Annotated in this window: 48 protein-coding genes (2 of these 48 running past the window's edge); 16 read left to right on the top strand and 32 right to left on the bottom strand. The window is 49.7% G+C overall.

The features are described from left to right. From NST99_RS09990 to NST99_RS09980, 3 genes are all read left to right on the top strand, one after another. Positions 1–732 carry the 3' portion of an ROK family protein gene (locus NST99_RS09990; protein ID WP_341091386.1) on the top strand. The gene continues 300 nt to the left of window position 1, outside the view, so 732 of the gene's 1,032 nt are visible here — the last part of the coding sequence; its start codon lies beyond the left edge, outside the window; the stop codon is at positions 730–732. 56 nt (positions 733–788) lie between these two features. Continuing rightward, positions 789–1,409, top strand: a complete 621-nt coding sequence (locus tag NST99_RS09985; protein WP_341091385.1) for a sugar O-acetyltransferase — start codon at positions 789–791, stop codon at positions 1,407–1,409. A gap of 661 nt (positions 1,410–2,070) precedes the next feature. Continuing rightward, on the top strand, positions 2,071–2,613 hold the full coding sequence (locus tag NST99_RS09980) for an NADPH-dependent FMN reductase (protein ID WP_076113308.1): 543 nt from the start codon (positions 2,071–2,073) through the stop codon (positions 2,611–2,613). Positions 2,614–2,923: 310 nt separating this feature from the next. Here NST99_RS09980 and NST99_RS09975 read toward each other — a convergent pair whose 3' ends face one another. Genes NST99_RS09975 through NST99_RS09965 form a run of 3 tightly spaced genes read right to left on the bottom strand, consistent with a single transcriptional unit; the run spans position 2,924 to position 5,890 of the window. Continuing rightward, positions 2,924–3,154, bottom strand: a complete 231-nt coding sequence (locus NST99_RS09975; RefSeq protein WP_341091384.1) for a hypothetical protein — start codon at positions 3,152–3,154, stop codon at positions 2,924–2,926. Positions 3,155–3,159: 5 nt separating this feature from the next. Beyond that, on the bottom strand, positions 3,160–4,380 hold the full coding sequence (locus NST99_RS09970) for a Ger(x)C family spore germination protein (RefSeq protein ID WP_341091383.1): 1,221 nt from the start codon (positions 4,378–4,380) through the stop codon (positions 3,160–3,162). Continuing rightward, the gene (locus NST99_RS09965) at positions 4,361–5,890 is read right to left on the bottom strand and encodes a spore germination protein (protein ID WP_341091382.1); all 1,530 of its coding nucleotides are present in this window, start codon (positions 5,888–5,890) and stop codon (positions 4,361–4,363) included. The genes NST99_RS09970 and NST99_RS09965 overlap by 20 nt, the downstream gene beginning before the upstream one ends. A gap of 179 nt (positions 5,891–6,069) precedes the next feature. On the opposite strand from NST99_RS09965, the gene NST99_RS09960 reads away from it, so the two are divergent. Further along, positions 6,070–7,161: a GerAB/ArcD/ProY family transporter gene (locus NST99_RS09960; protein ID WP_341091381.1), complete on the top strand. Its 1,092-nt coding sequence runs from the start codon at positions 6,070–6,072 to the stop codon at positions 7,159–7,161. A 98-nt stretch (positions 7,162–7,259) separates the two neighbouring features. Beyond that, on the top strand, positions 7,260–7,547 hold the full coding sequence (locus tag NST99_RS09955) for a hypothetical protein (RefSeq protein WP_341091379.1): 288 nt from the start codon (positions 7,260–7,262) through the stop codon (positions 7,545–7,547). Between the two features lie 149 nt (positions 7,548–7,696). Here NST99_RS09955 and NST99_RS09950 read toward each other — a convergent pair whose 3' ends face one another. Together NST99_RS09950 and NST99_RS09945 are read right to left on the bottom strand one after the other, a co-directional pair. After that, entirely contained in the window at positions 7,697–8,266 is a 570-nt protein-coding gene (locus NST99_RS09950) for a LysR substrate-binding domain-containing protein (RefSeq protein ID WP_341097608.1), read from the bottom strand. Further along, the gene (locus tag NST99_RS09945; protein WP_341091378.1) at positions 8,266–8,580 is read right to left on the bottom strand and encodes a LysR family transcriptional regulator; all 315 of its coding nucleotides are present in this window, start codon (positions 8,578–8,580) and stop codon (positions 8,266–8,268) included. The genes NST99_RS09950 and NST99_RS09945 overlap by 1 nt, the downstream gene beginning before the upstream one ends. A gap of 176 nt (positions 8,581–8,756) precedes the next feature. On the opposite strand from NST99_RS09945, the gene NST99_RS09940 reads away from it, so the two are divergent. Beyond that, positions 8,757–9,551, top strand: coding sequence for an SDR family oxidoreductase (locus tag NST99_RS09940; protein ID WP_341091377.1), 795 nt, complete (start codon positions 8,757–8,759; stop codon positions 9,549–9,551). Between the two features lie 13 nt (positions 9,552–9,564). Further along, positions 9,565–9,729, top strand: coding sequence for an SgcJ/EcaC family oxidoreductase (locus NST99_RS33670; protein WP_445745022.1), 165 nt, complete (start codon positions 9,565–9,567; stop codon positions 9,727–9,729). 330 nt (positions 9,730–10,059) lie between these two features. On the opposite strand, the gene NST99_RS09935 is transcribed toward NST99_RS33670, so the two are convergent. From NST99_RS09935 to NST99_RS09895, 9 genes are all read right to left on the bottom strand, one after another. Next, entirely contained in the window at positions 10,060–14,595 is a 4,536-nt protein-coding gene (locus tag NST99_RS09935; protein ID WP_341091376.1) for an S-layer homology domain-containing protein, read from the bottom strand. A 599-nt stretch (positions 14,596–15,194) separates the two neighbouring features. Continuing rightward, a complete protein-coding gene (locus tag NST99_RS09930; protein ID WP_341091374.1) occupies positions 15,195–15,764 on the bottom strand; it encodes a manganese catalase family protein in 570 nt (189 codons plus the stop codon). 62 nt (positions 15,765–15,826) lie between these two features. Further along, complete coding sequence (locus NST99_RS09925) at positions 15,827–16,093, bottom strand: spore coat protein CotJB (RefSeq protein ID WP_038588588.1); 267 nt, start codon at positions 16,091–16,093, stop codon at positions 15,827–15,829. Between the two features lie 4 nt (positions 16,094–16,097). Next, positions 16,098–16,235 carry a spore coat associated protein CotJA gene (locus NST99_RS09920; RefSeq protein WP_341097607.1) on the bottom strand — a complete coding sequence of 46 codons (138 nt, stop codon included), beginning with the start codon at positions 16,233–16,235 and terminating at the stop codon, positions 16,098–16,100. A 337-nt stretch (positions 16,236–16,572) separates the two neighbouring features. After that, the gene (locus NST99_RS09915; protein ID WP_438496475.1) at positions 16,573–17,931 is read right to left on the bottom strand and encodes a hemolysin family protein; all 1,359 of its coding nucleotides are present in this window, start codon (positions 17,929–17,931) and stop codon (positions 16,573–16,575) included. A 21-nt stretch (positions 17,932–17,952) separates the two neighbouring features. Beyond that, positions 17,953–19,089, bottom strand: coding sequence for a radical SAM/CxCxxxxC motif protein YfkAB (yfkAB, locus tag NST99_RS09910; RefSeq protein ID WP_341091373.1), 1,137 nt, complete (start codon positions 19,087–19,089; stop codon positions 17,953–17,955). Between the two features lie 296 nt (positions 19,090–19,385). Further along, complete coding sequence (locus tag NST99_RS09905; RefSeq protein ID WP_341091372.1) at positions 19,386–20,489, bottom strand: HD-GYP domain-containing protein; 1,104 nt, start codon at positions 20,487–20,489, stop codon at positions 19,386–19,388. A 149-nt stretch (positions 20,490–20,638) separates the two neighbouring features. Beyond that, positions 20,639–21,466 (bottom strand): undecaprenyl-diphosphate phosphatase, encoded by an 828-nt coding sequence (locus tag NST99_RS09900; RefSeq protein WP_038588572.1) that lies wholly within the window; start codon positions 21,464–21,466, stop codon positions 20,639–20,641. Between the two features lie 77 nt (positions 21,467–21,543). Beyond that, a complete protein-coding gene (locus tag NST99_RS09895) occupies positions 21,544–22,995 on the bottom strand; it encodes a bifunctional metallophosphatase/5'-nucleotidase (protein WP_341091371.1) in 1,452 nt (483 codons plus the stop codon). Positions 22,996–23,132: 137 nt separating this feature from the next. Here NST99_RS09895 and NST99_RS09890 point away from each other — a divergent pair, with 137 nt between their 5' ends. Further along, the gene (locus NST99_RS09890; protein ID WP_341091370.1) at positions 23,133–23,846 is read left to right on the top strand and encodes a molybdenum cofactor biosynthesis protein; all 714 of its coding nucleotides are present in this window, start codon (positions 23,133–23,135) and stop codon (positions 23,844–23,846) included. A 79-nt stretch (positions 23,847–23,925) separates the two neighbouring features. Next, complete coding sequence (locus tag NST99_RS09885; RefSeq protein WP_341091369.1) at positions 23,926–24,966, top strand: HD-GYP domain-containing protein; 1,041 nt, start codon at positions 23,926–23,928, stop codon at positions 24,964–24,966. A gap of 130 nt (positions 24,967–25,096) precedes the next feature. Here the strand turns inward: NST99_RS09885 and NST99_RS09880 are convergent, their stop codons facing one another. From NST99_RS09880 to licT, 3 genes are all read right to left on the bottom strand, one after another. Then, positions 25,097–26,554: a glycoside hydrolase family 1 protein gene (locus NST99_RS09880; protein WP_341091368.1), complete on the bottom strand. Its 1,458-nt coding sequence runs from the start codon at positions 26,552–26,554 to the stop codon at positions 25,097–25,099. Positions 26,555–26,573: 19 nt separating this feature from the next. After that, a complete protein-coding gene (locus NST99_RS09875; RefSeq protein ID WP_341091367.1) occupies positions 26,574–28,430 on the bottom strand; it encodes a beta-glucoside-specific PTS transporter subunit IIABC in 1,857 nt (618 codons plus the stop codon). A 221-nt stretch (positions 28,431–28,651) separates the two neighbouring features. Beyond that, a complete protein-coding gene (licT, locus tag NST99_RS09870; RefSeq protein WP_341091366.1) occupies positions 28,652–29,497 on the bottom strand; it encodes a BglG family transcription antiterminator LicT in 846 nt (281 codons plus the stop codon). A 301-nt stretch (positions 29,498–29,798) separates the two neighbouring features. Between licT and NST99_RS09865 the strand changes: the two genes are divergently transcribed. After that, positions 29,799–30,047, top strand: a complete 249-nt coding sequence (locus NST99_RS09865; RefSeq protein ID WP_341091365.1) for a DUF7667 family protein — start codon at positions 29,799–29,801, stop codon at positions 30,045–30,047. A gap of 89 nt (positions 30,048–30,136) precedes the next feature. Here NST99_RS09865 and NST99_RS09860 read toward each other — a convergent pair whose 3' ends face one another. The 11 genes from NST99_RS09860 to NST99_RS09810 all read right to left on the bottom strand — a co-directional run bounded on the left by NST99_RS09860 (position 30,137) and on the right by NST99_RS09810 (position 42,227). After that, on the bottom strand, positions 30,137–31,996 hold the full coding sequence (locus NST99_RS09860) for an ABC transporter ATP-binding protein (protein WP_341091364.1): 1,860 nt from the start codon (positions 31,994–31,996) through the stop codon (positions 30,137–30,139). Further along, on the bottom strand, positions 31,986–33,761 hold the full coding sequence (locus NST99_RS09855) for an ABC transporter ATP-binding protein (protein WP_341091362.1): 1,776 nt from the start codon (positions 33,759–33,761) through the stop codon (positions 31,986–31,988). Before NST99_RS09855 ends, NST99_RS09860 begins: the two co-directional genes overlap by 11 nt. Before the next feature lie 459 nt (positions 33,762–34,220). After that, complete coding sequence (locus NST99_RS09850; protein ID WP_341091361.1) at positions 34,221–34,769, bottom strand: dihydrofolate reductase family protein; 549 nt, start codon at positions 34,767–34,769, stop codon at positions 34,221–34,223. Positions 34,770–34,924: 155 nt separating this feature from the next. After that, a complete protein-coding gene (gene sufB, locus NST99_RS09845; protein WP_341091360.1) occupies positions 34,925–36,322 on the bottom strand; it encodes a Fe-S cluster assembly protein SufB in 1,398 nt (465 codons plus the stop codon). A 20-nt stretch (positions 36,323–36,342) separates the two neighbouring features. Beyond that, complete coding sequence (sufU, locus tag NST99_RS09840) at positions 36,343–36,780, bottom strand: Fe-S cluster assembly sulfur transfer protein SufU (protein ID WP_038588542.1); 438 nt, start codon at positions 36,778–36,780, stop codon at positions 36,343–36,345. Further along, positions 36,767–37,993, bottom strand: coding sequence for a cysteine desulfurase (locus NST99_RS09835; RefSeq protein WP_341091359.1), 1,227 nt, complete (start codon positions 37,991–37,993; stop codon positions 36,767–36,769). The genes sufU and NST99_RS09835 overlap by 14 nt, the downstream gene beginning before the upstream one ends. Beyond that, complete coding sequence (sufD, locus tag NST99_RS09830; protein ID WP_341091357.1) at positions 37,990–39,291, bottom strand: Fe-S cluster assembly protein SufD; 1,302 nt, start codon at positions 39,289–39,291, stop codon at positions 37,990–37,992. The genes NST99_RS09835 and sufD overlap by 4 nt, the downstream gene beginning before the upstream one ends. 28 nt (positions 39,292–39,319) lie before the next feature. Next, positions 39,320–40,102, bottom strand: coding sequence for a Fe-S cluster assembly ATPase SufC (sufC, locus tag NST99_RS09825; RefSeq protein ID WP_341091356.1), 783 nt, complete (start codon positions 40,100–40,102; stop codon positions 39,320–39,322). A 229-nt stretch (positions 40,103–40,331) separates the two neighbouring features. Beyond that, positions 40,332–40,910 carry a DUF1802 family protein gene (locus NST99_RS09820; protein WP_341091355.1) on the bottom strand — a complete coding sequence of 193 codons (579 nt, stop codon included), beginning with the start codon at positions 40,908–40,910 and terminating at the stop codon, positions 40,332–40,334. 181 nt (positions 40,911–41,091) lie between these two features. Next, on the bottom strand, positions 41,092–41,553 hold the full coding sequence (locus NST99_RS09815; protein ID WP_341091354.1) for a Dps family protein: 462 nt from the start codon (positions 41,551–41,553) through the stop codon (positions 41,092–41,094). 371 nt (positions 41,554–41,924) lie between these two features. Further along, positions 41,925–42,227, bottom strand: coding sequence for a YunC family protein (locus tag NST99_RS09810; protein WP_341091353.1), 303 nt, complete (start codon positions 42,225–42,227; stop codon positions 41,925–41,927). A 201-nt stretch (positions 42,228–42,428) separates the two neighbouring features. Here NST99_RS09810 and NST99_RS09805 point away from each other — a divergent pair, with 201 nt between their 5' ends. Further along, positions 42,429–42,935 (top strand): hypothetical protein, encoded by a 507-nt coding sequence (locus tag NST99_RS09805; protein ID WP_341091352.1) that lies wholly within the window; start codon positions 42,429–42,431, stop codon positions 42,933–42,935. A 95-nt stretch (positions 42,936–43,030) separates the two neighbouring features. Here the strand turns inward: NST99_RS09805 and NST99_RS09800 are convergent, their stop codons facing one another. Then, a complete protein-coding gene (locus NST99_RS09800; protein WP_038588519.1) occupies positions 43,031–43,408 on the bottom strand; it encodes a DUF423 domain-containing protein in 378 nt (125 codons plus the stop codon). 172 nt (positions 43,409–43,580) lie between these two features. On the opposite strand from NST99_RS09800, the gene NST99_RS09795 reads away from it, so the two are divergent. Next, a complete protein-coding gene (locus tag NST99_RS09795) occupies positions 43,581–44,045 on the top strand; it encodes a hypothetical protein (RefSeq protein WP_341091350.1) in 465 nt (154 codons plus the stop codon). Positions 44,046–44,154: 109 nt separating this feature from the next. Here NST99_RS09795 and NST99_RS09790 read toward each other — a convergent pair whose 3' ends face one another. Further along, a complete protein-coding gene (locus NST99_RS09790) occupies positions 44,155–45,042 on the bottom strand; it encodes a hypothetical protein (RefSeq protein WP_341091348.1) in 888 nt (295 codons plus the stop codon). 172 nt (positions 45,043–45,214) lie between these two features. Beyond that, positions 45,215–46,807 carry an amidohydrolase gene (locus NST99_RS09785; RefSeq protein ID WP_341091346.1) on the bottom strand — a complete coding sequence of 531 codons (1,593 nt, stop codon included), beginning with the start codon at positions 46,805–46,807 and terminating at the stop codon, positions 45,215–45,217. 142 nt (positions 46,808–46,949) lie between these two features. Between NST99_RS09785 and NST99_RS09780 the strand changes: the two genes are divergently transcribed. The 4 genes from NST99_RS09780 (at position 46,950) to yhbH (ending at position 57,493) form a co-directional block, all read left to right on the top strand. Further along, positions 46,950–47,597 (top strand): hypothetical protein, encoded by a 648-nt coding sequence (locus NST99_RS09780; RefSeq protein WP_341091345.1) that lies wholly within the window; start codon positions 46,950–46,952, stop codon positions 47,595–47,597. A gap of 166 nt (positions 47,598–47,763) precedes the next feature. Beyond that, positions 47,764–54,486: a DUF7507 domain-containing protein gene (locus NST99_RS09775; RefSeq protein WP_341091343.1), complete on the top strand. Its 6,723-nt coding sequence runs from the start codon at positions 47,764–47,766 to the stop codon at positions 54,484–54,486. A gap of 26 nt (positions 54,487–54,512) precedes the next feature. Further along, positions 54,513–56,168, top strand: a complete 1,656-nt coding sequence (locus NST99_RS09770) for a DUF11 domain-containing protein (protein ID WP_341091342.1) — start codon at positions 54,513–54,515, stop codon at positions 56,166–56,168. A 161-nt stretch (positions 56,169–56,329) separates the two neighbouring features. Next, the gene (gene yhbH / locus NST99_RS09765; RefSeq protein ID WP_341097605.1) at positions 56,330–57,493 is read left to right on the top strand and encodes a sporulation protein YhbH; all 1,164 of its coding nucleotides are present in this window, start codon (positions 56,330–56,332) and stop codon (positions 57,491–57,493) included. A gap of 129 nt (positions 57,494–57,622) precedes the next feature. Here yhbH and NST99_RS09760 read toward each other — a convergent pair whose 3' ends face one another. Further along, on the bottom strand, positions 57,623–57,671 hold the final stretch of the coding sequence (locus NST99_RS09760) for a hypothetical protein (RefSeq protein ID WP_341091341.1). Its footprint extends 221 nt past the window's final position; the window shows 49 of its 270 coding nt (coding positions 222–270); its start codon lies off the right edge, out of view; the stop codon is at positions 57,623–57,625.

Raw genomic sequence — 57,671 nt, 5'->3', positions numbered from 1 at the left:
GCGGTAACGAATTCAACCGGTGAACTTGTGGAACAGGGTCTGCTGGAACCCGAGCTTATCGACGCGGCAAGCTTTGATCATCTGGTCGCAACGCTCACACAGAAATATAACAATATTAAGGCCGTTGGCATCGGTATTCCGGGTCTTGTTCATCAAGGTGTTATTAATATTTGTGACATCCATTCGTTAATCAATGTTCCGCTGGAATCACTGCTTAAGGAGAAGTACAACGTCGAGGTCACTGTAGAAAATGATATGAATCTCACCGCCTACGGATTCTACAACAAACAGTCCTATGATGAAGACAAAACCATCGTGGTGCTGACCTTTATCCGCGGCAGCTTTCCGGGCTCGGGGATTATAATCGACGGACATATTCACAAGGGAAATACCCGGTTTGCTGGCGAAGTTTCTTTTTTGCCCTTTGGAATTTCCCGGGAAGAGCAGTTCATCCGCTTAGGTGGAGATGATACCTTTCTCCCTTTGGCAGTGCATGCTGTAGCTTCCTTGACCGCGGTTATTAATCCGAGGACCATTGCACTTACAGGAGAGCAATTCAGACAAGAAGATGTGCAGCAGATTCTGGAAAGCTGCCTGGAGATCATCCCCGCAGAACATATGCCTCAGCTTATCCTGCTGGATGATCCTGATGATGATTACATGAACGGCCTTATTGCCATCACACTCGACAGCATGACGTACTCTTTACAGCTTATTGAGAAACGCCGGTAATTCTGGCGGCAATCTTGCAGTAAAGATAATAAAGAACACTTCAGGAGGCCGAAATCATGGCGACAAACAAAGTAAACATGCTAGCGGGCAAGCTGTACCTTGCCGGAGGCGGGGAATTAGCCCGAGACCATAAGAAATCCAGAATGCTCACCCGTTTGTTCAACAACAGTACAGAAGAACAGTTAGGATATAGAGTGGAATTGATCAAGGAATTATTCCGTTCTACAGGGGAATCCTTGCATATTGAGCCCCCTTTCCGCTGCGATTATGGCTGCAACATCACAATCGGCAATAACTTTTATGCAAATTATGACTGCATCATCATTGACGTGGCACCCGTAACCATAGGCAGCAATGTGTTATTTGGTCCAAGGGTAGGTGTATATACTGCCGGCCACCCCATTGATGCGGAAGTCCGCAATACTATGCTCGAATTTGGCAAACCGATTACTATTGGAAACAACGTATGGGTCGGCGCAAATACAGTAATAAATCCCGGTGTCAACATCGGCAACAACGTGATCATCGGTTCCGGGGCCGTAGTCACCAAGGATATTCCCGATAATGTTATTGCTGTAGGCAACCCCTGCAAAGTGCTTAGAACCATTACCGATGAAGACAAACAGCATTGGGAAACTCTCAAAAACGAATATTATAGAGACATTGAGATTGATTAATAAGCAGCATCAGAATCCGCCGATTTGGCGGATTTTTTTATATTATGCCTAGAGTGTGTCTTCAAACCGCTTCACCCGCCATCAAAACCTGCTGCTGTATGCCCTAAGTACCCTTTTCTGATCACACGCGGAGAATGCCGTTTCGTCACAGCCAATCCCAAAATAAAAGAATTATAATAGTGATTCCGCTCTTCTTCCGAAGGCGTGAGTGCGTCCGTATCCGGAAAGTGTATTCCTGGCTCTGAGCATAAACGGACCGGGTTGCCCCTATTTGGGCATTTTTTCCTGTAACAGTAGGACAACGGACTCCAGCACAGTTATTCCTCCCTGATGGCCGTTTTTAGATAGAATGCAGAACAGATAAGGTGTCGTCTGGGTCCGCAAAAGAGAATAAGCAGGGGTTTTTCTCTCCATAGCGTCTCCTGAGTCCGTCACGAGAAACGAACCTGCTGCGGGCTTTTTTAGGGACCCTACTTTCAATACTATTATCCCTGCTTCCCCAGAGCTCTTTCAGTTTGAAACACACTCTAGTAATTTCTTTCGCAAATTCAGAAATTAATAGTTTCTAAAAACCACTTGCTTTAAAAAAGTAATATGCTATAATAAACACACATAAGTTATTAGAAACTAAAACTAACAAATATCTCAGGAGGTAATTCAAATGACAAAGTTGAACATCGGTATTATACTAGGCAGCACTCGTCAAGGGCGGGTAAGTCCGCAAGTAGGTGAATGGGTAAAAGGAATCGCAGACGCTCGCGGAGATGCCAACTATGAAATCGTAGACATTGCTGATTTCAAATTGCCGCTGCTTGGTGAAAGTGATGATTACGCACCCGCTCAGGCTTGGGGAGCAAAGCTTGCCACACTCGACGGATTCGTATTCATTGCCCAGGAATATAATCACAGCCTTACGGGAGCACTCAAGAATGCACTGGATTCTGCCCGTGATGAATGGAATAATAAAGCTGCAGGTATCGTAAGTTATGGTTCTGCAGGCGGTGTACGCGCCGCTGAACACCTGCGTGGAATTCTCGGTGAACTGCAGGTTGCGGATGTCCGGGTACACCCGCTGTTGTCCTTGTTTACAGACTTCGAGAACGGTACAGTCTTCAAACCGGCTGATCTGCATACCGCAAATGTAAACGCGATGCTTGATCAAGTGCTGGCCTGGAGCGGAGCGCTAAAGACATTGCGTCAATAATAGAGGAACGGTATATCGGGCCACTTCACACCGTGAAGTGGCTTTTTTGCGTTATTCCCTTTCTCCTCTCCTCATCTCCTGGTGCCCAGCGCTAAAGCTTTAAAAGATCATGAGCCTTGGACCGCCCTCCGGCTAACCGCACGAATATCGACGCTGCCGCCAAAAATACAGCTACACCCGCAATGATCATAAAAAAAGAGTGGTCAAAAGCAGTACGGCTCGCCTCTTTCAATGCTTCAGACCATTTTAGGCAAGTTTCCTATGGTCAATTAATCAAGCGCATACTAAAGGTTTTAACAATTCCGACAACCTAATAAAACCATGATTCAAACAGGCTGTTAACGGGCCTATAGATCAGCATGACCAGAAGGAGCGGGCTTGGTACTTTGATTCTGTACAAGAAGCAGACGGTCGCACCAATGCCCATGATCCAGAGCATGCCCCAGACCAGCAAATCCCGGGTCTTGCTTCCCTGCTTTAGCAAAGGCACATCGACAGCTATACAGACAGCCGCAATAGCCAGAAATAACAGCAGCAACATTTCGCTCACTCCTTGACATCGTCAATAAAAGATTTGTCTGTAATACCGATCCGGTTAATCGTCATGGTGGCTTTGTAATGGACAGGCAGCGATTTCAGGTAATTATCCCCCTTTGTCTGCTGCAGCCTGGCCCAAGCTTTAGGATTGGCACGGTAGATCATCTGCCCAAAGCCCATGATATCCACATTGTAGCGCTCGTTAATTTGCTTGACGGCAGTTTCCATCCGCAGAATTATCCGCTCTTCCGATTTCCTTTCCAGTTGTCTAATCACACTCTCTGCCTCCATGTTATCCTTGCTATGGACTTCTTGCACATTGCACTCCGCCTTTACATGAATATAAATATGCGGTTCGCCGCCGACCATCTTCATTTTCCGTTTAGTGGTTGTCCGTATCGCTTCAATAACAATAGGCCGGCCGTCGTCCCCTATTAAATTACCTGAGGTTTTGACAACGTTATCGGTGATGTAATTGTAGCCGCTTGTCTCTTCATCACTTAACCACCCGACCATCCTGTCTTTCTTAAATACAGCTAAGCTACGGTATTTCAAACTGGCTTTAGGTACGCTCTGTTCCAGATTGCTCATCTTGTCGCCTTCGCTGGCATTGCCAACCACCTCCACTCCGGTCAACACCGGGTTAATTCCTACATAGAGCAGATCATCAACGAACTTGTTAAGGGAGACAGCAGTTGTTTTGGCTGATATCTTGTAGGATTTGTCCAGGGAACTAAACAATTTATTCGCCGGTATTTTATCAAGCGGGGTGAGAACCTTCAGCGCTTCTTCCGCTGTGGTCCCTTTCGCGACCATGACGTAATAATCATTTCGCGGCTCCCGGCTCCGCTTCAGTACATCAAGTATCTCAGCGATACCTGCCCGGGCTAGCTCTTCTCCGATCACCAGTACGCGGATATGCCCTTTGTAGGCGGTTCTCGAACTGATGAGAGTATATTGCCGGTCCGATTCATAGATCGTGGGCACTGTGAAGCTGGATACAACCACTGGTACCCCGCCGCCGCTTGTTCCTCCAGCTGTCTGTGAAGAAATCGAAGAAGGAATAACCACCTGCATCGTGACCCTGTAGCCGGATTCTGCCTTATCCAGTCCCATTCCCAGAATAAAGGCTATTTCATTTAATTCCTTTCTTTCCCAGCAACCGCTAAGCAGCAGGGGAATGAGAAGGGCAAGCAGCAGCCGAAGGACTTTACTTTTTATTGGGCTCATAAATCGGTTCCTTCCCTTTGGAAGTGTCTTGACGATTTAGATTCTGTACTTTCATGTTAGCCGGCCTTGTCTTTAAAAGCGGCCAAGGAAATCGGAAGATCGAATCCTTCAGATCTTTCGATTCGTATGGTCCGATCGGACTCATATAAGGCATGCCGAATGAACGAAGGCTTGCCAAATGCAGCACAATCAAAAACACGCCAAACAATATCCCGTACAATCCTATAAAACCAGCCAGCACGATAAATACAAAACGAATCATTCTTGCAGCAATAGCCATGCCCGACTCCGGTATGACAAAGCTGGAAATGGCCGTAATGGATACAATAATAACCATCGCCGATGAGATAAAACCCGCCGCAACGGCCGCCTGGCCAATGACCAGCGTACCGACGATAGAGATGGCCTGCCCTATATTTTTCGGTATTCTCACGCCCGCTTCCCGGAGAATCTCATACGTCAATTCCATAAGCAGCGCCTCTACGAATGCCGGAACCGGGACGCTCTCCCGTTGTGCGGCAAGGCTTATGACCAGACTGGTAGGGATCATCTCCTGATGATACGTAGTAACCGCCACGTAAAAAGAGGGGGCAAGCATCGTAATAAAAAAAGAAAGAAAGCGAACAAACCGCAGCAAGGTGCCAATATCGGACCGCTGATAATAATCTTCGGCAGATTGGAAAAAGGAGACAAAAAAGCAAGGCACCAGCAGGACAAACGGCGTTCCGTCCACAAGAATCGCCACTTTCCCTTCCAGAATTCCCGCCGCGATGGTATCCGGCCGGTCAGTGTTATAGATCGTCGGGAAAGGCGTGGCAGTCTTATCCTGAATAAATTCCTCGATATATCCGCTCTCCAGAATGCTGTCTGTATCTATTTGGTCCAGTCGGCGCTTTACCTCCAGCACCAAGTCAGGGCTTGCGAGATTAGTGAGATACATAATGGACACGCTGGTCTGCGTCACCTTGCCGATCTGGAAGGTTTCGAGCCACAGGTGACTGTCTTTTATTTTTCTTCGGATCAATGACGTGTTCGTTCTCATATTCTCTGTGAACGCCTCCATCGGCCCCCTCACAACCGATTGCGAGCTGGGTTCACTTACATTCCGGTCATCCCACCCGGGAAGCCCGATCCGCAGGGCACTAGATATTCCGTCCACCAGCACCATCACATTGCCCGACATCAGCTGATACGCAAATTGACTTAAATCATCAGTAACAGATAGATCTCCTGCGATTAGGATACGTTTCTGCAGAAGCTCAAACTTCTGTCCGGCATCAAGATCCCGCAGCAGCTCCGGGGCACAGCCTTCCTGAAGGGAAAAAAGAATAGAGTTATGCAGCACCTGCGTGTCTACAAGACCATCTATATAGATCACTGCAATTTGCGTACATGGATCCAGCTGTAATTCTTTGATTATCAGATCGGTGCTTTTCCCGAGCAATTGGGATAGCTGCTTCTGATTATCCTCTAGCCGGTGTGACAATGGGCTCCTAAGGATATCTTCCATAAAGTAACCTCCGTTTATCGTGAACAAACTGTCCTTAGTATGATGCGGAATTTGATAATTATCCCGTCCGTTTCCACCTCTATTATGTTTAGGATGCATAATTATGGAAGGATATTGCATGCTAAGGAAAATAATATTGAAACGCTTAAGAGGGCTTGCAGCAGATACGGAGGAATCACATGAGACTTGAAAAGGACCAGATCAGTACAGCTCAAATGATAGTACTCGGGCTTTTCACTCTTATTGGGGACATGGCGCTTGTATATCCTTCGATAATGACAGCAGGAGCTCACGAAGATGCGTGGATCGCCGGCCTCATTAGTATTCCCTTGGGTCTCGCAACCCTAAAGCTGATGATAACTACAGCCAATATTGATCCTAATAAAACAATTATCGAGCTTTCACAACAAATTTTAGGAAAATGGGTGGGTGGAGCGGTAGCTCTGAGTTATTTAATCTTTTTTCTCATTGCTGCCTCTACCTATGTCAGGGAAATTGAAGATTTTATGTGCACACAGGTTTACGAGGCGACCCCCGGGGGAGTTATCCGTTTCATGGCCATTTTTCTGCTGGTGTATGGCTTAAGACTGGGTCTGGAAACCCTGGGACGGGCGGCCCAGATTTTCCTCCCTTTCTTTACGGTTTTTCTGATCGGTCTGCTCGCTCTGCTGATTCCCGATATGCGTATAGAGCAGATCTATCCGATTATGAATACACCGTTTCCTGACTTGCTGCACACGGTCTTTTTCGGGGTATTTTATCCGTTTGGGGAATTATGCGTATTTTTAATGGTGTATCCCTATGCCAAAAAACAAAGCAATACAAGCCGGGATATATTCATCGCCCTGGTCATCGGAGGGGTTGGACTGAACCTTATTTTGTTTCTTTCCCTGACGGTGTTGGGCGCTTATTTCTCCGAGCACAACTTCTATGCAGCCTATATTCTTGCCCAAAGGATCAACATCGGCAATTTTCTGCAGCGGCTTGAGGCATTAATGGCTACCACATGGATTATTAGCACCTATTTCAAAACAGCGCTTTACTTCTACGCCTTTGTCTTAGGGACCGCCCAGCTGCTGAAGCTGAAATCATACCGTCCCCTAATTTTTCCGGTGGCATTTTTGCTTTACGGGCTGACCCATCTGATTGCAAAAGATATTATTTTCTACGTCAAAGAAGTCCCCGCCTACTGGGTAGACTGGGACTTCACTTATTCCATCGTATTCCCGCTAATGCTGCTCATTGTCTATCACATCAAAAAACGCATCTGAACTTACGCCCGTCCCGTACTGTAGCTCTCCTCCGGCCCAAGGCAGGTATAGGGCAGCGTACGAACCCTTACGGGACCCCAGAATTTCCGCATAACTGGATGCATGAGGCTGCTTCGGGACAGGACAGCTTCAAGCTGACGATAACAAGCAAAAACCTTATTCTGGTATACAAGAATTCAGGCAGTCCCGAATTTGGAAAAGCGGACATTCTCGTCGATGGCAAACTGGTTATCACTGCTGATCCGCATGAGAACAACTGGACACATTGCAACCCGGTTATCCTGTACCAGAATGAGCTTAACTTGGAGCATGTGATAGAAATAAGAATGTCCGCTGGTGATGAGGACAAATGCTTCACGATCCTGGGCTTCGGCTATAACGTATAAGAGCTGAATATCTGTACAACCCATCAAGACAAATATCAAAAAGAATCAAACAACCCGAATAAGGCGCTGTTTGATTCTTTTTGATAGTCCTCGTACAAATCAGCCAGCGGGCCATTACCACTCAATAAGAAACGGCCTTAACCGTGGCATCAATCAAGTCGTTGCTGCTCATTTTCAATGTATGCAATAAACCGCTTGGCAGTTGGAGAAATATGACGATCCTCTCTCCACTTTAAGCCTATTTCCCAATACCAGCCCTCATCAGTAATCGGAATCCACACAAGTTCATCCAACATCAAGCCCATAGTCTTAGGCAGGACAGATACACCGAGATTTGACTTAATAAATCCGGCTACTGTGATTAAGTCCTCGGCTTCATACGCCGAATCAAGGACAAAACCAGTATGTTGGAAACGTGACATAATCGTCGCTTTTAATCCGCAGTTATTCTTCAAACCAATGAATGGTTCGCCCGACAGCTCTGCCAAACTCAAAGCCGGACGATTCGCTAAATGATGCTGGGAGGATACAACAATAAACAATGGTATATTTTGCATAACCACCCATTTATGATTGTCTAAAGTAGATTCCTTCGAGGTAATCATAAGATCCGAGTGGCCTTGTTCCAAATGATCATCTATATCTCCAAGATTTCCTTGTGTCAATTCAAAGCGGACTTTGGGATAGTCTAATTGGTAACTTCGGACTAAATGGGGAATTAAGTCAACGCCAAGAATATTGAGATAGGATAAAGTAATAACCCCCGTATCCGGATTAGACCATTCTCGATTTCTTTTACGCCGTTTTCAATATTTTGCAATGCTTTGCCGACCCATCTAGAGAACATTGCGCCATTACGGTTCAGCTTCACATTTCGCCCATTGCGCTCAAACAAGGGAGCGCCGATTTCGTTCTCAAGTTTGGCAATCGCATGACTTAGCGCTGGCTGGGTAATGCCGAGTGCCTTTGAAGCCATCGTCATGTGTTCTAACCGTGCAACAGTCATAAAGTACTCTAATTGTGTAAGCTCCATAACATGACCTTCTTTATATTAATATTATTCATAAGTTTTATGAATATAATAAATTGGACGTTATAAAAGAGTCAAGTGTAATATTATATCCAGCTCCTCTTGAACATTACATAAAGGTTTAAGGGACAGAGCGCTGAACACACAAATTCAGTTATTCATAATAAGGAGGTAAAGATATGAGTAGATCATTTGAGTACTCGGCCACAGAATTTAAAGGCAAGAAAGTGCTTGTAACGGGCGGAACAAAAGGAATGGGACAAGCTGTTGTGAATAGACTTGCAAGCAGCGGAGCAACAGTCCTGACAACGGCCCGTTCCGTTTCTGCTGACATGGCACATTCGGTTAAATTCGTTCAAGCTGATCTTGTGTCACCTGAAGGGGTAGAGCAAGTGATTACAGCAGTGAAAGAACAGCTTGGCGGTATCGATATTATTGTCCATTGTGTAGGCGGATCAACTACTCCGCCAGGTGGCGCTCTTGTTCTTAGCGATGACGATTGGCTGCAGGCCTTAAATTGGAATCTTCTGGCTGCAGTCCGGCTTGATCGCGGCCTTATTCCATTAATGCTGGGAAATAAATCAGGTGTTATTCTTCATTTCACCTCAATCCAAAGAAGGTTGCCCCTTTATGAAACTACATTAGCTTATGCAGCAGCTAAAGCTGCTCTCGCTAATTACAGCAAGGGACTTTCTAATGAATTTTCTCCCCGTGGCATTCGGATTAATTCATTGTCTCCTGGTTTTATTCAAACTGAGGCAGCAGATGCGTTAATTAATCGGATGCAAACTACAACAGGAAGCAGAGAAAGTGCGCTCCAGCACCTTATGGATTCGCTCGGAGGTATTCCAATTGGCCGGCCGGGATTACCTGAAGAAGTCGCTGAGCTGGTTGCATTTTTGGTTTCTGACCGTGCAGCATCTATTACAGGAAGCGAATATGTCATTGATGGCGGTACCATTCCGACAGTTTAATTGTTCAAACTAAATCCCTGCTGCGATCAGTACATTTATTGATGCATCAAATAAGCTCGATCTGGAATCATTTGTAAATTTATTTTCAGAAGATGCCGTTGTGTTGGATGAAGGAAAAAAACGGATTGGCCAAAAAGCGATTAAAAAATGGAGTGATCAATTTTTGGAGCAAACGTAACGTTAGAGCCAAAAGCAGTAAAAGAAAATAAGGATGAGGTTGTTGTAACATGCAAGTTGGATGGAACTTATGACAAAACAGGTTTACCCGATCCGTTATTGCTGGAATATCACTTCAGCATTGTAGATGATAAAATTGTGAGCTTATCCATTCTCTAAGATTGGCGATGTCTTCATAGAGGCCGGCCAGCGGATCGCCCTGATACAACCAACAAAACGAGCAGCCCGGCTTGGGCTGCTCGTTTTGTTCAGCTTGTTTACATAAGCCTTAGTCGTTTTAATCCACAATAACCATTTTCGCCCCATATGCTATGAGAAATTGAACTGCTTCTTATGGTGCAAGGACCTTATCCAAGAGACGGATGATCATCACTACTGATTCGGCGCGGGAAGCAGCTTCGTTCGGTTTGAACGCTCCGTTGCCTTTACCCGATATGATACCTGCATTAGCAAAGGCATTGATTTGCTCTGCTGCCCAGTTCGTAGAGACGTCGGAAAATTGCGTCGATGTGCTAGTAACATAGTTCGTAAGACGAGCCAGCATAGTCACAATCTCCGCACGGGTTATCTCCTGCTTGGGATGGAACGAACCATCGGCGTAGCCCATAATCACTCCATTAGCTTGAAGCGCAACAATCGCTTCCGAAGCCCAATGCCCTTGCGTATCGGAGAACCCGGTCCCCCCCGAAGCTGTCACACCAAAGGCTTCTACAAGCATTGCAGCAAACTCAGCGCGTGTTACTTTGGCGTCAGGACGGTATGAACCATCCGCATAGCCAGTTACAATCCCCATCAGGACCGCGCGTTCAACGAACGCTGCACTCCACAGAGCTGCAGGTACGTCCGGGAATTTAACAACAGAAGCTGTTCGCTCTTTCGCCACGATAGCTTTAACCTTATCAATGTTTACTCTATCGTTGAACACAGGTTTCGCTCCGGTTGGCTTCGCAGGCTCGGCAGTTACAGCTGGTGTCGGCGTCGGTGTCTGTATCGGTGTTACTGTCGGCATTGATGTTGATGTTGGTGTCGGTGTTGCTGCCGGTGTCGTGCCTCCATTGTTGTTGCCTGTGGCCGCCGCTACCGAAACCGAAATCTCCTTCTTGATTCCCCCAAAAGATACTACGATTGAGGCCGTTCCTGTGCCAGCTGCTGTCACTACCCCTGTTTCACTCACAGTAGCCACAGAAGTCGCACTCGATACATAATTCGCATCCAAGGTCTTAAGGGCAGTAGAAAGATCCGAATACTTCGCCGTCACCGACAAGGCTTGCGTTTGACCTGCTTTCAAAGAGAGCGAAGCAGGGGTTACAGCCAGATCAACTAAGGTCAGAATTGGAACCTCAGTAACCACAATTGGAATCGCAATTGATTTGCCGCCGAACGAAGCCGTGATCGTTACCCCTTCACCCGCTGCAACGCCCGTAATAACACCCTCACCCGATACCGTGGCAATGGCAGGGTCCGAAGTCGTCCAAATGACCTGATCCGTTACAACTGTATTCACTGCATTGTCATATACTGCCGTGATAACAGAAGCAGCAGTCTGACCCGCTTGCAATGTGTGAGTGCCTGGATCGGCTGTCAGCTTAAGCAGAACAGGAACCGTACCTTCGGCCTGAACGGTTACAGAAATATTGACTGGCGACATGTTGCCGTAACCCGCCTGGATTGTAGCCCCGCCAATTCCAACAGCGTGAATGATGCCTTTGGCATCTACCGTAGCTACACTCTCATTCGAAGAAATCCATGTTGCTTGATTCGTGACATCGGCAACGGAGTTATCGCTATAGGTAGCGGTAAGTACAGTCCCGCGCTCGTCACCGACATTTAACGTCAGTTGGGCCGGTGATACTGCTACGGAAGTCACCTTTAGCTCATCCTTCTTCTCAATCGTGTAGTTGTCGATCAATTCTTCGCTTTCCGTAGTACGGGCTTGAATTATAATTTTATCATGGCTAACTTGAATTGCAGAGTATACCGGAACATCATCGTCAAACATGAAATTCAGATACTCATATTTTGTTCCATCGTAGAACTTCCAGCCAGATGCGCCTCCGTCCAAATAGACAGTCCCCTGCTCTCCGTTAAACAATGGCTTCCCTTCGCTCATTGGATAGGTGCGCGCGTACACGTGGTCGTGGCCTTCCAGCACCAAGTCTACTTTCAATTCTTCCAAAATAGGGGCAAAATATGTTTGTGTATATTCGATCATATTGCCGCGTCCATCTTCGGTATGATAAGCAGGTTTATGGAACATAACAATCTTCCATTTTTTATTGCTTTTCTGAATATCCTCACGAAGCCATGCTGCTTGCTTGTCCATGGTTACTTCGTCTGCTTCGGAGTTCAGCACAATGAAATGCACCTCACCTGAATCGAACGAATAGGCATACTCCTTCTGGATATCAGGCCCATTATTTGGAAGATCTAATCCCTTGGCAAAAATATCTTTGCCTTCCCTTTTAACATCATGATTCCCCATTGTGTAACTAGAAGGAATAGAGGATGCGTAGATCGATGAAGCTTCCCAGAACTGGTTCCACTCATTCAAGACCGACCCATCGTCAACCATATCGCCGCCATGCATAATGAACTGGGTGTCCGGATAATGAGTTAAAGCATTGCTGATCAATTGTTGATAAATTGCAAGCCCATTATCACCTTTAGTATGCGAATCGGTTACAAATACAAAAGAAACGGGATGATCCGGTACTGCCTCCAATGTCTTGTAATCGTACCATGTGCTCCAATGTCCTTCATAGCCGACTCTGTAATGATAATCCGTACCTGACTCGAGGCCAGTAACCAATGATTTATGGAACTTAATTTCGCCCAGAGGCCCACCTGCGACTTCATGAATGACCTCCACATCAGAAAGCGCAAGCTGCTCTATCGCTTTTTCTGGTGCATTAGTCAAGTCACTATTAACCAAATCGCTATCTTTCACATATTGGATAGATGTTTCTTGAACTCTAGGTGCCGTCTGCCACCCTACACTCATCATCGTACGCATATCTTCAGTAACAAAGGTTTGTACATATTTGGGATTGTCTCCACCAAACTGAGAAACAACGGTCATGCTGATACTCTCGCTGGTACCGCCATCCTTGACCGCTTGCACTTTCCAGGTGCCAATTGCAAGGTTAGCTAGTGACGTATGGATCTCCCCCTTGGCATCCGTCAAGCCCAACCCTTCGGTAAGATCCTTCTGCTGTACATCAGCGGATGGTATGTAACCGGTCTTGGTTCCATCCGGCAGATACACTTTTACGAATCCGGATGTATTTCCTGTTGCGGCGAAAAATTGCCCGTTTTTCTCTGCGGCCAGCAACACTGCGGACGAACTATCAGCGCTCGTATATATAGTGGAACCCTCAGCTGTTACGGTCACATAAGTCTGAGGGCCGCTTACATCGGTAAAATCGATCTCCGCTCCTTCTACCGGATCTCCTGCGTGAGTTGTAACGGTGATTATATTCTGTGTTTGCAGGCCTGATCCCTTAACTTTCACAGTGTACGGAAACCCGATCGTATAATTAACCGGTGAGGCAAAGGAATTCACCGAAGTGCCGCCTCCATACCCAAAACCGCCACCCAACATGGCAATATGCTTATACTTCTCGCCACGTTCCATCTTAGCGGATCTACTCACGTCGAAATCGATGATTGCCAGAGCATCTGCATGGTCCCCTTGCAGTGCCTCTGCACTAAATTCAACATAACCGCCTGCATTATCGATGGTAGTCTGCACATTGCTTAAATCGGAACGTGCGTTAATAGCATTCGCTTGCAGTGTCTCCGGATCGAACTTGATCTTAGCATGCACGCGCTTGGCTTCGCCTACATCCTTTGCCTTGAGCTTCAACCGGTAGGTCTCGTTGCTGACAGCTTCCGTTGGAGCTTCTAATGTAAACATGGCGCCATGCTCAATATTAAAAGAATAGTCTGCTGCTGCCGGATTGCCGGCCAGATCTTTAACCTCTGCCAGCACTTGATGATAGCCGCCGCCCAGCGGTACATCCGGGTGATAGGTTATCACCTTATTATTCAGATCATATGCATAGGCCGACGGTGCAACAGACTGGCCATCCACAGTTAACCGGATCGAGTCTGGATCGATACCCGACTTAGTATCATCCGCTGACAGGATAATATCGGAGACGGGGGCGTTCAAGATTTGATTGGGAGTGGGTGTAGTTGGACTTAATACGGGGACATCCATATCTTCACCAACCGGTTCATCATATATGAGCCTTACGTCATCAATCCAAATCGAGCCTTTATTCTTTTTGCTCATTTGTCTTTCTTTCATCTGGAAGTAGAACGCCAGGGTGCCCGGCAGCGTCAAATCAGCCCCTATTTCAGCCTCTACATACTTCCAGCCGCTCCAGTCTATACCTATCTCTTCACTTCTAATCTCATACGTTTTAGATTTTCCAGTGGCTGAAACGTAGAACTTAGAGGTTAGACCATGTCCTTCGTTATTGGCGTATACCCACATCCCGATTTTTTTGGGAACTCTGTTTGTTAACGCCAACTGCGTTGCAGGCCCTACCGCAACTTGGGATGGATTATCTGTTACGCCAATGAAATCATAATCAATCCGCAAGGACTTTACCCCGTTACGAACGTATTTCGGATTCGTTTCAAGTGCCATACTGCCGCTATAAATGCGCGCACTGTCAAAGGTTAAGTCAGCTAAGCTAACCTTTTCGAAATCTTCTGCCATGACGATACCGCTAGGCTCCGCTGAATCCCCATAGACGGTCGATGACAATGAAAGGGAGGGCGGGATGAGCGGGAGCAGAACCGCCATTGCCAATACGCCGCTCAATACTCTCCTTACAAATGGATGATGATACCTCACTAACTTTCACGCTCCTTGTTGTCTGTTCTTGTTAACTTCTAATCCTTTTTTTAAATAAAATTTTAAAGGATAAGTTATTACAGCATAACGCTGAAACATGTTCGTGAGATCATCGCAATGTAAGCAAGAAAAATTATTGAGGTTATCAAAACTCTTTTTGAATACCCTAATACCGGCTTGTTGCATAGTTAAACCCTTCAATTGGGCATGAACCGGTCCCGCCCGTGCTTTCTCCTTGGCGCTGATGTCATTGTCGAAGATAGTTTTCTATGAAAATCCTCATCCAATAATATTATTTCTGCTTTTTTGCTGACAGCCTGCTTTCCAAGCTTAACATCAGCGTATGGCAGCCAACCATCATACCAGGTTCATTTCGGCTATGACAGGTTCCGCGATCTATAGCGCTGCGCATTACTGGTTTATAAGCGGAGAACAAGATCGAACCGATCTACTTGTAGCTACTGTCCGCTCCTACGTTATGAACGGTTTAAGGCTCTGATCGAAACTGCATTGAACTGTTACCAGAAGAAAAAGAGCCGCAGATACTTCTCTGGGCTCTTCTCTATCATTCTGAATAATTACCTCATGTATACATCTTACTAAAACACCCGCTTCTTCTCCCGCTCATCAATCAATATCTGCACCGATTCCTTAAATCTTAGCGCATGCACAATCTCCCGCTCGCGCAGGAACTTCAGACTGTCCTGCAGGTCGACGTCATCGGTCATGTCAATTAGCCATTGGTATGTAGCCCGGGCTTTCTCCTCAGCGGCAATGTCTTCATAGAGGTCAGCCAGCGGATCGCCTTTGGCTTGGATATAGGCCGCGGTGAACGGAACACCCGCGGAGTTCTGATAGAACAGCGCATGATCACGCTGCGCGTAGTTAGGACCAAGACCCGCAGCCTCCAGCTCCTGCACAGATGCATCCTTGGTCAGCTTGTAGATCATGGTGGCAATCATCTCCAGATGAGCAAACTCCTCCGTTGAAATGTCCGTGAGTACGCCGATAACCTTATCGGGAATCGCATATCTCTGATTCATATAACGAAGTGCTGCCGCCAGCTCCCCGTCCGCCCCTCCATATTGCTCCATCAAATACCGCGCCATCCGCACATCGCATTTGCCGACACGTACCGGGTACTGCAGTTTTTTTTCATATATCCACATTCGGGAATGAACCCTCCTTATAGTTTTATTCGCCTAGCCGCTTCGCCGGGATCAGCGTACCGCTATACCTGCCAAGGCCAAGGACTCTGGCTCCATTCCCACGGACATTTGGAGTAGGCGCGGCCAAAGTTCTGCAGCGGGCCGTACAGCTCCTGAAATTGATTGGCCAGCCGGGTGCGCTCCTGGGTCAGCTGATTGAACTGTTCAATCGCTCTTAAGTCCTCCGGATGGGTATCCAGATACAGGTTAAGCTCCACCAGGGCAAAATCCAGAACCTGCAGCTGCTCCAGCATTTCATAGTAACGGGGCTCGCAAGGATTTGCTTCCATCGTCCTAAATTCCTCCTTTGCCGGCTTTGGATTCATACGGGCTGAACAACGCGGGCCAAAGTGTACCCGCCCTTAGTGCTTCAGGTAACGGAAACTGCGGCAATCCCGGGGGCTGAAAGGCAATAAATTGGTTAGGCGGCACAACATACGTTTTGAACGGCACCGGCGGACAAGGGTCAAATGGTCCCCTATACGGTGTCCATACACGTTCCTGGGAGTTCAATAGATACACCCTCCTCAAAGTTTTGTTAGCAAATACTTCCTTGATTCAGCTTCGTACAAACCACGCTTAGAAAGCATTCACTTGATTTACTTTTCTTCTGAACGCACATCTCTTCGTAACTAATTTATGACTGGCTGGGGTGGAATCAGAACGCCCACGCAAAAAAACCGCACCTTTGCAAAGAGAAAGATTTCTCCATGCAAAGATACGGTTATTAAAATGTCATGCTGCAATGAACCGGCAAAATCATCAAAGCTTATTCCTTTTCTTCATCTGTCCCGGTATCGTCCTCTTCACTGACAAGTAGCTTTTCCCGGTGGATATTGATTCTTGTAATCCGCAATCGGGTGGATTCTTCTACTTCAAAGGTGACATCGTCCACAACAACCCGCTTACCCTTGGACGGATTGCCCTCCAGCTCTTTGAACAGCCAGCCGCCGATGGAATCGACCTCATCATCCTCAATAATCACACCCGTAAGATCGTTGACATCCTCAATCAGCATCCGGCCCTCAACTGAGATATAATCTCCATTGCGCTCGACGCTCGGACGTTCGTCCTCGAATTCATCATGCAGATCACCGACAATTTCTTCAAGAATCTCCTCAGCAGTCAGAAGTCCGGCTGTACCCCCGTATTCATCGACAACCAATGTAAGCTGGGCTTTGTTCTTCTGCATCAGGCGCAGTGCATGGCTGATCTCCATCGACTCCGGTACGTTCAGAATCGGGCGGACCAGCGAAGCCAGATCATTCTGCTGCTCTAAAGGTGCGAATAACAGATCGGTAATGTGGATGAAGCCGATAATCCGGTCCTTATCCTCGTTGGCAACCGGATAACGCGAATGTTTCGTCTCCGTAATGATCCGCATATTCTCTTCCAGTGTAAGATTGCTATAGAGCACATCCATATCGGTACGCGGAAGCATGACTTCACGGGCAAGCAAATCGGAGAATTCAAAAATGTTATCCATCAGCTTCATCTCGTCTTTATCAATGACACCGCTCTTGGCGCTCTGATTCATCAGAATCCGGATTTCCTCTTCCGAGTGAGCCGCCTCGGCTTCACTGGCCGGTTCAACCCCCACCAGTCTAAGAAGAGCATTGGCGGATGCATTCAGCACCCAGATAAAGGGCAGAAACAGGTTATAGAAGAACATTAGCGGTGCAGAGAGCAGCAGCGCGGAGCCTTCAGTTTTTTGGATCGCCAGGGACTTTGGAGCAAGCTCACCCAGCACAATATGTAAAAATGTAATAATGGAAAACCCGACAATGACAGACACAGTGGAAATCAGTGTATGATCGGTAACGCCGAGCTGAAACATTAGCGGTTCGACCAGCAGCTCTGAAATGGCCGGCTCACCAACCCAGCCGAGACCCAAAGAGGCGAGGGTAATGCCGAACTGGGTCGCTGACAGGTAGGAATCGAGCTTTTTGTTGACCTTCAGCGCGTATCCAGCCATCTTGTTGCCTTCACTAACGAGCTGGGTCAGCCGGGACTGTCTCACCTTTACCAGCGAGAACTCCGCCGCTACAAATATACCATTCAACAATACAAGCACCAGAACCAGCAAAAGATTAAGCAGCAATCTTCCTATGTCAAATTCCGTATGCACCACTATAACAACGCCTCGTTTCTACAGAGTGATCGCTTTCCTTGATTTAAAATCTACCTCTGGATAATACATATCAGCCACCAAAAGGTTAGGCCCGCAGCAGCCGGCTTCATCACAGTGGCAATTCACTTTCTGATTAAGCGGATGCTTAGTCTGCCACTCGGCGAAAATGTCATCCAGCTTGCTGGTGCTGATGTTGCCAAAGGCGGAAATATCGGCAAAATCCGTGACAAACACATCACCTGTAAATAAATTTACATTCACACGGTTTCTTCCGTCCGGATCATTGCGCAGCGTCACATTCTTCTCGGTACGCAATCTGCGCAGCAGCTTTTGATCCTGCTCCAGGAAGCTGCAGGCAAAAAACGGCAGAGTGCCAAACAGCATCCACATCTCCGGATCGCGGTGATCCAGCAGGGAATGAATGGCATTACCCATCTCCTTCAGAGACAGCACAGGGAGCGAAGAGGCAAAGCTGGAAGCGTACATCGGATGCACCTCATGCCGTCTTGCGCCCATATCGCCAATCAGCTTATGAATTTGAGGCAGCTTGGTGTGTGTACGGTAGTTAATCATAGATTCTGCTGAGATCAGCATACCGTCTTCACTGAGCCGCCGTGAATTCTCAAGCATCGTGTCATATAAACGATACGCCGCTTCACGTGACACCGGATGGCCGCTGTTGGCGAAGCCTACCTCATGGAAGTCGTCTCCGTTCACATAATTGAATGAGATATGCATCACGTCAAGATACGGCAGCAGCTGCTCGTAACGGGCGTAGGGCATAGTCAGATTGGAGTTGATCTGCGAACGTATGCCCCGCTCACGGGCATATTTCAGCAGCGGTACGATGATATTCTCTACCGTCGATGCGCGGAACATCGGCTCCCCGCCGGTAATACTGATCGTTTGCAGATGTTCTACCTGCTCCAGGCGGTCCAGCATATTCTTCAGCGGCAGCATTTCTCCTTCTTTCATCGTCAGGCTGTCGCCAACCGCACAATGTTCACAGCGCATGTTGCATAGATTGGTAACCGTCATCTCCACACTGGTCAATACATGCCGTCCATGCTTGCGCAGTGAAGTAATCGGATCCCATGGATCGTAGCTCGGCGACAGTTCACGGACAGTTGTGGAGGATGGTTCTAATATACTCATTTCTTATTGCTCCTTTAGTGCGTATTCCTTATTATTAACCCAAAATAAATCAAAAAGAACGTTGACTTAACCTATATCATACCACGAGCAGCAAAAAAACTGCACTTTCCGGCAATTATGCCGCTCCAAGCGGTGTAATTGCCGGATCCTTTTGTTGCGGCCCGGGGAACCTTTCTTTAGGAAGAGTATAAAAAATAGCGGGGAAGAAAGCAGGCCGCACCGCTGCGTACCCAGCTTTCTTCCTCGCTGCGAAACGGCAGGAAGCCGAAAAGACAGCTCCCTGCCGCCAACATCCGTTAGGTCACCTTCACCATTGATTGATCCTCATCTGACACGCCGATGATCACAACGGAAAGTGCTCTGCCAAGATCCCGTTCAAAGGGAATAACCGCCTCACCTTCGGGGCCGGCAAATACCCGCACAACCGGCCTGTGAGGGATACTGGGATCAATTTTAACCACGACGCCGCTCTCACCGGTGCTCAGCTTCACTGTGAGCCCAAGCGGGTAGATCGCTACACGGTCTCTGAACAGCTCCAGCTGGTTTTGCTCATACAATGTCCCTGATCCGACATACAGCGCCTCTACTGCCTGATGCGGCAGCATCGCTTTTTTATAGATCCGGTTCGAGGTCATGGCATCATAGGAATCGGCTATCCCCAGCCACTTGGCGTATTCATGAATTTGCGGACCGGTCAGCCCGCGGGGGTAACCGGAGCCGTCAATACGTTCATGATGCTGCAGGGCACAATGCGCCGCGAGCAGCGGGATATTCGGCTCATCCTTGAGAATGCGGTATCCGATTTCAGTGTGAGCCTGCATATGGCGGAATTCCTCGTCGCTGAGCATCCCCGGCTTCTGGATGATTTTGACCGGAATCTGCGTTTTGCCAATGTCATGCAGCAGCGAGCCCAGCCCAATTACCCGCAGCTCCTCTTTGCTGTAGCCATGGGCAATTCCAAGCACCAGCGTATACAGACAGACATTAAGCGAATGGACATACAGATAGTTGTCAGCTGTATGCATATCCGCCAGCATAATCATCGGGTCCTCCAGTGATGACATGTCTTCCAGAATGGAGTCCATCATCTTGGAGAATTTTTTGTCGAGATGATAGAACCCTTTAGTTATGCCGGAAGCACCGGACATATCCTGAAACTGGCTCCTAATGACCTTCAGCGCCTGATTGCGCGTCTCATCATGCAGCATTCCAGTAATTACGATATCTTCCGTGATGGCATCCTCTATATAGATATAGCCGATGTCGATCCTAGCCAGCCGCTTAATTAAGGCATCCGTAAGTTCTATTCCGTCCGCTAACAGAACAAGTCCATCATCATTATAAATTTTTTTACCCAGCTTCATTCCCGCCTGAAGCCGATTCACGGATACTAAACGCACCTTGGCTCACTCCTGCCTTTAACGGTAAATTACTATTCTGTTTCAAAATCCTAGGGTCAACACGCTGTGTCTATACCGTTGCCTTGAGCGATCCGGCAAGAAATTTGTGATGAACGGTTACATCCTTGCCGGTACCAAGTTTTTGGAGATTAACGCATAATAAACAGCCAGAAAACAGCTGCGAGGATAAACCGGTAGATCGCAAAGTGCGTCGGTCTGATCTTTTGAATCAGCTTCATGAACAGAATTACGACCACATAAGCGACTATAAATGAAATTACGAATCCAATGGCAAAATCCCAGATAGTATCACTTGTAAAATACTTGTACGAATCCAGCAGCTCATAACCCGAAGCCGCACACATAATCGGAATGGCGATGAGGAAGGAAAAATCCGCCGAAGCCTTATAGCTGACACCGCTCAGCATACCGCCTGAGATTGTAGATCCGGAGCGGGAGAAGCCGGGCCAGAGTACGGAAATAATCTGATACATGCCGATAGCCAGCGCCTGCCCGTAAGATAGATCATCAAGCTCATGCGCAGTTACACGGATCTTGCGTTTGTTCACCCATTCTGCAACGATCATTAGAATCCCGCCGGCGACCAGGGCCCATAACACCGTCGTAGCCCCGAAAAGCCCCTTGATAAAGTCACGGGCAAAAAATGCCACGGCCAGCGCCGGAGCAATTCCGAGAATGATATGCACCAGATTGAGACGTGAAGCAGGCATCACACCGCCTCTGCCTTGACGGCTGCGTCCGATCCCCAGCAAATTCAGAACCCGCTGGCGGTAGACTAGCGCAATGGCCAGAATCGCACCGAGCTGAATGACAATTTCGTATGTCTTCATTATCGGCTCTTGCTCGTTATAGCCTAATAGTTTCGTGGTAAGAATCATGTGGCCTGTCGATGAAACCGGAATAAACTCCGTAATCCCCTCTACAATAGCCAGAATAATTGCTGTAATAGTATCCATCTTAGCCTCCTGTTCTTGAACATATGAAACTTGTTGCAGCTTGTTGCTCTAGATTTACATATGTAGGTGGTGCCACATTAAGTCGCTCTGCTCTCCCAGCGGACGAGCATACATTCCTCAAGACTTCCCGGACGCTGCAGCTCCATCCGCAACAGATCGCGCAGAAAATGTGGCAGCAGATACACTGTATCACGCCCGTTAGCGATACTCTCATATCCGCTCCGAAAAGTGAACATGTCCAAAGTCCCTACTTCATATTCCCGGCTTTCCTCCAGCGGTTCTCCATCGACAAAAACGGCAATATCGTTATCATAAGGCATGACCGCCGGATCGTACAAGATTTTTAATCCATCCACAGCCAGGCTTCCCAGCACGTTCCCCCGGAAACCATAGCCAAAGATTGCCTTATTACAGAACTCGTCTGACAGGCTTTGTTCAAGCGCCGTGCGGATGTCTTTGCCGGCAATCTTGAGAGTACAAGGATTAATCGGTGAGGGACAGAGCGCATGAAGCATCCCTGCAGTGATATTCCCCTTCGGAAGCGGCCCGAGCAGCTGTCCGGTGTTGACTAATGAGATCGGACTGCCTGTGAAACGCCGCACCGCCTGCGCCAGCAGATTGCCAAAGGGTGATTCGCCCTGCAGATCCAGCGGCAGCCCGCGGTCACTGATCGCCACCGTTTCATCAAGCACTTCAAGACCACGCTGCAAATTCATCTTTACGGCAGGAGCAATAACACCCTCGCTAAGATTGGGATCAACAGCAATGCATCCGCCGTTCAAGAACTTGAACGAATCTCCAGGAGCTGTCCGTTCAAACACAAGCCTTCCTACATAGCGGCCGAATTTCCCCGCACCGCATACGGCGGTCCCGTTAATGAGGAGCGGCGTTTCCAGCATATGATGCGTGTGTCCGCCGAGGATCGCATGCACACCTTCCAGCTTCTCCGCCAGCGCCCGGTCTGCAGGCAGGCCAAGGTGAGAGAGAATAATGACAAGGTCGACCTGCGGGGCCAGAAGACGGCACTCCTCACGCAGCGCCTCCTCAGGGTCCATGACATCCCAGCCCATCAAGGAATAGAAGGAAGTGAAAGCTGCCGTAGCTCCCGTAATCCCGATTCTGATGCCTTCCTTTTCCACAATCGTATGGCGTTTGATCCAGTGAGGAGGTTCTCCTGTCGACGAATCCAGGAAATTACAGCACACCACCGGGCACTGTAGGCCGGTAAATACCGCAGACAATGTCTCTTGCGCATCTCCCTGCGAGAAGGTCAGTCCTTCGTTGTTACCGATGGTGACAGCGTCGTATCCGGTCAAGTTAAGAATATCAATGTTCGCCTGGCCCATAGTCCCTTCGGTTTCCACAGCTGCCCGGTCCATATGATCCCCGATATCCACGAGCAACACGGGATCTTCGCCTGCCTCAGCCTTTAGAAGTTCTATCTGCGCAGCAATCGGACTCATCATTTCGAAGTGGCTATGTATATCATTCGTATGAAATATGGTCAATCTTTGCGGCGCGGATTCCATCAGCTTCTATCCCTCCCACCTGTTTAGCCGTTCTGAATGTAGCGGCAGGTGTCTCATCTTATAAGACCTAGCATAACATTTTCAGGGCTAATATGGTATATTTGAATCATTATCAGAACCTACGAGGTGAATAAACCATGCATCTAACTATACGTCTTTTTGCCGGGCTGGCCGAGGTAATCGGCTCTTCCACCCTGTCCTTTCACATTCACGATAACTCCGTAACTGCGGGCCGTTTAAAGGAGCTTCTCTCTGCCTCCTACCCTGATGCGGCGGCACAGATCAGCGTTTCTTTGGTAGCTGTTGACCATGAATACGCTCCTGATGATACTGAGATCTCCGAAGCCTCCGAAGTCGCCCTGATACCTCCCGTTTCCGGAGGAGAAGCCGAACCCTCAAGGAGCGAGACTGAAGATGGTCTGTTCAGTATTACCAGCCTGCCGCTGAATGCAGAAGCTCTTCTGGATAAAGTGCTTGACAGCGATCACGGAGCTTCCTTGGTCTTCGTCGGAACTACGCGTGAGATGACCGGAGACCAGCGGACAACAGCGCTCCATTATGAGGCTTACATCCCGATGGCGCTTAGCAAGCTGCAGGAAATCGGCAGGGGGGTTCAGGAACACTGGAACGCCCGTTGCGCCATTGCGCACCGGATAGGACTCGTAGGGCTTAAGGAAGCCAGCGTTATTATTGCGGTGTCAGCGGCGCATAGGGATGTCTGTTACGAAGCGAGCCGCTATGCTATCGAGAAACTGAAAGCCTCCGTTCCCGTGTGGAAAAAGGACATCAATGAATCTGGAGAACAGTGGCTCGGTTCTGACCTAAATGCACAGAAATACCAGATAGATTAACCAGTAATTCAAAACCATTGAATATTGCCGACTTTGTTGCTATGCTGGGAAAAATAGCTAATGTAAGGTGGCATATTCATTGAGAGTACACGTCATGGATCTTAAACCGGGTGATTGCCTGCGGATGGACACCTTTAATTCAAGAGGGCTGCATGTATTACCTAAAGGATCATCTCTCCAGATCGAGGAGATAGCCAAGCTGATACAGCATGGCGTTGATTATGTTGATATCGAGGAGGCGCATGTAGAACCGGTCCCAATCAGCAGGTCTTCCATCATTCAGGCCGTAGCCGCCAACTTTGATACAAGTATTGAAGGCTTCGAATCGGTATATACCGAAGCGTTAACCAAAGGGAGCTTTAATCAAACCGTAGTGGACGATATTCTCCAGCCGTCACTGAACTCCTTAGATAAACACAAGGATGTAGTCTCTCTGCTGCTTCTGCTGGACCGGGATGATAATTACACTTATAACCATTCACTTCAGGTGGGCATGCTTTCTTATTATATCTCCTCATGGCTGGGGTATTCCAAGAAAGAGTGCTACGAAATCGGCCGGGCCGGATACTTGATCGATATCGGAAAATGCCGGATCTCCCCCTCCATTCTGAATAAGCCGGGCAAGCTGTCCCCGGAGGAGTATGATCAAGTCAAATTACATACGATTTACGGTCACGAAATTATCCGCAGCTCCATGAACGATCCTCATACCGCATTGGTTGCCCTGCAGCACCATGAGCGTGAAGACGGCTCCGGGTACCCCAACAGCCTTACGAAATCAGACATCCACCCTTATGCCCAGATTGCTGCCGTAGCTGATATCTACAGCGCAATGACCACTCACCGTGTTTATCAATCTAAGCAAGAACTGATCTCCGTACTGCGAGAAATCAACAATCTCAGCTTCGGCAAGCTTAACGGCAGACCTGTACAAGCCTTTATCCAGCATTTAATGCCTAATTTCATCGGTAAACGTGTGCTGCTGAGCACGGGAGACATGGGTGTCATTGTCATGAACAATCCGCTGGATGTTTTCCGCCCGCTTGTGCAAAGCGAAGGCATATTCCTTGATTTGTCCCGCGAGCGCAAAATCGCGGTGGTTGAAATCTATATGGAATAGTTAACTTTGGTTTAAATATCCCCACCAAGAAGAGGTTCCCTTTCGCCAAGACCAAGACGGCTGAGGGAACCTCTTCTTTATCATCCATAGTTTAGTGCTTGTGAGCAGCTCACACTTTTACTCCTGAGTCCTACAATTCCTCACCATTGGTGGCGATGACTTTTTTGTACCAGTGGAAGGAATCCTTTCTGGAACGATTCAAGGTACCGTTGCCGTCGTCATCCAGATCAACGTAGATAAATCCGTAACGCTTGGACATTTCAGAAGTGGACATGCTCACCAGGTCAATCGGCCCCCAGCTGGTATAGCCGATCAGCTCAACGCCGTCCAGCACGGCTTCCTTCATTTGAGCAATATGCTGTCTTAAGTAATCAATACGGTAGCTGTCATGGACTGAGCCGTCTTCCTCAACCTTATCATACGCGCCAAGACCATTTTCCACGATGAACAAAGGTTTCTGATAGCGGTCATACATCGTATTCAGCATAATCCGCAGGCCGATGGGATCAATCTGCCAGCCCCATTCCGAAGCCTTCAGGTAAGGGTTCTTCACACCGCCGAACAGATTGCCCTGTGCGCGTTCTCCTTCCGGACTTACAGATACGGTCAGCGTCATGTAATAACTGAAAGCCACATAATCAACGGTGTGAAGTTTCAGAATTTCATCGTCTCCCGGCTCTTTATGAATAACCACATTGTTTTCCTCGAAAAAGCGCTCCATATACTTCGGATATTCCCCGCGGGCATGCACATCCGTAAAGTAGAGATTCATCTGGTTCTCCTGCTGATTCTTCAAGACATCCTCAGGATTGCAGGTATTCGCATAGCTTTCCATCCGGGCCAGCATACAGCCCATCTGCGAACCCGGGATGATCTCATGTACCAGCTTCGTGGCGAGAGAGCTGGCGACAAACTGGTGATGCAGCGCCTGGTAGATCGTCTGCAGCTTGTTCTCTGCCCGGTCGATTACAACGCCGCCGCCCGTGAATGGACTTAGCGTCATCATATTGATCTCGTTGAATGTGATCCAATATTTCACTTTGTCCTTGTAGCGCCGGAATACGGTCTCCGCATAACGGGTGAAGCAAGCGATAACCTCGCGGCCTGCCCAGCCGTTATATTTCTGTGTCAAGCCCAGTGGTGTTTCGTAATGGGCCAGTGTCACAAGCGGCTCGATGCCATATTTATGCAGCTCGTCAAAGACATTGTCATAGAATTGCAGTCCCGCTTCATTCGGCTCGGCATCATCGCCGTTCGGGAAGATGCGCGCCCAGTTGATCGACAGACGGAACACATTGAAGCCCATTTCGGCGAACAAGGCAATGTCCTCTTTATAACGGTGATAGAAGTCCACCCCTTCACGTTTCGGGAAACGTGCGCTGAATTCCCCGGACAAAATCTGTTCAATCCGCTCGGAGGTGATTTCTATAGCATGGTCATTTGTACGCTCGGGCTTAGGCACGTAGGCAACCATATCCGCACTGGACAATCCCTTGCCGTCGGCATCGTAGGCCCCCTCCAGCTGATTCGCGGCTGTAGCGCCACCCCATAAGAAGTTCTGCGGAAATCCTTTTTTGATCACTGTCATGATTTAATCTCCCTCTTTATTAATTGATAATGGTCAACAGCAGGTCGCCATTTTGTACTTTGGCTGCAGTAGTCTTGAGCACATCCAGATAATTTGCAGAGTTGGTCACGATCACTGGTGTTGCAGTCACAAAGCCGGCTTCTCGAATCGCTGCTACATCGAATTCCAGCAGCAGTTGGCCCTGCTCGACCTTATCTCCCTCTTGTACCTGTTTGTCAAAATGTTTTCCTTTGAGCTTCACGGTATTGACCCCCACATGAATCAGCAGCTCGGCGCCGCTCTCGGAGGTAATGCCAATCGCATGCCCTGTCGGGAATACAGTTGTTACAGTCCCCTTCACCGGAGAGGTCAGCCGGCCTGAATCCGGTTCAATGACGATCCCCTGGCCCATGGCTCCGGAGGCAAAAGCTTCGTCCGGCAAAGCTTCCAGCGGCATAAGTGTTCCTGTCAGCGGGCTGACCACCATCTCCTTGTCAATCCGCGAGGGTGACGATGCGGCAACAGGCCCGGGAGCCTCCTCAGCTGGTACTGCAGGATCATCGAATCCGAACACATACACCAGAATAATCGCTAATACAAAAGCAACAACGATACCGATGATAACCCAGGAGAATCCGTCGCCAAAATAGGTCGGCAGAGCCAATAGGCCCGGTAAGGAGAAGCTTATGGCTTTGGCCCCGCCGATAGCGATGATCGCACCACCGATGGCTCCGGAGATGCAGGCATAGATGAACGGTTTCTTCAGCTTCAAGGTGACGCCGTAGATCGTCGGCTCGGTGATCCCGAACACTGCAGCCAGTGTTGAGGAGCCGGACAATGCTTTTAGCTGCGGATTCTTTGATCTCAGGAACACGCCGAATACCGCACCCGCTTGTGACAAGACTGCAGCAGTAAGGATAGGCAGCATAGTGTCATAGCCCAGTGTGGCAATATTGCTGAGCATAACCGGCACGAAACCCCAGTGTACACCGAAGATTACGAACACCTGCCAGAACGCTCCGGCAATGGCACCGGCAACCAATGGACTTAAATTGTAGAGCCAGGTGTAGCCCGAAGCCAGCCCATCACTGATCAATGAGCCTACAGGACCGAAGGCCAGGAAGGTCAGCGGAATAACGATAAGCAGTGCGAACATCGGAACCAGAATATTTCTAACCGATTCATGAATGAACGAGCGGAACCACTTCTCTATATAGGACTGTACCCAGACCGCCAGAATGATCGGAATGACACTGGATGAATAGTTGATCAGTACAACCGGTATGCCCAAGAAGCTGAGCGGGTCCGGTGCGCTGACTGCGGTTATCACTGCCGGATAGACTAAAGCGCCTGCTACAGCAATGGAGACAAATTGATTAGCCTTGAACTTGCGTGCAGCCGTCACTGCCAGAAATACCGGCAGGAAGTAGAATACGCTGTCCGAAGCCGCATTCAGAACCAAATATGTTCCGCTGGCTGCATTAATCCACTCCAGAGATAAAATTAAGGCGAGCAGCCCTTTGAGGATCCCTGCCCCTGCCAGTGCCCCGAGAATCGGGGAAAAGATACTGGAAATGATATCGACGGCTTTGCCCAGAATACTGGTACTCTCTGAAGACTCGTCGGCTTTGCCGGATTTTTCGGCATCCTGGAGTGAGGTTTCCTTCATAATCTGCTCGAACACCTGGCTTACATTGTTGCCTATGACTACCTGAAACTGGCCGCTGTTCTCCACTACAGTGATAACACCTGGAGTTTTCTCCAATGCGGCTTTATCTGCCTTCCTCGAATCCTTCAGCTTAAATCTTAATCTTGTGGCGCAGTGGAACACGGAATTCACATTGTCTTCGCCGCCTACAAGCGTAATAATCTGTTTGGACAAGTCTTTGCTGCTCATATTAGTTTGCTCCTTTACAGCTTTAGAATGTAGATCGTTGCAGCAAGTATAGGTTGTGCCAGCTGTTGACCTTATACTCCTGCAAACAAGAAAAACCTGAACTCACGGCAAAAAGGAAACGTCATCACACGCCCATTTTGCCATCAGTTCAGGTTTTGCCTGCCTTACCAGTAACACCCTGTCAGATGAACACTATTTTGTTTTCACTTTCAACCCAAGCTTTACTCCAGATTGTTGCGTTCCGTTACCCGCTGGATATGGATGGTCAGATATACGTATTCATCCTTGCTTAAGCTTTGGCTATAGGCCTTTTCCAGATAATCATTGATTTTGTTGGCGCATTCAAACGCCTTCACATAAGTCTGCTTAAGCTGATTGTACAAAAAATCCTCCCCGCTGCTGCTGCTCTCCTTCTTCAGTACGCGCATGGAGAAATATTGCAAATGGGTAAGGAACCGCGAATAATTCAGTGAGCTCTCGTCCAGAACGACCTTGTAGTGGTAAGTGACGATATTCAGAATATTCTGAACAATTTCCGTCATCTTGATCGTGGCCTTCATTTCACTGCCGTCCATTCTGGCATTTACCAGATGCAGCGCGATAAACCCGGCTTCATCCTCGCCCAGCGAAAGTCCGGTAGCCCTTTCAATGATCTTCAGCGCATCCATCCCAATGGAGAATTCCTTCTTATAGAAACGTTTAATTTCAAACAGCATCGCATTTTTCAGTGCAATCCCCTTTTCAAAACGTTGGACAGCAAAATGGATATGATCTGTCAGGGTCAGATAGAGATTGTCGCTAAGCTCTGTACCGAGAACTCCATTTGCATAGGTGACAATTTCATTGGCTAATTCCAGATGAGCCACCGGAATGTCATTCAGAAGTTCAGTCAGTCTGGCCGTGAATTGATTTTCGTTCAGCAAAAAGATTTTATCGACCTTTTCCGGATCTACATAGTCTCCGGCTACTTTATTGAAGGAAATTCCCCTGCCCATCACAATGACTTCCTTGCCTTTCTGGTTCTTGGTTAAGAGCACATTGTTGTTAAGTATCTTCTCTATAATCATCTGTTGATCACCCCCCCGACATTTAGTTTGTACAAAAAAAGCCTAAGCTGATCCCAATATCATTAAAAAAATGATACTCGCATCAACTTAGGCATTGCCCGCCTTACCGGTCACAATCCTGTATTACTGTTATTGTAGCACAAAAAAAAGCGATTTCAAGATTTTTGTGTAGTTTTAGTCAAAATTTTATTATTCCCGGTGATTCTGCATGGTTTGGATTAACCGCCGCATGGCGAGGCTTAAAAAGAGGCAGTAATTGAGTTGTTTGCGAGCTGCTAACTACCTTTGAGGAGGAATACCTATGCTACCGGTTCATCAGCGTCTAGCAGAGCTTTATACTGCAAGCTGCAGGCGCCCGCTAACGGCGGCCGAAGAAGCCGAGCAGCGCCATTGCCTGCAGGTGAACACCATGTATTGCTGGGAGATGGCAAGGCTGACCCATGAAGCTGTTCTTGCTGCGCATACGGAGGACACCGTATGGCAGCAGGAGATCAGCGCACAGATGTTTGAAGTGCGTATTTCCGGTAAAGTTGGGAAACGTCGCAATTAGGCATCCCTTCTTATCCGCTATTGTATATAGGATAATCCAAAAAAAGAGCAGCCCCTCCAGCAATTCTCATGGATGGGCTGCTCTTACTTCTATAAGAAGCGGAACTGCGCTTCGATTAAACCGTTATAAATGCCATCTCTCGCGGTAAGCTCGGCATGATTGCCTTCTTCCTTGATCTCCCCGTGATCCAGCACGATAATTTTATCGGCGTGGCGGATCGTTGACAGACGGTGGGCCACGATAAAGGAGGTGCGGCCCTGCAGCAGAATCTTCAGCGCTTCCTGAATTTTGATCTCCGTCTCGGTATCAATACTCGCCGTAGCTTCATCCAGGATCAGAATACGCGGATCGGCCAGGAGTGCCCGGGCAAAGGAAAGCAGCTGACGCTGACCCATGGACAGCGCACTCCCCCGCTCCTCCACCTCAGTTTCGTAACCGCCGGGCAGTTTCATGATGAAGTCATGGGCATCCACTGCCTTGGCGACCTCCTCAACCTCCTTGTCGGTGGCATCCAGCCGCCCGAAACGGATGTTGTCGCGGATCGTTCCTGAGAAGATAAACGTATCCTGCAGCACGATACCGATCTGCTCCCGGAGACTCTGCAGGGTAACCTCACGGACATCCTTGCCGTCGATAGTAATATCGCCGCTCTTAATGTCATAGAACCGGCCGATCAGGTTAATGATCGTACTTTTGCCGGAACCCGTGTGGCCCACAAGCGCGATCGACTGGCCGGCCTTGACGTTCAGATCAATCCCTTTCAGCGCCGCACGGCCCTTTTCATATTCGAAGATGACCTTGTTAAAGCGGATATCCCCTTGAATCTTCGGCAGCGGTGTTGCCCCCGGTTTATCCTGAACCGAAGGCTGCTCATCCAGATACTCAAAGATCCGTTCTGAAGACGCCATAGCCACCAGCAGCTGATTGTACATCTGGCCCAAGCGGTTGATCGGGTCCCAGAAGTTGCTCACATACGTACTGAATGCCACCAGGTAACCGACGGTCAGCTCTCCGGATTGGATTAAGTATGCCCCCAACCAGAACAGGATCATGGTGCCGAACCCGCCTGTTATTTCAATAATCGGGCCAAAAGCCTGGTTCATCGCTGAAGCCTTGTTCCACGATTTCCGGCTGTCCATATTCATGGCATCAAAGTAATGCATATTTTCCTGTTCCTGTGTGTAGGCCTGAGTGACCCGGATACCTTGGATCGACTCATTTAAATGTGAATTGATCCGCGAGTTCTTCATCCGCACATCCTGCCAGGCAATCCGGATCTTCTGCCGCAGCTTGGTTGAAACCAGGAACATAACCGGCACCGTAACCATCACGGCAAGCCCAAGTTTCCAGTTAATCAGCAGCAGAATCACGGTAATGCCGACCAGCTGTACACAGTCGATCATTAAATTGACGACTCCGTTGGTGAACAGATCCTGCAAAGAGTTAATATCATTCGTTACCCGTACCAGTACCGAGCCGGCCGGACGTTTATCGAAAAAGTTAAAAGATAACTTCTGGATATGCCGGAACAGATCCGAGCGCAAATCATAAATAACCCGTTGGCCTATAACATTAGTATATTTGATCCGGTATACCCCTGCGATCCACTGGATCAGGTACAGTACAATTACACTTACCGTAAGTGTGTACAGTAACGTTAAGCTGGGGTTCCCCTCTTTCGGAGCAATTGCCTTGTCAATAGCCATACTGGTCAGAAAAGGGACCGTGAGCTTCGTGACTGTGCCCAGAACCATCAGCGCGGAGACGAGCGGAAGCATCTGCTTCGCGTAAGGCTTCATATATCCGAACAATCTCGTGAACTGCTTCCAGTCAAAGGATTTGTCGATCTGGTCGTCATCCTTGTATACAAAGCGTTCCTCAAGCGTCTGTTCCTCGGTTTTATTGTGCTTTGCACTAGCCGTTGTGGCTTGTTTGGCTTCAAGCTTCATGCTGAATCCCCTCCCCTCTCACCGTATTCCGGGACAGATAATCGGCGTATTGAATCCGGTATACATCCTGATACGGGCCGGGAACTTCAATCAGCTCCGCATGCGTTCCCTTTTGAACCATCCGTCCTTCATCCATCACGATGATCTGGTCGGCATGACGCAGCGAGGAAATCCGGTGGGCAATAATCAGCGTGGTCCGTCCGCGCATAACCTCTTGGAAGCCAGTCTGGATCTCATGTTCTGTCTCCATATCCACGGCACTCGTGGCATCATCCAGAATGAGGATACGGGGATTCTTGAGCAAAGCACGGGCGATAGCAATCCGCTGCTTCTGTCCGCCCGAAAGTCCCATCCCCCGCTCGCCGACAACCGTGTCATATCCATCAGGCATCTCCATGATAAAATCATGCGCTTTGGCAAGCTGTGCCGCCCGGATGATTTCCTCCATGCTCACATTCTTGAGGCCGTAAGAGATATTATTACGGATAGAAGAGGAGAACAGGAACGTCTCCTGAAACACTGTCGAAATCTGCGAACGCAGGCTGCGAATATTGTATTCCCGGATATCCACGCCATCCAGTGTAATGCTTCCTTTATTTACGTCATAGGCGCGCATCATCAACTGGGTAATCGTCGATTTGCCTGAGCCGGTACCGCCAAGGAACCCGATAACCGCACCCGGCTTCGCTTCGAAATCAATGTCCTTTACAGCCGGCATTTTATTCCCGTACGCAAATGTAACATGGTCGAAAATGACCTCGCCCCGTACCTCGGAGGATACTAGCTCGCGGGCATTCTCCTTATCCTTTACATCAATCTGCTGGTTAAGCACTTCAAGTACACGTTCTCCCGAAGCTTTGGATTGCGTATAGTTGTTGATATGGAAGCCAAGACCCCAGACCGGACCGATAATATACCAGATCAGACTGAAGAAGGCGACCAGTTCACCCAGTGACATGTGGCCCTTGATGACCAGCGTTCCGCCGACACCGAGCAGAATGGCTATACTGACGGAGGCCAGAAGCTCCATGACCGGGAAAAATTTGCTCCACAGCTCGGCGGCAAAAATCTGGTTATCCTTATAACGTTCATTACGGTGCGAAAATTTCTCAACTTCATAAGCCTCTCTGGCAAACGATTTGACCGTCCGTACCCCTGTAATATTCTCTTGAACAGCCGTGGTCAGAGAGCTGAGGGCAAGCCGCATCTCCTGAAAGGCTGGATGAATTTTCGATTCGAATCTGAGTGCTACTGCAGCCAGAAAAGGCATAGTGATCAGTGTGACGAGCGTAAGCTGCCAGTTGATCGTGAACATCATAATAGACCCAAACAGCACCATAAAAAATACATTCAGCAATTGGGCGAAGCCGAAGCCGATGAAATTCCGGATCGCTTCAAGGTCCCCGGTCAGCCGGGACATCAAGTCGCCAGTCTTTGCCGTATCATAGTAGCGGAAAGACAGAAATTGCAGCTTCTCATAGCAGGCATTGCGCAGCCGGTAGGCCAGAAAATTACCCAGCCGTCCTCCAAAAAAACCATGCGCAAACTGCAGGCAAGCTTTGACGATTACCACGGCCAGTACAGATAGAGCGAGTACGGGCACCTCAGTAAACTTCAGGGGAACAATCACATCATCAATTAACCTTCGTAGCAAATTCGGGGTAATAAGCCCCACTGCAGTTGCGGCAGCCAAGCATAAAATCGACAGAATCAGATAGTGCAGCTTCTCCCGATAAAAGCCCCGCAGTTGCCTGAGAACATCCATATCTCTCCTCCTTAAAGCTTTACGAAGTAAAGCTTACTTCGTAAGCATGAACTTGTTCCTACTGGGCGGCGCCTGCCCCGTAAGATACATTTGGCTTGCGATGCAAATCTCACATCGCAAGCCAGCTTTTTTAGCGCTTCCATTTTAGGGACTTTAAGCAGTTTATCACCCATATTTTAATGCGGCAAAGGGTAGAATACGCCGTTTTCCACGTTTTTCCCGAATAAAGGTGGCTTATATGATGATAAAAGGACACCTATAGCTTTAATTGCTTCCATTTCCTCGCAAATACTGTTCAATTAAGCAAACACAAGATTCGGGGTGTATTTTTATGCATATTTCATCCATTTCCGTGAAGCTTGTTACAACAAAAAAAACGCAACAGCCAAAACATGGGGTTCATGTTCCAGCGGTAGCGTTTTTGCATTGCATTTTGCTGTTTCCTCAGCTGTACAGCTCTTAGTTCTTTGCAGGCCGGTAGCAGACTACTGCCACACCGGAAGAGAAACGCTTAGTCTGCACCAACTCAAAACCCTGCTTCTCCAGCCCTTCTCCAAAGAGACGTTTGCCCTTGCCCAGCACCACCGGAAACACCATCAACCGGTACTCATCCACGAGACCCAGCGAGATCAGGGACTGCACAAGCGTGCAGCTGCCAAACACGAGAATGTCTTTGCCGGGCTGCTCTTTCAGCTTCGTGATTTCTTCCACCAGATTGTTCTTAATCAGAGATGAATTGTTCCACCCGGCTTCTGTCAGGGTTGTGGAGATTACATGTTTGGCATAACCATTCATCATCTCGCCGTATTCCCCGGTCTGCTCCAGCATATTAGGCCAGGCAGCCGCAAAGCCTTCATAGGTTACGCGCCCCAGCAGCAGCGCGTCGGCAGCTTTTAACTCCGCGAATTTAAACTGATCCTGCTCATCCGAGCTGTATTGAAAGGTCCACTGCGGGTCCTCCATTACACCGTCAACAGTTAAAAATTCAGACACAATCAAGTTTCTCATGTGGGCCTCCTGGATACGTAGTGGGCAAAAGCAAAACATGTGCCCGGCAGCCCTGAATAATGAGAACATCAGGGCTGCTGCGGACACACATTATGGTGATAACTATAAATACTAATTTAAATTGTGGGAAGGTCGGAAACCTTAGTACAACAAGGTTATCCGATACTTCCTTCCATCTCGAATTTGATGAGACGGTTCATTTCGACTGCATATTCCATCGGCAGTTCTTTGGTGAACGGCTCGATGAAGCCCATGACGATCATCTGTGTGGCTTCGGCTTCCGTGAGACCGCGGCTCATCAGATAGAACAGCTGCTCTTCGGAAACTTTGGATACCGTGGCTTCATGCTCCAGCACGATATTATCGTTCATGATCTCATTGTATGGAATCGTGTCCGAAGTAGACTGGTTATCCAGAATGAGCGTATCACATTTGATATTCGATTTCGCACCATCCGCCTGACGGCCGAAGGAAGCGAGTCCGCGGTAAGTTACCTTGCCGCCGTGCTTGCTGATTGATTTGGATACGATCGTCGAAGTCGTGTCCGGTGCCAAGTGGATCATCTTGGCGCCTGCATCCTGGTGCTGGCCTTTGCCTGCCACGGCAATCGACAATACGGAACCTTTGGCTCCGCGGCCTTTCAACACAACTGCAGGATATTTCATCGTCAGCTTGGAACCAATGTTACCGTCCACCCATTCCATGGTGGCATTCTCTTCGGCAACCGCACGTTTGGTTACGAGATTGTAGATATTTGGTGCCCAGTTCTGAATAGTAGTATACCGAACACGGGAGTTCTTCATACACAGAATTTCAACAACGGCACTATGCAGGGAATTGGTGCTGTAGATTGGTGCGGTACAGCCTTCTACGTAATGCACGAAGCTGTCTTCATCCGCGAGGATCAGCGTACGCTCGAACTGACCCATGTTCTCGGAGTTAATACGGAAGTAAGCCTGCAGAGGCACTTCGCATTTCACACCCTTAGGTACGTAGATAAAGCTGCCGCCCGACCACACGGCACTGTTCAATGCAGCAAACTTATTGTCTGTCGGCGGAATGATCGTTCCGAAGAATTTCTTTAACAGCTCAGGATGCTCACGCAGCGCAGTATCGGTATCGGTGAAGATTACCCCTTGGTCTTCAAGGCTCTTCTGCATGCTGTGATAAACAACCTCAGATTCATATTGTGCCGATACACCGGCGAGGAACTTCTGCTCCGCTTCCGGAATACCCAGCTTATCGAAGGTTTCTTTAATCTCGGAAGGAACTTCCTCCCAAGTTTTTCCTTGCTTCTCGGAAGGTCTTACATAGTACTGAATGTCTTCGAAATCCAGATCATCCATGTTGCCGCCCCACTGAGGCATCGGCATCTTGCGGAATTGCTCCAGAGCCTTCAGGCGGAAGTTCAGCATCCATTCCGGCTCGTTTTTGATTGCGGAGATTTCCTTCACAATTTCGGCCGTAAGTCCTTTACCAGACTGAAATATCGACTTGTGCTCATCACGGAACCCGTACTGGTATTCCTCCATATCAGGCGCTTTCTTAGCCATGGTGTCAGCCTCCTTGTTATCTAATGTTGTTGGTGTTCTTCTTCGACGTCTATTCCTTTGCGAAGCGCGTTCCATGCCAGTGTGGCACATTTGATCCGCGCCGGAAATTTATTAACACCGGAAAGGGCTTCTATATCTTCATAGTCTCCGAAATCTACTGTCTCACCCTTCATCAGGGAGGAGAACTTGTCAGCAAGCTCAAGCGCATGCTCTATAGTCTGTCCTTTGACAGCTTCCGTCATCATGGAAGCCGACGACATGCTGATCGAACAGCCTTCGCCGCTATACCGGGCATCTTTGACGATGCCGTCCTCTACCTTAAGCTGCAGCGTAATGCGGTCGCCACAGGTCGGGTTGTTCAGCTCAATCTTCACAGCGTCGTCTGCAAATGAACCACGGTTCCGGGGATTTTTATAATGATCCATAATTACGCGTCTATACAAGTCATCCAAGTTCATAGGCGAAATACTCCTTTGCCTTGATTAAAGCTTGGACCAGCGCATCTACATCCTGTTCCGTATTGTAGAGGTAGAAGCTGGCCCGTGCCGTTGAGCTGACCTCAAGCCAGCGCATCAGCGGTTGGCAGCAATGATGGCCGGCGCGGACGGCAATACCTTCCGCATCCAGCACCGTCGCCACATCATGCGGATGCACATCACCCAGATTGAATGTGACTACACCCACCTGACGATTACGCGGGCCATACAGCGTCAAGCCGTCAACTGCTGCAAGACGCTGCTCCGCGTAAGCGGCAAGCTGGATTTCATGACGGTGAACTTCATCCAGTCCGATCTCCTGCAGGAAATCAATTGCTGCTCCCAATCCGACGGCACCGGCGATAATCGGTGTCCCGCCTTCGAACTTCCAAGGCAGCTCTTTCCAAGTAGATTCATAAAGACCGACGTCATCAATCATCTCGCCGCCAAACTCAACCGGCTCCATAGCTTCCAGCAATGCCTTCTTGCCGTACAAAGCACCGATGCCGGTCGGGGCCAGCATCTTGTGACCGGAGAACGCATAGAAATCGCAATCCAGCTCCTGGACATCGACCTTCATATGCGGAGTGCTCTGTGCTCCGTCCACCACGATAACTGCACCCTTGCGGTGAGCAATAGCTGCAAGCTCTTTCACCGGATGGGTAACCCCCATAACATTGGATACATACGCGATGGCTACGATTTTGGTCTTGTCCGTAATCGTATTCTCGGCATCCTCCAGTGTGATCGTTCCATCCTTCTGCAGCGGTAGAAATTTCAGGGTTGCCCCAGTCTTTTTGGCCAACTGCTGCCATGGAATAAAGTTGCTGTGATGCTCCATCTGGGTGATAACAATTTCGTCGCCTTCACTAAGAACAGCAGGGCCGTAAGAAGAAGCCACTATATTTAACGCTGTCGTTGTGCCGCGGGTAAAGATAATTTCCTTCGTGCTGCGGGCATGAATGAACTTTGCAACCTTCTCGCGGGCTCCCTCATAAGCATCCGTAGCCCGGCTGCCCAAGGTATGCACACCGCGGTGGACATTGGCGTTATCCCATTCATAATAGGATTTCACCGCTTCGATGACTTGGCGCGGTTTCTGTGAAGTTGCCGCACTGTCCAGATAAACCAGCGGATGGCCGTTAATCTTTTGATTCAGGATGGGAAATTGCTCCCGGATGTTACTGTTAATCATTGGCCTAACTTCCTTTCCACAAGAGATTGGAGCTGATTGCGCAGTCCCTCCAGTGGAATTTGCGACACTACAGGTGCCAGGAAGCCGTATATGATCAGTGTTTCTGCATCGTGCCGTGTAATTCCGCGGGACATCAGGTAATACACTTGCTCGTAATTGACCCGTCCTACGGAAGCGGCATGGCCGGCTGTTACATCATCTTCATCTATAAGAAGGATCGGGTTGGCGTCGCCGCGTGCTTTCGGGCTCAGCATCAGAACCTTCTCGGTCTGCTGTCCATCGGCTCTTGTCGCGCCTTTTTCGATCTTCGTAATTCCGTTAATAATAGAAGTCGCAGAATCCCGCATAACAGCACGGGTAATCATGTCACTTGGCGTATTCTTGCCGAAGTGCTGCGCCTGAGTCGTATAGTTCAGCTTCTGTGAACCCGACCCTACCGCGATCACTTTGGCATCGGAGCTTGAGCCATTGCCCTTCAGCACCGACTTCGTGTCACTCGCTGTATCGCCGTAATTCATTTCACCGACAATCCACTCAATAGTTCCATCGTTCTCAACCACTGCACGGCGGTAGGTCACATCCGTAGTGTCCACGCCAAGCTGATGTACCGAGGCAAAGCGCACTTTGGCGCCTGCACCTACAAATACTTCAACCGCACCGTTATGCAGTCCGGCTTCCGTTTTGTCGGATACATAGTTATCTACGTAGGTTACTGAGCTGTTCGATTCGGCAACCAGCAGAATATGCGGAACGAAAGCAGCTTCTGCGTCGTCCGTCAGCAGCACCGCTTGCAGCGGAGTGTCGATAACCACATTCTTGGGAACATAGAGGAATACTCCGCCGTTCCACAGGGCGGCATGAAGTGCAGCAATGGAATGCTCGTCTGGCAGCACAGCCTTATGCAGATAACGCTGCACAAGATCTCCATGCTCTTTGACTGCTGTCTGCAAATCGGTAAAAATCACGCCTTGCGCAGCAAGCTCAGGAGCAAGCCGTGTATAAACAGCGCCTGAATTGCGTTGAATAATCAGACTGCCTTCCTCCTGACCCTGAATTAGGGCCGTTATGGAAGCAGGGGCTTCACTAAGTGCTGTAAAAGGCTGGCTGGCTTTGTAGGTTCCATAGTTGTTCACGTTCCAGCGTTCAATCCGTGTCTTTTCCAGTTTCGGCAGCTCCAAGCCTGCTGCCAGTTCCAGCGCCTTTAGCCGGCTGTCCTTCAGCCAGCTTGGCTCGCCGCTGCTCTGCGATAATTCGCTGAGACGTCCGGCATCCACCGGAAGAATGGTTTGCGTCGTCATAAGTGGTTTCCTCCTTCCTGGCGTCTCTTTAAGCTTCCTGTCCTACAGTTTCATCTTCAATGCCTAGTTCTTCTTTAACCCATTCATAACCTTCTGCTTCCAGACGCTGCGCGAGCTCAGGTCCGCCGGATTTCACAATGCGGCCCTGCATCATAACATGCACGTAATCAGGCGTGATGTAGTTCAGCAGACGCTGATAGTGGGTAATAACCAGGAAACCGCGTTCCGGGCTGCGCATCGAGTTTACACCTTCAGCGACAATTTTGAGTGCATCAATATCAAGGCCGGAGTCAATTTCGTCAAGAATGACGATCTTCGGATCCAGCATCATCATTTGGAGAATTTCGTTGCGTTTCTTCTCGCCGCCGGAGAAGCCTTCGTTCAGATAACGGTGCAGGAATTCCGGATTCATATCCAGTTCCTTCATCTTAGCTTCCATCTGACGGATGAAACGGATGAGGGAGATTTCACTGCCTTCTTCACGGCGCGAATTAATGGCGCTGCGCAGAAAGTCGGAGTTGGTTACTCCGCTGATCTCACTTGGATATTGCATAGCCAGGAACAAACCGGCGCGCGCGCGTTCATCTACTGCCATCTCCAGCAGGTCTTCACCTTCCAGCACAGCTGTGCCTTCAGTTACTATATACTTTGGATGACCCATGAGCGCGGAAGCCAGTGTACTTTTACCTGTACCGTTCGGACCCATGATAGCGTGAATTTCGCCGCCCTTCATCTGAAGATTGATGCCCTTCAGAATTTCTTTTCCTTCGATTGTCGCTTTTAGTCCTTCAATGACAAAATCTGCTGCCATAATAATTATTCCCTCCACTCATCAATTTGCAAAATCAGAAAGCTGTATTAAAACAGGGGGTCCCTGTTTACCAGCATAATTAGATTTTATATCACATTATAATTATTATAAAGTGAATCACAATGATTATCAATGATTCTCACTAATTTTATTACAAAGGAAGTTTTTTTACAAATATCTATTTTCAATTTTCATCCCCGTCATCCACGTTTAGCGCTTTCTCAGCCTGTTACTGTCCAAGGGCAGAGATGATTTCCTCTTTCCTGATCCGGAACTCTTCGTCGCCCAGAACCGGGCGCATGTTTCCGGCTTCAGGCGGGGACTCCAGTTCAATCCAGGAGCGGCAGCCTGAATACTCCGGCCGCACTTGAATAATGACAGGAGCCTCTGGCACGTATACACGTAGCAGCAGGACATGAAGCGGTTCCTTCGCTTTCCAGCGCAATCTTTCGGACGCAAGTCCTTCGCTCCAGATGTGATAGGGGTACAGCCGTTCCAGCTGATTCAAATCACGAACCTCCAGATCAGCAGCCACTTCAGCGTATGCATTCAATGAAATCACAGCGGAGTCAGCGCCGCCTGCTTCCAGTGTCTGGCCGACGAGCGGGCGGTATGACTCCTTCAGCAGTTCGGCTCGCTGGTGTTCATAAGTGGGATAGAGATAGAACGAAGGGCTTTTAAGTTCAAAACGCCGTGTTTCTTCCTCTATCCCCCCTTTACGCATCAGCATAATCATCCGTCCTTCTGTCAGCGCTTGTATGGCTGAGGCCCATTCTTTTAAAGCTACGGGGTTGGCGTTCAAGGACATTCACTCCTTCCTTCCAGTTATCCTGTTCAAAATCATTATCTTCACTATAAATTATATCCATTGCCGCAGGAGTCTACAAATTTCGCAGACTGCCAACGCTCATGCCGCAGTAACACAAAAACAAAGCCCCCGCACAGGAGGCTTTGCAGAATTTCAAATGTAATTTCGGGTCAGGCTGAAATCAGCCCAGGAACGAGCGCAGCATCCATTGCTGCTTCTCCAGGTCGGAGCGGATCTTGATGAACAAATCGGCTGTCGGCTGATCGCTGGCGTTCTCCGCAAGCTCAATGCCTTCCGTAAGTTCTTCGGATACCGTAGCAAAATCTTCAATGAGGGATTGGACCATGCCCCGGGCATCTTCTTTGCCCGTTGCTTCCTGAATGGTGGCAATCTCCAGATATTCTTTCATTGTAGCTGCAGGGCTGCCTTTGATACTCAGCAGGCGTTCAGCAACTTCGTCCATTTTCAGCGTAATATCATTATAAAGCTCTTCAAATTTCACATGCAGGGCGAAAAATTGTTCGCCTTTGACATACCAGTGAAAGTTATGAACTTTAACATACAATACGTTCAGGTTCGCAACTTGACGGTTGAGGACTTGTTCCAATGATGCAGTGTTTACTTTATTAGATGCTTTAGCCATGATATGATCCCATCCTTATCCATAGTTTAGCCGGCTGCTTGTCCAAGGTCCGGCCTTGCAATTGTCTATACTTACTTTACCCTTCCAGCGGTTAGCCGAAACAAAATGGTGGCCACACCTGCAGTGAAAACGAGCTCTCTCCGAGGGCTTTAACCAACTCCTTATCCGTAGGATGACCAAGATTGCCCGCCTTATGCCCTTTAACTGCCCGCATAAGTGGAAACGGCTTCGCCGTCCTCAAAAAGACGGTATCCGTTTCAGCTAGAAATAGAAGGATAATTTATAGCGTAAAGCATATAAATGCTTATATTTCAACAAAAGGGCCCCCAGAGGGCCCCGTGCAACACGCCTAATCATACGTTCATTACCGCTCAGAGCATGCGGAGCAATGCCTCACTGCCTGCCATCCCCGGCACAATCCCAAGATTTTCCGCTTCTATAGTAACAGACTCCAGCGGAGCTGCCAGGAGCTGCGCCAATGTGCGTACGCCTACGGCCCGTGCGGCAATAATCTGCCGGTCACTAAGCATCTTATTCAGCAGTCCCACATCCAGCGCTCCGCACATAATATACCCTCGGCTTGTGCTGATGGTGAGCAGCGTTGTTTTGGGAAGTTTCACCTCGACTCCAACAAAGGTGTGATCTCCGATCTGAATAGGTTCTATGGTAACCAATAGCAGCGCCTCCTTTTTTCGTCATCCACGCTCTATGTGTATGCGGAGCCCTTTTGCTGTGTGTGGACGATGGTCCTATATCCCAATAAAATACAGAGACTTTAAGCCTTATTTCCAAGCAAAGAAGTATATGATTATTGTTTATTTAATGGTATAGTTTATTTACTTTAGGAATCGATTTAGTAAAAAGCTGGGGGATTTATGGACAAAAAACTACAACACACGGACGGAAATTATTTATTTAACGTCGACATCCTGATTAATGCCCGTACCAACCCGCTTGCACTGCAATATTTACTTGAAATGTTGAACAACAGCGACAAAATCACAGATTTCAACATTAACTCAGGTCTTGAGCTGGGAAGAACCATTGACAACCTTCTACGTTCTGCGAAGATAGCTCTGCAACAAGAGTCAGCCCCTCCAGTTCCATTTAAATTGCCAGTGAAGCCGGCGGACAAACAACCGGAAAAAACCGCAGAGGATAAGCCCTCAGTGGAAAGCCGTGCGGATGCTTATGGTAAGATCAGACAGTACATTCAGAACAATCAACTGGTCCGTATTCGGACGAACCGTCATGGCAAGCAGATGTCCATGCCCTGCCGTATCCTTAATTTTGATGAAGCGGCCAACTCGATAAGCATCTACCACGTGGATGAGAAACAGGTCTATACCTTTAACCTCAATGAAATTGACGAATTTCATTAGCACGAACCTGTGAAGCACAAACAAGCACCCTACCGGAATGGCATTCCGTGAAAGGTGCTTGTTTTAATTTGCTTATGCCATCCGGTTGACTTCAGTCAGTTCTTGCGGGAAAGGGCTTCCCAGGCCAGACATATCCAGCCGGCAATAAAACAAACGCCGCCGAGCGGGGTAACCGCTCCAAGGATTTTGATCCCGGTAATACTCAGTACGTACAAGCTGCCGGAGAAGAGAACAATTCCTGCGATCAGCAGCCTGCCGCTCCAGCGCAGGCGGACACTCTCTCCCCATTGTCCTGCAATAATCGCGACCAATATCAGTCCCAGTGCATGAATCATATGATAATGCACACCGGTTTCATACACCTTCATGTAATCCTCGCTGATCGAAGCCTTCAGCATATGCGCTCCGAATGCGCCGATCCCCACTGCCAGCATAGCCAGCAAAGCTCCCCAGGCGATAAATCTCCGTTGCATAATCAGAACACAACTCCTTATTATTGGACTTCCCCTATCTTACCTTATCGGCAGGGGGCAATTCCAGCGGAGTTCCGGGATTATTTCAATGTGGGACTTGCATTTGAAGCGTTCTTATGAAAAAGTGGATAGTATCAAGAAACCATTCTTTTACAAGGAGCGCATTTTTATTATGGACTATAATTCTTCACCAAAATCCGACGCACAGGAAGCCGGGCAGAACAGCCTATTTCCAGGGCAAAATGATCTGTTAAAACCAGAAGTACCTTACACCTACCAAGCGAATAAACGTGATTTCCAACATTCCGGCCCCGGTATCGCCTCTTTCGTGATCGCGCTGGTCACGTTTATCGGTTATGCCATTACTTTTGTGGTGGTAGGGAAGCAGGCTTCTTCCATTCTTAGTGAAAGCAACAGCGGCATCAATGAGTCTGCAGGAACCTTCATGTTTCTGGGAGTGACCGTTTTGATACTTGCAGCTGTTAATGTAATCGGAGCAGTTGTCGGAATTATCGGGCTGACTCTCCGCAACCGCCGCAAAGTGTTCGCCGTCATCGGCACCATTATCAATGCTATCATCCTTCTGTTGTTCATGCTGCTCATTTCTACCATTCTGGTCAATGCCGGCTCCTACTGATTATCTCGCTATTTACTTTCAATAATAGAGAAGAGCCACTCCCGGAGCTGTTCGTGGAGTGGCTCTTCTTTTATTTAATATTGCAACTTAAGCTGAAATGCAGACACTGCTAACGGCTTACGATCGAATCCAGCGACGCGTAAACATGTGGACCGAAGCCTTCCGAGGCCTCTCTCTGTGGAATATTGAGCTTGATCATGTAGCCCTGGCCATCAATTTCCTTGACGATCGTTTGCCGGGTCAGGCCGGAACCTGTTGCGGTCAAATATAACCGCAGGCCAGACATTCTGAGGTCACGCTCTTCCTTGCTGAGTGCTGTCACCTTTCCGGTGGCAGACAATTCCTTTCGGGCTTTCTGCTCCAAAATATCGAGATTAAAATCAGAAGGTAATTTCTCAATTTGGGCGTAATAATCAGGATCCACCTTCATAGATAACCGGTTGCTTGCCGAATCAAAGGTAAAGATATCAAATACATAAAGCGAATAACCTTCTCCTTCCGCAAGCTTAGCAGTCTTCTCTTCCGCCATGCCTTCCAGCGTAAGCTTCATGGTTCGGGTCTCCGGCAGTGTGGTCACCGGGGCTGCCCCTTCTTCCGCCTTAGACAGCTTGGAAAGAATCCGCTGGACGACAGAAGGATCACCCTCCACCGGCTTTTCTACATATTCAAAAACTACAGGGTCCTCCATCTCAAGACCTTCAAGCACACTCTCGGTGCCAGCACCCAGTTCGAAAGCGGTAGGGCCCTCTTCCGTTTCTATTTCAATCGAATGACTGTCAATTTGACCGACATAGCTGCCGGTTCCTTGGATGACCTGTGCTTCAGCAGTAGCGGTAGGACTAGGTACAGGCGCTGCTGTGTTTGCCGCAGGTGAAGGAGAAACCGTTGCCGAAGGCTCACCCGGAGCCTCAGCAGGAGTGTTGCCTCCGCAAGCGGTTAATGTCAGCATCAATACAGCGACTGCCGCAATAGCCGGTAATGAACGTTGTGATTTCATGTTGACTGCCTCCTCATAGACGTGCGGTATGGTCAATATCTGCTTGCTACCCTTATTAACGTTTAACCCATAGTCGGGGTTGCATAAACTTTGCCGAAATTGATGGGGAGCGCACTAGAAGTATATGCGGCGGCATTTCTTCAGTTCATCATCCGGTACCCGGACAGCTTTTTCATTGCGCACAGTAGGCAATTTCCCCATTAACCACAGTCATCTGTACTTTCACCTGCAGCAGTTCTTCGGGATCGCTCAGCACGTCACGGTCAATTACCGTGAAGTCCCCCTGCAAGCCCGGTGCGATACGTCCGCGTTCACGCGCTTCTCCCGCGGCAGCCGCACTGCCCGTTGTGAACAGACCTACCGCCTCCGGGATGCTCAGCTTCTCACCCGGCAAGTAGCCCTCATGGGATTCCCCCGGCTTGCGCCGGGTAACGGCAGCGTGCAGGCCAAGAAATGGATTCAGCGGCTCAATCGGCGCGTCACTGCCACCGGCACAGGTAATTCCGGCCTTCATCAGCTTATTCCAGGCATACAGATGCCCTGTTCTTGCCGGGCCTACCCGTTCCAGCACCCAGGGAAAGTCACTGGCCACAAAACGCGGCTGGATATCGGCAATGAGCCGAAGTCCGCGCATTTGCTCCACCAGCGCGCCATTCAGCACCTGGGCATGTATGAAGCGGTCCGGCAGGTCGGCTTCCGGAGACAGCCGGTGATGGTCCATCGCAGCCAGCGTCATCCGGGCAGCCGCATCTCCGATCGCATGCACAGCTACCGGGAATGACAGCCGTCTCGCCGCACCGACAATTTCATTCAGCTTTTCCTGTGTATGGATCGCGATGCCGCATGTATCCGGGGCATCGCTGTAAGGCTGCTCCAACAGTGCAGTCCGTCCGCCGATGGCACCGTCGGCGAACAGCTTGACCGCACCAAGCCGCAGCCACTCATCACCGATGCCTGCCTGCAGCCGCAGCTCCTCCACCTCCTGCAGATAGCCATAGTACAGCAGCTGGTGTGTGCGGAAGAACAGGCCTTCTTCGCGCAGCTCACGGTGAATCTGCAGCATCGTCTCCACACTGTCCAGCAGCCGCAGATCCTCGGTATGCACGGCTGTAAGCCCCAGGGAGAGCGCGTCAGCAATTCCCCTGCGGACCGCATTCTTCTTGGCGGCATAATCGGGCGCCGGCTGCACGGCATTAAACGGCTGTGAGGCATCCTCATAAATCCAGCCGTTCAGCTTCCCTTCAGCATCACGGCCGTAGGCTCCGGAAGCGAAGTCTGGAGTGGATTCGGTCACGCCCGCCCGCCTGAAAGCCTCGCTGTTGCCGAGAAAGGCATGAAAGCAAGTGCGCGTAAGGAATACGGGATGCCGCTCTGTCACCGCATCCAGCTCGGATATATGCGGCGCTGCAGCAGGCCGGAACTCATTCTCGTTCCAGTTCAGCCCGAGGATCCATTCCCCGGGAGGCGTAAGCTCTGCACGTCTGGCAATTGCATGCAGCATCTCTTCTTTGGAGGTCATACCTGTGAAATCCAGCATGTCCAGCTTCATCCCGTGCATGCCGAGATGCACATGCGCATCGGTCAGACCGGGCAGCACATGGGCTCCGTCCCAATCGACAACGTTGTATTCTCTGCCGCTAAGCTGCAGAATTAAATCCCTGCCCTCTCCAACAGCCGTGATCCTGCCATCCTCCACATATACAGCGTCATCGCCGGGTTGGCTGCGAAATGGCAGAACGCCATTTTTAAATAAGGTTGCGGTCATGTACTTCTGCTCCTTTGATATAACAACTTTTATATTAAAAGCATGTTTCTTTCAATTTATAGGCATGAGCCGGAAGCATGCAGCTGCGGAATTAATACTATGGTGAAGAGCCTTATTTACGTTCTAAAAAGGAGTGGTTTCCTTGAAAATCGATATCGGCTGCGGTTCCGCTAAAGAATTGGGTTATCTGGGAATCGACTGCATTTCATACCCCGGGGTGGATCTGGTCTGCGATATTAATAAAGGCATTCCGCTGCCGGACAATACTGCCGAATTCATTATGGCCAGCCGCGTTCTGCCCTATGTAAGCAATCTATTTGCGGTGATGAAAGAGATTCACAGGATCAGCATCCATAAAGCTGTTGTCTGTATTCTTGCACCTTATGCACATAGCTTCCCTCACGTCTCCAATCCTTTTTTCAAACAAAAATTCGATGAGTACACTCCCCGGTATTTCACAAACCGCTTTTTCCAGCCTTCCGCAAGTCCGCTCTCCCCGGTCATTCCCGATTATCCGGTCCCCTCTCCGCCCTTCGATTACAGACTGCTGCGGATGGAGCTGTTCTATCAATACCCGTTTAACGACTCGCTCTATGAAGCAGAGGAGCTTGAGATTCTCAAGACGCTGCAATCTAATGTAGTTCATGAAATCATGTACCACTTTGCCGTCATTAAGAAAGAAATCACCCCGGAGGAGCTCGAAACCATGAGCAGGAATCATTATCCTGAACCGCGTGTGCTGCTGGAACGGCGGCTTCTCTCTCAGCATAGACAAGATTTCAGCAAGTAGAAATATAAATATGTATTTTTAAAAAAATCCGCCGTGGACAAACAATTATGCCAGTCACCCGTCATAGGCTAATATAACACAAGAAATTTGGCACATCGTCTTCACCCTAAAGACGGTCTGCTTTTTTTCGCCTAAGCAACCGCGCAGTTCAGCAACCCTGAAGGAGGTGAAAATCATTCCTCTAGTCGTCCGGGCTACGATTAACGCAACCGGCGCAATCACATTTACCGGCAACACACTTGGACTAAGCCGCTCCGAAACGGCTGGGGTTCCCGGTACACTGGATAGTATAGGTGCATTCAGTACGGTCAACACGGCCTCTGTATTCGGCACCTACCCTGCCGGTACGACCAGCCTGTACCAGAACAACAGCTCAGCCGCCATACTGACGCTTCCCGCAGGAAGCACAGTGCTGTACGCAGAACTGATCTGGGCCGGCTCCTATATTAATGGCTCGGTTAATCTCGGCGCCTTCATCAATAATCCGGTCTCCTTCACCACACCCGCAGGAAGTACGACCAGCGTAACTCCAGATGCAGCCACTGCCAATACTATAGATCTGGGAAACGGCGCCTCCGCCTATGTGCGCTCAGCCAATGTCACCAGCATTATTCAGGGCGGCGGTGCCGGAACCTACACGGTCGGCGGTGTCGTAGGCACCGTCGTTATCACTGGTGATACAACCGCCAACCATGCCGGCTGGACACTTGGTGTGATCTACCAGAATCCCGCCCTCCCTTTCCGCAATATGTCGCTGCGGGCAGGAGCTGTGCTTGTACAGGCCACTTCAGCCCCGGTTGTCACGACCATTACGGGTTTCGCCACACCGGTCACCGGCGCTCTGGGCGGACGCATCTTGTTTAGCGCGCAGGAAGGCGACGCGAACCGTTCAGGCGACCAGGCGCTGTTCGGCCCGACCTCCGCCACACAGGTGGCCTTGTCGGGTCCCAACAACTTTGCCAACAACTTTTTTGCTTCGCAGATTAATAATGACAGCGGTGCTCTGAATACGACCGGAACCTTCGGAAGCCGCAACCAGACCAACGGCAGTCCAGGCACCAATATCATCGGTGGACGGCAAGGCTGGGACATTACCAACGTCGACGTTTCGGCAAGGCTGGTGAACAACCAGTCCTCTGCACTGCTGACGCTGACCACCTCTGGCGATGCCTATGTAGTCAACGCGAATGCGCTCCAGATCAATATTAACGCACCGGTAATCACGCTGACCAAAAGCTCCAATGTGGCAGGTCCAATTGTCGGTGATAACATAACCTATACCGTTACTATCAACAATACAGGTACTGCCAGCGCTACGAGTGTGGTACTGTCGGATACACTGCCAACCGGCTTGACCTTTGTAGCCGGAAGCGTTGTAGTCGCCGGCGTTTCCAGACCTAGCTATGATATTTCAGCCGGCATTCCCTTAGGGTCACTGGCACTCAGCTCTTCTGTAACGGTTACATATCAGGCCAGAGTGACCTCGCTGCCGCCCAGTCCGCAGACGATTGCCAACTCTGCCAATGCCGCATTTACATTCCAGAGTGTAGCCGGCGGCCCCATTGTTTCGGGTGTTATCCCTTCCAATAGAGTAACGGTTCCAGTGTACTCGCCGGTTCTGGGTATGGTCAAAAGCGCCAACACCGTCAACGCAACCGTTGGCGATGAGATTACCTATACCGTGCAAATCTCCAACACGGGAAATATCGGTGCGTCCACGACGCTGACCGACAACATCCCTGCCGGAAGCACCTACGTTCCCGGGAGCTTTACCGTCAACGGGACTCCCCTGGCAGGCAATCCCGTCACGGGCATCGCAATCGGCACGATTTCCGCCGGAGGAAGCTCCACCGTTCAGTTCAGGGTTGCAGTGAACAGTCTGCCGTCGCCGCCGCGGTTAACCGACCAGGCCACTGCAGCCTATACCTTCCTGGTGCCTGACGGTCGTACCGTGGCCGGTTCGGCGGCATCGAATACGCTGACCATTCCGGTAACACTGCCCAATGTTGCAGTGGTCAAAAGCACCAGCTTCCCTGACGTTGCGGTAGGGGACACTTTGACCTATACCTCCGTCATCAGCAATAACGGGATTTCGGCGGTAACACATGTTGTCCTGTCCGATCCGATTCCTGCAGGCACCACCTTTGTTCCGGGCAGTCTGACTGTTTCCGGCTCATCCCGTCCGGCCGCAGACCCGGCAACGGGAATCTCTGTGGGGGCAATCCCTCCTGGCAACAGTGCAACCGTTACCTTCCAGGTGGCGGTCACTTCTGTACCGGGAACAGGACAGCTGTCCAACCGTTCTTCGGCATCCTATAGTTCCGGACTGTTTACAGGTATTTCCCAATCCAACATCACGACAACATCTGTGTATCAGCCTGTCATTGGTATTGTCAAAAGCGCAAGTCCCGCCAGTGCGACTGTGGGCGGCAACGTTCTTTACACCCTTCAGGTGCAAAACACAGGGAATCTGGCAGCAACCGTCACCCTAAGCGACAATATCCCCGCCGGCTCTACCTTTGTAGCGGGAAGCGTTACAGTGAACGGTTCCGTTCGTCCTGCGGATTCTCCGCTCGCCGGAATTCTACTGGGGGCCGTGGCTCCCGGTTCTACCGTAACCGTCAACTTCCTGACCACGGTACAGTCACTGCCTTCTCCGGCGGTATTGAGCAACCAGGGAAGCGGCAGCTATACCTACCAGTTGCCCAGCGGGCGTTCCCTCAGCGGGGAAAGCCTCTCCAATACGGTCAGCATCCCGGTTTCCGCACCGAACATCACCTTATTCAAAACAGCCAATCTTTCCGCCATCGCTGTCGGTGAGAATATAACCTATACCGTAGCGGTATCCAATCCGAGCGGGGTGGCTGTAAACAACGTCGTCCTGTCTGATCCCATACCCGCGGGAGGGGCATTCGTGGCTGGGAGCGTCACGGTGAACGGGGCTTCTGCGCCATCCGCAAATCCGGGGGCGGGTATTGCTCTTGGCACCATCGCGGCAGGGGGCAATGTGATCGTCACCTTCAAGGTGAACGCTGCCTTCCTGCCAAATCCCGCTGAACTGGTTAACCGGGCCAGTGCTTCCTTCACGGCAGGAGCGTTCAGCGGAACTGCCCTGTCCAATTCAGTGACAACTCCGATCTTCATTCCGGTCATCAATCTCGTTAAAAGTGCCAATAGCGCCCAGGCTTCGGTAGGCAGTTCCCTATCCTTCTCGATCCTGGTCAGCAACACCGGTAATATCGCCGCCAGGCTGAACCTGACTGACAGTTTACCGCCGCAAGCAGTATTTGAACCGAACAGCGTCATCATTGGCGGAACACCGCTTCCCGGTTTTGACCCGGTGACCGGAATCCCGGTAGGTCCGCTTGTGCCGGGCGATAGTGTCACCGTCAGTTTTCTGGTCACCGTGACGGCGCTGCCCCCGGGCCAGCAGTTGCCCAATTCAGCAGCTGCCGCAATTAGCTTCACTCTGCCAGACGGACGGCAGCTCGGAATAAATGCCGTTTCGAACACGCTCAATGTTCCTGTCTCCGCTCCCAATGTCAGTATAGTCAAAAGCGTGAACGCCATTGATGCCGTTACGGGTGACATTCTTAAGTTCACCTCGGTGCTGACGAACACCAGCATCGCGGCTGTCAGCAACATCATTCTCAGCGATCCTCTGCCTGAGAATGTTGCCTTCATTCCCGGAACCGTAATTGTGGGCGGCGTTTCCCAGCCGCAATCAGTTCCGTCCGCCGGCATTCCAATCGGCAGTCTGGCCCCAGGGGCGTCAGTCGCCGTAACATTCGAGGTGAGGATAACAATGCCGATTCCTTCACAGATCAACAACCAGTCGACCGTCAGCTTTACCTCCGGTGTATTCTCCGGTTCTTCATCTTCCAACGTAACCACGACACCGGTAATACAGCCGCAGATTTCCCTTATCAAAAGTGCCAATGATCTTAATGCAACAGTTGGCGATACCATTATCTACACGATTGTTGTCAGCAATACAGGCAATCTGGCTGCCAATGTTACTTTGACTGACAACATTCCCGCAGGGACTACCTTTGATCCCAACAGCGTCATCGTTGACGGCTTCCCGCAGCCGGGAGCCGCACCCGATACCGGTATTACCGTCGGCACCGTAGCTCCGGGAGCCAGTGTTACTGTCAGCTTCACTGTCTTTATTGTTTCCTTGCCTTCACCACAGCAGCTTGTCAATCAGGCCTCCTCCTCCTTCACTTTTACTCCGCCTGACGGCCGGCTGCTTACGGGTACGGCTGTATCCAACACGGTAACTATCGCGGTCTCCGCTCCCAATCTTTCCGTAGTGAAGAGCACTCCTGCAACAGCAGCTGCTGTTGGAGATACTATTGCCTATTCGGTAAGCATTACCAATACCGGAATCGATCCCGTAAATAATGTATTGCTCAGTGACCCTGTGCCTGACGGATCCTCATTTATACCCGGCAGCGTATCAGTAAACGGAGTGCCTTTCCCAAATGCCAATCCGTCTTCCGGGGTTTCAATCGGGACGTTGGCCTCCGGCGCAACCGCAATCATCTCTTACAGCGTAACGGTCATTGCCGTTCCCGCTGACGCCTCTATTGACAACCAGGCGACCGTTTCCTATACCTCAGGTATTTTCTCAGGTACTACTTCGTCGAACCCGGTAGCCATTCCCGCCTTCCAGCCAAATATCTCTGCGGTTAAAACAGCCAATACGACAAATGCTACAGTCGGTGATACCGTTACCTATACCTTGACTGTCAGCAACACCGGCAATTATGGAGCCGTTCTAACTGTAACGGACAATATTCCGGCAGGTACCACCTTTGAGCCCAACAGCGTCCTGATCAACGGGCTGCCACTGCCGCAGGCCGATCCTACTACTGGCATCGCCGCAGGAACTGTCGCTGCGGGAGCCACTGTCGCTGTCTCCTTCTCAGTAGTGATTACGTCCCTGCCGTCACCGCAGGTCCTCGTCAATCAGGGGACCGCTGCGTACAGCTTTACATTACCTGACGGACGCACAATCACTGGTTCGGTACTCTCCAACACAGTCACAATTCCTGTTTCCAGCCCCAATCTCGCCGTGCTCAAATCCACTGCGACAACGGCAACTACCGTGGGGGACACGATTACCTATTCTGTAACATTGACCAATAACGGGATCGCAACTGTAAATAACGTCGTCTTTACGGATGCACTTCCTGCGGGTACCGCCTTTGTGCCGAACAGTGTGCTGGTGGACGGCATCGGACGGCCCGGGGCTTCACCCTCTACCGGGGTAACCATAGGCAGCATCGCTCCCGGAGCTTCAGTGACCGTAGCCTTTACTGTAACCGTAACTTCGCTGCCGGCAACCGGACTGCTGAACAATCAATCCTCCGTCAGCTTTACATCTGGAGCACTTTCCAACGTAGGATTTTCCAATATTGTCACCACACCAGTCTACGAGCCCATAGTTGCAGCAGTCAAAAGCGCAAGCTCCGTCAACGCTACCGTAGGGGATACCATTACCTATACCGTGCTTGTGAACAATACTGGCAATTATGCGGCGACGGCTACTTTAACCGACACCATCCCTGCCGGTACAACGCTTGTAGAGAACAGTGTGCTTATAAACGGCTTCCCTTCCCCGGGAGCCGATCCGGCAACAGGTATCCCACTCGGTTCTATTGCTGCCGGCACCAGCTTGACAGTCACTTTCTCCGTTCTGATCACTACGTTGCCGCCAAGCCAGCAATTGACCAACCAGGCTACCATCACCTTTGCGTATACCCTGCCGGACGGCCGGACCTTCAACGAATCAGCAGTCTCCAACATCAATCAGATTTCCGTTTCATCGCCTAACGTATTGGTATCAAAGGCCACTACTGCTACAGATGCCGTAGTAGGTGATACCGTTCCCTACACAGTCACCGTTACCAATAACGGGATTGCATCGGTCACCAATGTCGTGCTTAGCGATCCGATACCACCGGGAGCTTCCTTTGTCACAAGCAGCGTAGTTGTCGACAGCACTCCTCTGCCGGGAGCGAACCCGGCCAATGGAATTACCCTTGGCACTCTGGCTCCGGGAGCTTCTGTCCAAGTCTCCTTCAATATTGTTGTTACTGCGCTGCCAAATCCGCCGAGCCTTAATAACCAGGCGTCCGTGAGCTTTACCTCCGGTGCTTTCTCCAGTGCTTCCTATTCCAATAACCTGATTACTCCGGTGTATCAGCCGATCATCAATATCCTAAAGAGCGCGGATACAACCAATGCAACCGTCGGAGACACTGTCACTTACTTCTTTAGCGTCACAAACACCGGGAACTTGCCGGCTGTGGTTACCCTTACGGACTCCATCCCTGCAGGAGGTGTATTTATTCCGAACAGTGTGCTGGTGAACGGTGTGCCGCAACCGGGAGCCGATCCGGCAGCCGGAATCAACCTTGGAACGGTTGCCCCTGGAGCTACAGTCGTCATGACAGTCACCCTGCAGGTTACCGTGGCTTCTCTGCCTTCACCGCAGCGACTCGTCAATCAGGCAGCCGCAGCCTTCACGTTCTCACCGCCAGACGGACGTCTGCTCTCAGGCTCTTCCTTGTCCAATGTACTTGTGATCCCTGTATCGTCTCCGGACGTCACCGCAGTCAAGAGCACACCGGCTATCGATGCCGTAGTCGGCGACATCCTTACCTATACAATTGTCGTGACGAACAACGGTATCGTCGCCGTCAACAACGTTGTGCTGGTTGACCCGATTCCGGCCGGAAGCCAATTCGTTGCGGGCAGCGTTACTGTAGACGATATCGCCCGTCCTGGGGCCAACCCCGGATCAGGCGTTGTCATCGGCACGATTGCTGCCGGAGCATCAACGACTGTAACCTTCAAGGTTCAGGTAATCGCGACATGACCCCTGGCTCATTTCCTCAACCTGTCGTGACGAATCAGTCCATGGTACTGTTCAGCTCGGCAGCGGGTATAGACGCTATAACCTATTCCAATACTGTTCATACCCCGGTCCTCAGCCCCGTACTTTCCTTATTCAAAAGTGCGGACAAAACCAGCGTCTCCCTTGGGGAGACGCTGGTTTACTCGCTTGTTGCCAAGAACAGCGGTAACGTGGCTGCACGGGCAACGATCAGAGATATTCTCCCTGAAGGCGTATCCTTCATTGCTAACAGTGTGCTAAGAGACGGAGTCCCCCTTCCCGGGGTATCTCCGTCTTCCGGCATACCGCTGGGAACAATTTCACCGCAGGCACAGGTCCGCATCGCCTTCCAGGCCATTGTCGTTTCGCTTCCCCCTTCACTGGAGCTTCGTAATGAAGCCAGGGGATTTTATTCTTTCACTACACCGGAAGGCAGGCTTGTGCAAAGCGAAATCCGCTCCAATCCGGTAACAGTTTCTTTGCTTTCCTTCCAGCTCTCTACCCTTCTGGCCGCAAGTACTCCAACTACATTTACCGGAGATGTAGTCACCTATACGTTGCTGCTCAGGAACGAGGGAGCACGGCTGCTGAACGATATTATCGCATTCATTCCCGTGCCGGATGGCGCCATTTTCGTTCCGGGAAGTGTTGTCGCCGGGGGTATCTATTATCCCGATGCTGATCCGGCAGAAGGAATCCGGCTGGGGTTCCTAAGTACAGACACAGCCGCCGAAATTTCTTTTCGCGTACGGATCACGTCGATCCCTGAGAACTCCCTATTAACAACGCAGGCGCGCACCACGTACCAAGTAGATGAGGTTACAGAGGTTACCGAGAGCAATATCATGGAAATATCCATAGTCCAGGCAGGCGTTACGGTCAGTCTGAAGGTTGATCGCTACAGCGCGGCGCCTGGAGACAACCTGCATTACAAGTTCACCGTACAAAACAGCGGAAATCTGGCAGTAAATGCTGTACTGGTGGAGGCAATTCCTGCAGGAACATTGTTCATCTGGGACAGCGTTATAGTTGACAGTGTGCCCATGAAGGGGATTAGACCGGGAGAATTCATCCCGCTGGGCACGATAAGAGCCGGCTCTGTGGTCCTCGTGGAGTTTCTTGTGTCTATCCCTGCGGCCACTGACATCAAGCAGACCCCGGCGGTGCAGAACCAAGGCAATCTGCAATATACCTTCACACTGCCAGACGGACGAAATGTAAGACAGGCAGCCCGCTCAAATGCGGTCACTACCTTGATTCTGTCGCCGGTCATATCCATTGAGATGAGTGGTGAACCGCCAATTGTCGAGCCTGGTGGGACTGCCCAATTCAGGATTTCAGTGACCAATAGCGGCAATTATCCTGCTGATGTTTCTGTCATCCGGATCGTGCCCCAAGGAAGCCTAATTGAGTCCGACATCGTTACGGTCAGCGCCCTTACCTCACCCGAATCCTCTTACCGGGGTACGGTGGCGCTGGGCACAGTGCAAGCTGGTCAGACGGTCCATCTCACTTATTTTGTCAGAATCAATGACGATTTCATGGGCCGGGCCCTTCAAGGCTCCTCGACCGCGCTGTACCTGTTCACGATTGACGGCCGGAGATATTCCGGGGAATCCCGGTCCAACAGCTATAGGCTTATTATTGAAGAGATCAGTGAATAAAGGATCAAAGGTCCAGGCTCCGCAGTTTATACCCATTGATATCTTCACATATCCTCCCTACCCCTGAATATACTTTAGTTACAGCATGCCTCAGAGTTACTCTCTTTAGGAAGCATGTGCTTGCGCCCGTACCGATTTATATTCCATGGGAGGTGGTCATCCTGTCGCAATCACCAGGTCCATATGCGTTTGTCGTGTCAAAAGAAGACTGGTCCCTTCACCGCAAAGGCCATCAGGATCAGGAACGTCATCAGCAGAAGGTCAGGGAAGCCATTAAGGATAATCTGCCCGACCTCGTTACCGAAGAGAACATTATCATGTCGGACGGAAAACAGATTGTAAAGGTGCCGATCCGCAGTCTGGATGAGTACCGGATTATCTATAACTTCCGCAAGCAAAAGCATGTCGGCCAAGGAGACGGGGAAAGCCAGGTTGGCGATGTGCTCGGCCGTGATTCGCAATCTGCCCAACCGGGCAAAGGTGACAAAGCTGGGGATCAGCCGGGCCAGGATACGGTTGAGGCTGAAGTGAACCTCGAGGATTTGGAGGACATTCTGTTCCAGGACCTGGAGCTGCCCCACCTAGCCCCGAAGGATAAAGAAGAGATCGAGGTCAAGTCCATCGTCTTCAACGATATCCGCAAAAAAGGCATGATGTCGAACATCGACAAGAAGCGCACCTTGCTGGAGAATCTGCGGCGCAACGCCAGCAACGGAAATCCCGGCATCCACAGCATCAGTCCCGATGATCTGCGCTACAAAACATGGGATGATATTACCGTCCCTCATTCCAATGCAGTCATCATTGCTATGATGGATACCTCCGGATCTATGGGGACCTTCGAAAAATACTGCGCGCGCAGCTTCTTTTTCTGGATGACCCGCTTCCTGCGCCGGCAATACGAAAAGGTCGAGATTGTGTTCCTGGCTCATCATACGGAAGCCAAAGAGGTCAGTGAGCATGATTTCTTCACCCGGGGTGAAAGCGGGGGCACGATCTGCTCGTCAGCCTACCAAAAGGCGCTGGAGATTATCGACAGCCGGTATCCGCCGGCCAAATACAACATCTATCCTTTTCATTTCTCGGATGGCGACAATCTCACCTCGGATAACGAACGTTGCGTCAAGCTGATCGGGGAGCTGTTGAAGCGCAGCAATATGTTCGGATACGGCGAGGTGAACCAGTACAACCGCAGCAGCACGCTGATGTCCGCCTACCGGCATCTGAAGCAGGAGCAGTTCATGCATTATGTCATTAAGGATAAGAAGGAAGTATACCAGGCGCTCAAGACCTTCTTCGGCAAAAGAGATTTGGCCAAATCGTGAGGAGCCGGATTTAGATGCTAAAAATGCAGCGCGTAGCCTAAGCGGATACGCGCTGCATTTTTATACTGCACCTAGTCCCTAACTGAAGATCCCTTCCCTAAATACAAGCTTTTTCAGGGCTACCATTAATCATTCCTGTTTTTTTGCAATAAATTCAGCAATTTGGATAAAACTCCGA

It is taken from the genome of Paenibacillus sp. FSL L8-0470 (genome assembly GCF_038008625.1).
Classification (GTDB): Bacteria; Bacillota; Bacilli; order Paenibacillales; family Paenibacillaceae; genus Paenibacillus_AQ.
Note: the sequence above shows the minus strand (reverse complement) of the source record. Positions and strands in the feature narration are given on the sequence as shown.

What these genes read in the sequence shown, in the direction of transcription:
- NST99_RS09985 (WP_341091385.1), top strand. Translation starts at nt 789, where the DNA reads ATGGCGACAAACAAAGTAAACATGCTAGCGGGCAAGCTGTACCTTGCC.
- NST99_RS09980 (WP_076113308.1), top strand. Translation starts at nt 2,071, where the DNA reads ATGACAAAGTTGAACATCGGTATTATACTAGGCAGCACTCGTCAAGGG.
- NST99_RS09975 (WP_341091384.1), bottom strand. Translation starts at nt 3,154, where the DNA reads ATGTTGCTGCTGTTATTTCTGGCTATTGCGGCTGTCTGTATAGCTGTC.
- NST99_RS09970 (WP_341091383.1), bottom strand. Translation starts at nt 4,380, where the DNA reads ATGAGCCCAATAAAAAGTAAAGTCCTTCGGCTGCTGCTTGCCCTTCTC.
- NST99_RS09965 (WP_341091382.1), bottom strand. Translation starts at nt 5,890, where the DNA reads ATGGAAGATATCCTTAGGAGCCCATTGTCACACCGGCTAGAGGATAAT.
- NST99_RS09960 (WP_341091381.1), top strand. Translation starts at nt 6,070, where the DNA reads ATGAGACTTGAAAAGGACCAGATCAGTACAGCTCAAATGATAGTACTC.
- NST99_RS09955 (WP_341091379.1), top strand. Translation starts at nt 7,260, where the DNA reads ATGCATGAGGCTGCTTCGGGACAGGACAGCTTCAAGCTGACGATAACA.
- NST99_RS09945 (WP_341091378.1), bottom strand. Translation starts at nt 8,580, where the DNA reads ATGGAGCTTACACAATTAGAGTACTTTATGACTGTTGCACGGTTAGAA.
- NST99_RS09940 (WP_341091377.1), top strand. Translation starts at nt 8,757, where the DNA reads ATGAGTAGATCATTTGAGTACTCGGCCACAGAATTTAAAGGCAAGAAA.
- NST99_RS09930 (WP_341091374.1), bottom strand. Translation starts at nt 15,764, where the DNA reads ATGTGGATATATGAAAAAAAACTGCAGTACCCGGTACGTGTCGGCAAA.
- NST99_RS09925 (WP_038588588.1), bottom strand. Translation starts at nt 16,093, where the DNA reads ATGGAAGCAAATCCTTGCGAGCCCCGTTACTATGAAATGCTGGAGCAG.
- yfkAB (WP_341091373.1), bottom strand. Translation starts at nt 19,089, where the DNA reads ATGAGTATATTAGAACCATCCTCCACAACTGTCCGTGAACTGTCGCCG.
- NST99_RS09900 (WP_038588572.1), bottom strand. Translation starts at nt 21,466, where the DNA reads ATGGATACTATTACAGCAATTATTCTGGCTATTGTAGAGGGGATTACG.
- NST99_RS09895 (WP_341091371.1), bottom strand. Translation starts at nt 22,995, where the DNA reads ATGGAATCCGCGCCGCAAAGATTGACCATATTTCATACGAATGATATA.
- NST99_RS09890 (WP_341091370.1), top strand. Translation starts at nt 23,133, where the DNA reads ATGCATCTAACTATACGTCTTTTTGCCGGGCTGGCCGAGGTAATCGGC.
- NST99_RS09880 (WP_341091368.1), bottom strand. Translation starts at nt 26,554, where the DNA reads ATGACAGTGATCAAAAAAGGATTTCCGCAGAACTTCTTATGGGGTGGC.
- NST99_RS09875 (WP_341091367.1), bottom strand. Translation starts at nt 28,430, where the DNA reads ATGAGCAGCAAAGACTTGTCCAAACAGATTATTACGCTTGTAGGCGGC.
- licT (WP_341091366.1), bottom strand. Translation starts at nt 29,497, where the DNA reads ATGATTATAGAGAAGATACTTAACAACAATGTGCTCTTAACCAAGAAC.
- NST99_RS09865 (WP_341091365.1), top strand. Translation starts at nt 29,799, where the DNA reads ATGCTACCGGTTCATCAGCGTCTAGCAGAGCTTTATACTGCAAGCTGC.
- NST99_RS09860 (WP_341091364.1), bottom strand. Translation starts at nt 31,996, where the DNA reads ATGAAGCTTGAAGCCAAACAAGCCACAACGGCTAGTGCAAAGCACAAT.
- NST99_RS09855 (WP_341091362.1), bottom strand. Translation starts at nt 33,761, where the DNA reads ATGGATGTTCTCAGGCAACTGCGGGGCTTTTATCGGGAGAAGCTGCAC.
- NST99_RS09850 (WP_341091361.1), bottom strand. Translation starts at nt 34,769, where the DNA reads ATGAGAAACTTGATTGTGTCTGAATTTTTAACTGTTGACGGTGTAATG.
- sufB (WP_341091360.1), bottom strand. Translation starts at nt 36,322, where the DNA reads ATGGCTAAGAAAGCGCCTGATATGGAGGAATACCAGTACGGGTTCCGT.
- sufU (WP_038588542.1), bottom strand. Translation starts at nt 36,780, where the DNA reads ATGAACTTGGATGACTTGTATAGACGCGTAATTATGGATCATTATAAA.
- NST99_RS09835 (WP_341091359.1), bottom strand. Translation starts at nt 37,993, where the DNA reads ATGATTAACAGTAACATCCGGGAGCAATTTCCCATCCTGAATCAAAAG.
- sufD (WP_341091357.1), bottom strand. Translation starts at nt 39,291, where the DNA reads ATGACGACGCAAACCATTCTTCCGGTGGATGCCGGACGTCTCAGCGAA.
- sufC (WP_341091356.1), bottom strand. Translation starts at nt 40,102, where the DNA reads ATGGCAGCAGATTTTGTCATTGAAGGACTAAAAGCGACAATCGAAGGA.
- NST99_RS09820 (WP_341091355.1), bottom strand. Translation starts at nt 40,910, where the DNA reads ATGTCCTTGAACGCCAACCCCGTAGCTTTAAAAGAATGGGCCTCAGCC.
- NST99_RS09815 (WP_341091354.1), bottom strand. Translation starts at nt 41,553, where the DNA reads ATGGCTAAAGCATCTAATAAAGTAAACACTGCATCATTGGAACAAGTC.
- NST99_RS09805 (WP_341091352.1), top strand. Translation starts at nt 42,429, where the DNA reads ATGGACAAAAAACTACAACACACGGACGGAAATTATTTATTTAACGTC.
- NST99_RS09800 (WP_038588519.1), bottom strand. Translation starts at nt 43,408, where the DNA reads ATGCAACGGAGATTTATCGCCTGGGGAGCTTTGCTGGCTATGCTGGCA.
- NST99_RS09795 (WP_341091350.1), top strand. Translation starts at nt 43,581, where the DNA reads ATGGACTATAATTCTTCACCAAAATCCGACGCACAGGAAGCCGGGCAG.
- NST99_RS09790 (WP_341091348.1), bottom strand. Translation starts at nt 45,042, where the DNA reads ATGAAATCACAACGTTCATTACCGGCTATTGCGGCAGTCGCTGTATTG.
- NST99_RS09785 (WP_341091346.1), bottom strand. Translation starts at nt 46,807, where the DNA reads ATGACCGCAACCTTATTTAAAAATGGCGTTCTGCCATTTCGCAGCCAA.